Raw genomic sequence first — 55,323 nt, forward strand, 5'->3', positions numbered from 1 at the left:
GCCGACCAACCGGTTCACCGACCTGATCGAGGTGAACATCAACAACCTCGCGGCCGTGCCCTCCATCGTGTTCGGCCTGCTCGGCCTTGCGATCTTCATCAACTTCGCCGGCCTGCCGCAGTCCGCGCCCATCGTCGGCGCCCTGGTGCTTACGCTGATGACGCTGCCGACGATCATCATCGCGACGCGCGCTGCCCTCAAGGCCGTACCGCCCTCGGTGCGCGAAGGCGCGCTCGGCATCGGTGCATCGCGCATGCAGATGGTGTTCCACCACGTCCTGCCGCTGGCCATGCCCGGCATCCTGACCGGCACAATCATCGGCCTGGCGCAGGCGCTGGGTGAAACTGCGCCGCTGCTGCTGATCGGCATGGTCGCCTTCGTGCGCGACTTCCCCGATGCGCCGCCGGAAGGCTTCTTCGATCCGGCAGCCGCCCTGCCGGTGCAGGTCTACAACTGGACGCAGCGCGCCGACCCGGCCTTCGTGGAGCGGGCGTCCGGTGCCATCATCGTGCTGCTTGTGTTCCTCTTCATGATGAACCTCGCAGCCATTCTTCTTCGCCGCCGGTTTGAGCGCCGCTGGTAGTCTGTCGCAATCAAGTTCGATTTGAGTGGGAGCACGTCAATGAGCGTCGCCGAGGCAAAACCGAAATCCTACGAGAAGTGGGAAACCGTGATGACCGGGCCGAAGCCCGACAACATCAAGATGCACACGAAGGACGTGTCGGTTTTCTACGGCGCGAAGCAGGCCCTGTTCGACGTGGCGCTGGACGTCGGCGACCGCGAAGTGACGGCGCTGATCGGCCCGTCGGGCTGCGGCAAGTCCACCTACCTGCGCTGCCTCAACCGGATGAACGACACCATCGACATCTGCCGCGTCACGGGCACGATCGAGCTTGAGGGCGAGAACATCTACGACCCCGCCGTCGACGTTGTGGAACTGCGCGCCCGCGTCGGCATGGTGTTCCAGAAGCCGAACCCCTTCGCCAAGTCGATCTACGACAACGTCGCATATGGCCCGCGCATTCACGGGCTGGCCCGCAACAAGTCGGACCTCGACGATATCGTCGTCTCCAGCCTCAAGAAGGCCGGGCTCTACAACGAGGTGTCGGACCGCCTGCACGAACCTGGCACCGGCCTGTCCGGCGGCCAGCAGCAGCGCCTCTGCATTGCGCGCGCCATTGCCGTGAACCCGGAAGTCATCCTCATGGACGAGCCGTGCTCGGCACTCGACCCGATCGCCACGGCCCGCGTCGAGGAACTGATCGACGAACTGCGCGAGAACTATTCCATCGTCATCGTCACGCACTCGATGCAGCAGGCGGCCCGCGTCTCGCAGCGCACGGCCTTCTTCCACCTCGGCATTCTCGTCGAGGTCGGTGACACCGACCGCATGTTCACCAATCCGCAGGATCAGCGGACGCAGGACTACATTACCGGCCGCTTCGGCTGATAGAATGTTGAAGGGAACGGAGAGCTCCCATGACCGAACACATCGTCACGCGATACGACAACGAGCTGCGTGAGCTGGCCGTCCTCATCACGCAGATGGGCGGGCTGTGCGAAAAGGCGCTGACCGACGCGATGACCTCGCTTCAGCGGCAGGACGCGGAACTCGCGCAGACCGTGCGAGACGAAGACGACAAGATCGACGATCTCGAACGTGAGGTCGAAGAGCGCGCCATCCAGATGATCGCGCGCCGCCAGCCGATGGCCAGCGACCTGCGCGAGATCGTCGCCGCGGTGAAGATCGCCGCCGACCTGGAGCGTATCGGCGACCTCGCCAAGAACATCGCCAAGCGTGTCATCGCGCTGCAGGACCAGAGTCAGCCCAAGCAGATCGTGCGCGGCCTCGACCACATTTCCGAGATCGCCCTTCACCAGCTGAAGGACGTGCTGGACGCCTATACCGGCCGTGACGCCGTCAAGGCGCTCGCCGTGTGGGAGCGCGACAGCGATCTCGACGCTGTCTACACCTCGATCTTCCGCGAACTGCTGACCTACATGATGGAGGATCCGCGCAACATCACGCTGTGCACCCATCTGCTGTTCGCAGCCAAGAACATCGAGCGCATCGGTGACCACGCGACCAACATCGCGGAAAACATCCACTACGTCGCAACCGGTGAGACCATCGCCATGGACCGTCCCAAGAGCGATGAATCCTCCATGACGACCGTTGAAGAAGGATCCGACGATTGAGCGCCCCGCTCCGCGTCGACGAACCCGCGCAGATGACCGCCACCATTCTCATAGTCGAAGACGAGGAAGCCCTGACCCTCATGCTTCGCTATAATCTGGAGGCCGAGGGTTTCCGGGTGGAATCCGTGGCGCGCGGCGACGAGGCGGAAACGCGCCTGAAGGAATGGACGCCGGACCTGCTGCTGCTGGACTGGATGCTGCCGGGGCTCTCCGGCATCGAGCTTTGCCGCAGACTGCGCGCGCGCACCGAGACGCAGCGCCTGCCGGTCATCATGCTGACCGCGCGCGGCGAGGAGAGCGAGCGTATTCGCGGGCTTTCCACAGGGGCCGACGACTATGTCGTGAAGCCGTTCTCGATCCCCGAGCTGATGGTGCGCATCAAGGCCATGCTGCGCCGGACACGGCCCGAGCTGATGTCCGACATCCTGTCTGCCGGTGACATCGTGCTCAACCGCGAGACGCACCGCGTCGAGCGGGCCGGGCGCGAGATCCACCTCGGGCCGACCGAGTTCCGCCTGCTGGAATTCCTGATGCGCGCGCCCGGTCGCGTCTTCTCGCGCGAGCAATTGCTCGATGGCGTGTGGGGTCGCGACGTCTATGTCGACGAGCGCACCGTCGATGTGCATGTCGGCCGCCTGCGCAAGGCGATCAACCGCGCCCGCGCCAAGGACCCGATCCGCACCGTGCGCGGGACAGGCTACGCCTTTGACGAACGGTTTGCGGCCGCCTGAGGGGCGGCCGCTGAAGTCGTTTTCGGATTTTCCATCACGCCCAACCGGGCGATGAACGCGGCCTAGCTGCGACGGCGGTCGCTGCTCGGCTGGAAGGCGACCTTCGCGTGATCGTCGCAATAGGGCCCGCCGGGGCCGGAATGACGCCCGCAGAAATAGAAGTCCTCGCGGGTTGGATCGCCCACCGGCCACTTGCAGCGATGCTCGTTCAGATCGAGGATCGTGGCACGCTCGGCCTCGGGAATGACGATCTCTTCCAGGACAGGACGCGGCGTCACCACCGGCTGCGGAGCGGCCTCGGGCTCCATGCGCAGTGCGGCGTTGCCGGAAAATTGCGGGACACGCGCCGTCGGCTTCGCCGGGCGCGGCTTGGCGCGCGGGCGCTGTGTTGTGGTGCGGGTGCTCTTGGCGCGCCCGGCCAGGCCAAGGCGATGCACCTTGCCGATCACCGCGTTGCGCGTGACGCCGCCCAGTTCCGCCGCGATCTGGCTTGCGCTCAGCCCGTCGGCCCACAGTTTCTTGAGCAACTCGACCCGTTCGTCAGTCCAACTCATGGAAAAATGCTCCTCGCCGCTTTCTGGCGGTGGCAGCTGACCCCTGGATAGAATCCGTCCCCGTCCGCGATCCGTACACGATCACGCCAGAACGAAAGCTTGAGGCTGAAACTGTCCGCCGCACAATATGTAGTGTGCTTTATTCAAAACTTAACGCATCGCCGGACTCCGCTGCAAGAGTCCGAAATGCAACACATGCTCTTATCCCCAGAACTTGGCCGGAACATGGAATCGACGGTGGAGAACCTGCTTTATCCGCTTCGTGCGGTCTGATTGACTTGACGTGCTCAACAAATAAAATGTGGGGCAATGCTGCGCCGCCCGCCGGGGCGGCGTCTTTCGTTTCAGGGCCTTTTCGGCCCGGAACTGGACGGTCCGCACGCCGCGCCCATCCCGTTGAAACGGGGTCGCGTGGCGTGCGGACCGTGGAGTGGAGGATTACCCGTGGTCACAGCGATCCTGCCGACCTATGCCCGTGCCGAACTCGCTTTCGAGCGGGGCGAGGGCGCGCGCGTCTACACGGTCGATGGAGAGGAGTTTCTCGATTTCTCTGCCGGCATCGCGGTCAATTCCCTCGGCCATGCCCACCCGCACCTCGTTGCGGCGCTGAACGAGCAGGCCGGCAAGCTCTGGCACACGTCCAACGCGTACCGCATTCCCCAGCAGGAGCGTCTTGCCGAGCGACTGCGCGAGGCGACCTTCGCCGACACGATGTTCTTCACCAATTCCGGCACCGAGGCCATCGAGTGCGCGGTGAAGATGGCGCGGCGCTATCATTTCTCCAAGGGCGCGCCCGAGCGGTTCCGTCTCATCACCTTCGAGGGCGCCTTCCACGGGCGCACGCTGGCTGCGATCGCCGCCGGCGGGCAGGCCAAGTACCTGGAAGGCTTCGGCCCGGCGACGCAGGGCTTCGACCAGGTGCCGTTCGGCGACCTCGACGCCGTGCGCAAGGCCATCGGCCCGGAGACCGCCGGCATCCTCATCGAGCCGATCCAGGGCGAGGGGGGGCTGCGCGTTGCCCCGCCGCAGCTCCTGCGGGACCTGCGCGCACTGTGCGACGAGCACGGCCTGCTGCTGATCTTCGACGAGATCCAGTGCGGCGTGGCGCGCACCGGCCATCTGTTCGCCCACGAGGCGAGCGGCGTGACGCCCGACATCATGGCCATCGCCAAGGGCATCGGCGGCGGATTCCCCATCGGGGCATGCCTTGCCACAGAAGAAGCCGGATCCGGCATGGTCGCCGGCACGCACGGCTCCACCTTTGGCGGCAATCCGCTGGCTTGTGCCGTCGGCAACGCGGTGCTGGACGTGGTGCTGGAAGATGGATTCCTGGAGCGCGTGCAGAACATCGGCCTGCGGCTGCGCCAGGGCCTTGCCGAACTTCAGGACGCCCATCCCGGTGCCATCGCCGAAATTCGTGGCGACGGGCTGATGCTCGGCATTCGCTGCAATTCGGTCGAGAACCGCGCGGTTCTTGCCGCGCTGCGCGATGAAAGGATGCTGGCGGTTGCCGCCGGCGACAATGTCGTGCGCCTTCTGCCGCCTCTGGTCATCGACGAGAACGATGTGGCCGACGCGCTTGCGCGCCTCGACCGTGCCTTCACGGTTGCGGAATCGGCGCTGACGGGAGATGCGGCATGAACGCACCCCGTCACTTTCTCGATCTTCACGAACTCTCCGCCGACGAGCTTCGGGTGATCCTCGACGCCGGTCACCAGATCAAGGCCAATGGCCCCGAGGAAAAGCCGCTGGTCGGCAAGGCGCTCGCCATGATCTTCGAGCGCCCCTCCACGCGCACGCGCGTGTCCTTTGATGTGGGCATGCGCCAGCTCGGCGGCGAAACGCTCTATCTCTCCGCCGACGAGATGCAGCTTGGTCGCGGCGAAACCATCGCGGATACCGCCCGCGTTCTATCGCGCTATGTAGATGCCATCATGATCCGCATTCTCGACCACGCAGCGCTCAAGGAACTGGCGACCCACGCCACCATTCCGGTCATCAACGGCCTGACGCGCGACAGCCATCCCTGCCAGATCATGGCCGACGTGATGACCTTCGAGGAGCACAAGGGCCCCATCCGTGGCCGCACGGTCGCGTGGACCGGCGACAGCAACAACGTCACCGCGTCCTGGGTGCATGCCGCCCAGCGCTTCGACTTTGCGTTGCGGATCGCGGCGCCCGCCGAGCTTGGCCCGGAAGATGAACTCATGGACTGGGCGCGCAGCAACGGAGCGGATGTCTCCGTGACGCAGGACCCGTTCGAGGCGGTCGATGGCGTGGATTGCGTCGTCACCGACACGTGGGTTTCCATGGGCGATACCGAAGGCCAGCGCCGACACAACATGCTCAAGCCTTATCAGGTCAACGACAAGCTGATGCAGGCTGCCGATTCCGGCGCGATCTTCATGCACTGCCTGCCCGCCCACCGCGGCGAGGAGGTGACGGATTCCGTTATCGACGGGCCGCAGTCTGTCGTCTTCGACGAGGCCGAAAACCGCATGCACGCGCAGAAGGGCATTCTGGCGTGGTGTCTGGGGCAGGCCTCCGCGTGACCGGAATCGCACAGGCATACGCATCCCGGCCGGGTCTTCCGGAAGACAACTACATTCAGCCCTTTGCGGTTGAGGCGCTCGACGTGCGCGGTCGTCTGGTCCGCATCGGCCCGGAACTCGACCGCATCATCCGCCGCCACGGCTACCCGCATTCGGTGTCGCGGCTGCTGGCGGAAGCCGTCGCGCTCACCGCATTGCTCGGCACGTCGCTGAAGTTCGACGGGCGCTTCATCGTCCAGACCCAGACGGACGGCGCGGTTTCCATGCTCGTGGTGGACTTCGATACGCCGGACCAGATACGCGCCTGTGCCCGCTTCGATGCAGAGGCCGTCGCCGCACTGCCGGAGGACGCCAAACCCGCTGATCTTCTCGGCAAGGGCGTGCTGGCCATGACGATCGACCAGGGCCCGGACATGAACCGCTACCAGGGCGTTGTCGCCCTCGACGGCGGCACGCTGGAAGATGCCGCCCACCAGTATTTCAAGCAGTCGGAGCAGATACCGACCTTCGTGCGGCTGGCTGCCGCCGAGATGTTCGTCGCCGGCAAGGACCCGGAATGGCGCGCCGGCGGATTGCTGATCCAGCACCTGCCCGAAGGCGGCGCTGCGCCGCGCGACATTGACCCCGGCGATGCGCCGGAGGGCGCCGACGCTCCGCAGGTCGAGGAAGACGACCACTGGCGCGAGGCCCGTTTCCTGAGCGAGACCGTGGAAGACCACGAACTGACGGACCCCTCCGTCAGCTCCGATGCGCTGCTCTACCGCCTCTATCACGAGCGCGGCGTGCGGGTGTTCGAACCGCTGACGCTGGTCGAGCGCTGCCGCTGCAACCGCGAGCGGGTGCGTGACATGCTGCTGAGCTTCACCGCGGACGACGTTGCCGACATGACCCGCGAGGACGGGATGCTCGAGATCACCTGCGAGTTCTGCTCGCAGGCCTACGAGTTCAAGCCCAGCGAGATCGAGAACCCCGGCACGGACGAGGGCGGGACCTCGGCCTAGAGCCCGGCGCGGCAGGTCTGCGCTAGCTTTTCCATGAATTGCAGGCAGGTATCGACCTGCGCCAGCGAGATGTACTCGTTGGGGCGGTGCGCCTGCGCGATGCCGCCCGGCCCGCAAACAACCGTTGGCGATCCGGCAAGCTGGAACAGCCCGGCCTCGGTCGCGTAGGAGACCGTGTGCGTGTCGTTGTGCCCGCTCAGCCGCTTGGCGAGCGTCTCGGCAAGCGACCCCGGATCGGGTGCAAGGCCCGGCGCATCCACCTTCATCACCGTCTCGATATACGTGTCCGGCGACGCCGCCTGCAGGACGGGTAGCAGTTCGCGCGCGCAGAAATCCGCCATGGCATCGGCCACGTCCGTGGACTTGTGTTCGGGAAGCGAGCGAACTTCCCAGCCGATCTCGCAGCGACGCGGAACGATATTGGTCGCCGTGCCGGCATTGATCTGGCCCGCGTGGATCGACGTATAGGGCGGAACGAAGCGGCCGCTGGCATCGCCACGCGAAACGTACTGCTCGCGCAGCCGCATCAGCTCACCGATGAAGCGCGCGCCGGCAACCAGCGCATTGCCTGCGACGAGGTCCATGGAGGAATGCGACTCGTGACCGATGATCTCGGTGCTGAAATCGCTGATGCCCTTGTGGGCGTCGACGACCTCCATGCCTGTCGGCTCGCCGACGATCACCGCCTTCGGCAGCGGCAGGTCCGTGCCGAGCTTCTCGATCATCGGGCGCACACCGGTGCAGCCGATTTCCTCGTCATAGGAGAACACGAGATGGATGGGCGTCAGCAAGGGCGCTTCGATGAAGCGTGGCACCATGGCAAGGCAGATGGCGACGAAGCCCTTCATGTCGCAGGTTCCGCGCCCGTAGAGCAGTCCGTCCTTCTGGGTGCAGGTGAAGGGCGGCGTGTCCCAAGGCTGGCCGATCACGGGCACGCAGTCAGTGTGCCCCGACAGCGCGACACCCGGCCTGTCCAACGGTCCGATGGTTGCGAACAGGTTGACCTTCTCGCCGGTTTCGTCGGGCAGGAGCGTGCTTTCGACGCCGTGCCGGGCGAGATAATCCCGGATGAAATCCATGATCGGGACATTGGAGAGATGGCTGGTCGTATCGAACGCGACGAGGCGCGCGATCAGCTCCTTGGCGGCTGCCTGCGTGGTCACGCTTTGTCCTTCTTGAATGACGTCCGGTCCTGCGGCGGGATGCACAGGATAAACCCGCCGCATCGCGCGTCAATGCGCCGCAATTGTGCGTAAGGTCGGCGCGAGGCCTGCGTTATAATGGCTGAGACGTCTGCGCAACCGCGCTGAACCCGGAAGAGGAAGGCACGAGCGTTGCCGCCAACTGACACATATATGCCCCGCCCTTCGCTGGCAGCCCGGCTGTTTCGCGTCGTCGTGCTGGCAGCGCTGTTCGTCGGTACGCTGGCGGGGGCCTTCTACGGCTATCGCTACCTCAAGGAAACCAGGCCCGAGGTTGCCCGCAGGCCGCCGGTCGAGCGCGAGTGGACCGTGTCCACCGTCGTCGCCGACTACACCGACCACCGCCCGGAACTGACGACCTACGGCACCACGACGGCAGCCCGGAAGGTGGACCTGCGCGCGCTCGTATCCGGCGAGATCGTCTCGGTCGCGCCGGAACTGCGCGAGGGCGGCATCGTCACCAAGGGGCAGGAGCTGCTGGAAATCGACGCCTTCGACTACGAGGGCGCGGTCGTGGAAGCGCGCGCAAACCTCGCCGAGGCGCGCGCGCGGCTGGCCGAGATCGAGGCCAAGATCGAGCTAGAGGTCGACGCGTTGGAGCTGGCCCGCACGCAGCTTGAACTTGCCGAGCGCGATCTCAAGCGCGCCGAGGACCTGTCGGAGCGCGGCGCGGTCTCCACCAAGACGGTCGACGACCGCCGCATCGCCGTGAACCAGCGCAAGGAGGCCGTCTCCCAGCGCGAGAACCAGCAGGCCATCGACCGGGCTCGTGGCGACCAGCAGGAAGCGGCTATCGAGCGGCTGGAATGGAAGCAGCGGCAGGCCGAGCGCAACTTGGCCAACACCACGCTGCGCGCACCCTTCGATGCCTATGTCGCGAACGCTGCTGCCGAGACCGGTCGTCTCGTCGGCATCAACGACGCTGTAGCGACGCTGATCGACGCGAACCGGCTCGACATCCGCTTCGTGCTGTCGGATTCCGAGTTTGGACGCATCGCCGATGACGCCGGCAGCGTTGTCGGCCGCGACGTGCAGGTGACCTGGTACGCGGGCGAGGAGCCGCGCCGGTTTTCCGCGACCGTCGACCGGGTGACGCCGGAAATCGAGGCCGCGCGTGGCGGCGTCGAGGTTTTCGCCAGCATCGGCGCGGATGATCTGCGCGGCGCGGCCCTGCTGCCGCGCCCCGGCGCATTCGTGCAGGTCGAGATTGCCGACCGCACTTACCGCGATGCTGCCCGCGTTCCCGCAACCGCGCTCTATGGCACCAACACGGTCTACGTGGTCGAGGAAGGCCGCCTGCGCGCCCGCGAGGTGACGGTGCTGGGCCGTGCGGGGAGCGACCTGCTGCTGCGCGGCAACCTTGCCGAGGGCGACCGCGTCGTCACCACCCGCATCACCGAAGCCGGCGAGGGCCTGAAGGTGCGCGACGATTCCGCGCCGCCCGCCGAGGACGATGCTTCCGGCAATGAAACTTCGCAGCGTGGCGGCCAGCGCACGTCCGCTGCCGACAGCCGGGCCACGACGCGATGAAACCGGAGCCGAACCGGGGCATCCTCGGGTTCTTCATCCATCACCGCAATGCCGCCAACCTCCTGATGGCGATGCTGCTGCTGTTCGGCGCATTCGCGCTGATGCGGCTCAACACGCAATTCTTCCCGACCGTCGACACGCCGCGCATTTCCGTCTCCGTCACGTGGTCGGGCGCGAGCGCGGAAGACATTGAAGCCAACATCCTGGAATCCGTCGAGCCGAACCTGCGCTTCCTCGACGGGTTGGACGAGTTGCGCTCGTACGCGCGTGAAGGCTCCGCCTCCATCACCATGGAGTTCGAGCAGGGCACCGACATGCAGAAGGCGCAGTCGGACGTCGAGACGGCGCTGTCCCAGATCACCACGCTGCCCGAAGAGGCGGAAGAGCCGATCGTCACCCGCAATGTCTGGTACGAGACGGTCGCCACCGTCGCCGTCTCCGGGCCGTTCTCCGAGGAAGCCATTCGCGCCCATGCCCGCGACATTCGCGACGGGCTGCTCGATGCCGGTATAGACAAGGTCGAGATGACCGGCGTGCGCGACCGCGAGTTCCGCGTCGTCATTCCCGAATGGCAGTTGCGGCGGCTGGGGCTTTCTGTCGGAGATGTCGCGACCCGCATCGGGCAGGCAACGCGCGACACGCCCTCCGGCACGCTCAACGGTGCCATCGAGAAGCAGCTTCGCTCGCTCACCGACTACGACACTCCCGGCGCGGTCGGCGAGATCGAGATCGTCTCCGGCATCACCGGCGAAAAGGTGCTGCTGCGCGATATCGCGGAGGTTTCGACCACCTTCGACGAGAACCAGTCCGCTGGCTATCGCGGCATGGGCCGTGCGGTCGAACTGGACGTGCAGCGCGCGCTCAATTCCGACACGCTGGAAAGCCGAGCGCTGGTGATGGACTACATCGAGAACCTGCGCGGCACCTTGCCGCCGTCCCTCGACATCTCGCTTTACAACGTGCGCGCCGACCGGGTGCAGGAACGCATCAACCTGCTGGTCTTCAACGGGCTCGAAGGCCTCGCGCTGGTCCTCATCGCGCTGTTCCTGTTCCTGAACGCGCGCGTCGCTTTCTGGGTGGCGGTCGGCATTCCGACAGCGGTAATGGCAACGCTGGGGCTGATGCTGCTGTCCGGCCAGTCCATCAACATGATCTCGCTCTTCGCGCTCATCATGATGCTCGGCATCATCGTGGACGATGCCATCGTTGTGGGCGAGCACACTGCCACCCGCTTCACCGAGGGTGACGGTGCGGCACTGGCGGCCGAACGCGGCGCGGGGCGCATGTTCTGGCCGGTCGTCGCCGCAACGCTGACGACGCAGGCCGCCTTCCTGCCGCTGTTCTTCGTGCGCGACACGATCGGGCAGATCATGTCGGCGCTGCCGCTCGTTGTCATAGCAGCGCTGTTTGCGAGCCTCGTTGAATCGTTCTTCGTGCTGCCGGGCCACCTGCGCCATTCGCTCGCCAGGATGCGAACCGAGCCGGGTCGCGTCCGCCGCATCCTCGATGGCGCGTTCAACTGGTTCCGCGACAAGCCGTTCCGCTGGTTGGCGACCCTCGCCGTGAAGGCGCGCTACGTGACCGTGGCGCTCGCAATCGCCAGCATCATCATCGCGTTTGGCGCGATCAGCGGCGGACGCGTCGGCTTCCAATTCTTTCCCTCGCCTGAGGCCGAGAGCATCAATGCCCGCGTCGTCATGGCTGCCGGCACCCCGCAGGAAGATGTGCTGTCGGCCATGAACCGCATCGAGGAGGCGCTTGACGAAGCGGTGGAAAGCCTCGCGCCGGAAGGCGAGGAACTCGTGCGCGCCCGCTTTACCCAGCTTGGCGTTGCCGGCAACACGCGCGGCACCAATGCCGCCTCGCTCACGGTCCATCTCACGGCATCGGAGTCGCGCTCGGTGCGCACCGCCGAGATCATTCGCGGCTGGCGGCAGGCGACACCGAAAATCCCCGGCATCGAGGACCTCGTCATCACCTTCCCGCGCGGCGGGCCTCCCGGCCGCGACGTGGAGATCGAGTTGAGCGACGGCTCACCGGCGGTACTGAAGACCGCCGCGCTGGAACTGCGCGATGCGCTCGCCTCCTATCCCGGGCTGTCATCCATCAGCGACGACCTGTCCTACGGCAAGCCCGAGATCGTCATGGAGCTGACGCCGCGCGGCACTGCGCTCGGCTTCACCCTCCAGAGTGTCGGCCAGCAGGTCCGCAACTCCTTCGATGGTGCCATCGCGCGCCGCTTTGCCGATGGTGACGACGAAGTGACCATACGCGTCGTGCGCGAGCAGGCCGAGGAGGGCATCGCCGCGCTCACCAATCTTGCACTGAAATCGCCGACCGGCAGCTTCGTGCCGCTGACTGAGATCGTCACGCTCAATGAGCGGCAGGGCTTTTCGATCATCCAGCGCCTCGATGGCCGCACGGTGGTGGCCGTCTCCGCCGACCTCGACACCGATGTTGCCACCCCGACCGAACTGATCGGCGCGCTGGAGGAGTCCGGCATCGTGCGCGAGATCGCGGGCCGCCGCGGCCTCGACTATCGCTATGCGGGCCGGGAGGAGGAGCGAAAGAAATCGTTCGAGGACCTGCAATTCGGCGCAATGATGGGCCTTGGCATCATCTATCTCGTGCTGGCCTGGGTCTTCGCGAGCTACTTCACGCCGCTGGCGGTCATGCTCGTCATTCCGTTCGGCTTCGTCGGCGCAGTGCTCGGCCACTACCTGATGGGCTTTTCGCTGACGATCCTGTCGCTGATGGGCCTGCTCGGCCTGTCGGGCATTCTCGTCAACGACTCCATCATCCTCGTCAGCCGCGCCACCGAGCGAAAGGAGATGGGTGAGGCGTATGACGTGGCCGCAATCAACGCCTCCTGCGACCGCCTGCGCGCGGTTCTGCTCACCTCGCTGACGACGGTCGGCGGGCTGGCCCCGCTGCTGACGGAAAAGAGCCTTCAGGCGCAGTTCCTGCTGCCCATGGCGATCACGCTGGTCTTCGGGCTGGCGGTGGCGACGCTCTTCGTGCTGTTCCTCGTGCCGGCCTATCTCGCCATCGGGCACGATATCTCGAGCATATTCGCGTGGATGCGCGACGCGCTGTTCCCCGGCCGCCGCGATCACGCAGCGCCTGCCGAATAGATCAGCCCCGCCAGAAGCGCGGCAGGAACAGCACCAGCACCGAGAAGAGCTCAAGCCGGCCGAGGATCATCCCGCCGACGAGCATCCATTTCGCCAAGCCCGGGAGGCCGGCGAAATTGCCCGCGGGCCCGATTTCATCGCCGAGCCCCGGACCGACATTCGAGATCGCCGTCGCCGCACCGGACAGCGCGGTGAGCGGGTCGAGACCGACCATGCCGAGCAGCGTCGCCAGCACGAGGATGGACGCCACGTAGAGGAAGAAGAAGGTCTGCACGGCAGCGGAGACGTCATCGCCGAGCGGGCGCCCGTTGTATCGCTTCACGTGGATGCGGTGCGGCGAGACGATGGAGATCAGGTGCTGCTTGATGTCCTCCCACAGCACCATGAAGCGGAAGGTCTTGATGCCGCACGACGTCGACCCGGCGCAGCCGCCCATGCACATGGCCATGAAGATGGCGATCATCGCGAAGCCGCCCCACGTATTGAAGTCCGTTGTGGCGAAGCCGGTGCCGGTCATCACCGAGACGAAGTTGAACATCGTCTCGCGCAGGGTGAAGACAGGCTCTGCACCTTCTTCCACGCGCTCCAGCCAGATCAGGATCGTGAAGGTGGCGACCAGAGCGAGGAACGTGCGCACCTGCGCGTCCTTGAACAGCCGCCCCGGTCCGCGCCGGAAGGAATCCACGTAGAGCAGGAACGGCAGCGATCCGGCCAGCATGAAGATGATGCAGACGATCTCGATTTCCGCCGACTGATAGTAGCCGATGGAGGCGTCGTGCGGGGAGAAGCCCCCCGTCGCAACCGTGCACATGGCGTGCAGGATCGCGTAGAAAAGCCGCATCCCGGCCATGTGGTAGGCCAATGCGCAAAGCGCGGTGAACAGCACGTAGATGCCCACCAGCGAGGCCGCGATCTGGCTTGCGCGCGGCAGGATCTTGTCCGGCGTGTCGAAGGCTTCCGCCTTGAAGAGCTGCATCCCGCCGACCTGCAGCATGGGCAGGACCGCGATACTCATGACGATGATGCCCAGCCCGCCGATCCACTGCAGCACAGCCCGCCAGGTGAGAATGCCCGGCGGCATCGTGTCGAGCCCGGTGAAGACCGTCGCGCCGGTGGTGGTGATGCCGGACACCGCCTCGAAATAGGCATCCGTGATGGCAAATCCCGGCTCCGACCACACGAATGGCACCGCGCCGAAGGCCGGCAGCAGGATCCACGCCGTCGTCGTCATCAGGAAGCCGTGGCGGGTGGTGAGACGCATCGACTTGCCCCGCGCCGTCGCCCACATCAGCACGCCGACGAAGACGGTGATGAGCCCGGAGGCCGCGAAGACCACCCAGTCGGGATTGTAGTAGAAGAGATCCGCGAAGGCCGGGATCATCATCAGCACGCCGAGCGTCGCCAGCAGGATGCCGTTGACGAGGAATATCGGCCTCAGATCGCTCACGCTGTCGCCTTCAGTTCACGCTGCGGTCGGCGTGCGGACTGTCGAGGGAGAATGCCGGGATCTCCACGTCGAAGGAGGTTCCGTCCTCGCCGCGCATTCCGTACCGCCCACGCATGACGCCGGACGGCGTCGCCAGCGGTACGCCGCTTGTGTACCGGAATTGCTCGCCCGGTGCGAGTATCGGTTGCTCGCCAACGACGCCCGGCCCGTCGACCGCCTGCCGCGCCCCGGTCTCGTCCACGATATCCCAGTGGCGCGTCAGCAGCTGCACGCGCTGCGCCGTCGTGTTGCGCAGCGTGATCGTGTAGGTCCAGAAATAGCGGATGGCATCGGGGTCGGAGCGCTCCGGAGAAAACTCCGGTTCCGCCGTCACCTCGACCCCCTGCGTCGTCGCCCTGAATGTCATGCTGCCTTGGCTTGCGCTGTTTCCCCAGCGCTTGGGCGTAAACCAAGGGCGCTGGGGGAGCAAGACCGATGCTGCTCGGGGATCAGCCGATCGCGTGCAGCGCGGTCTCGATGTCGCGTTTCAGGTCGTCCACGCTCTCGATGCCGAGCGAGATGCGCACCATGCCGTCGCCGATCCCAAGTTCCGCACGGTCCTCCGGCGTCAGCCGCTGGTGCGTGGTCGTCGCCGGGTGGGTGGCGAGCGACTTGGAATCCCCGAGATTGTTGGAGATGCGGATGATCTTCAGCGCGTTGAGGAATTCGAACGCGGTCTTCTTGCCGCCCTTGAAGTCCACCGCCAGCATGGTGCCGGCGCCAAGCATCTGCTTCTTCACCAGCTCGGCATCCGGGTGGTCGGCGCGGCCGGGATAGAGCACGCTGTCCACCTTCGCACTGTCCGCCAGCAGGTCGGCTGCTGCAGCGGCGTTCGCGCACTGGCGCTCGACGCGCAGCGGCAGCGTCTCCAGCCCCTTCAGCAGCACCCAGGCATTGAACGGGCTGAGCGAGGGGCCGGTGTGGCGGATGAAGTCCTTCAGCGGACCGTCGAGAATCTCCTTGTTGGCGAGGATCAGCCCGCCGAGGCACCGGCCCTGTCCGTCGATATGCTTGGTCGCGGAATAGACGACGATGTCGGCGCCCAGCTTGTAGGGCTTCTGCAGCAGCGGCGTCGCGAAGACGTTGTCGACGACCAGCAGCGCGCCGGCATCGTGGGCGATCTTCGCGACCGCCTCGATGTCGATCAGTCGCAGGTTCGGATTCGACGGCGTCTCCAGGAACAGCAGCTTGGTGTTGGGCCGGATCGCGGCGCGCCACTGGTCGAGGTCGGCACCGTCGACGATGGTCGATTCCACGCCGAAGCCCGGCAGCAGGTTTTCCACGATGAAGCGGCAGGAGCCGAACAGCGCGCGTGACGAGACGACGTGATCGCCGGCCTTCACGTTGGAAATCAGCGCTGCGTTGACCGCTGCCATGCCGCTGGCGGTGGCGCGCGCACCTTCCGTGCCCTCAAGCGCCGCCATGCGGTTTTCGAACATGGAAACCGTGGGGTTGCCGTAGCGCGAGTAGACGTAGCCGTCTTCCTCGCCCTTGAAGCGGGCTTCCGCGGATTCCGCGCTCTCGTAGACGAAGCCGGATGTCAGGTAGAGGGCCTCGGCTGTTTCGCCGTGCGGGCTGCGTGTCTGCCCGCCGTGCACGAGAAGGGTCTCGTCGCCGGCGTTGGCGAGGTGTTCGGGTAGGTCGGTCATGTCCTGTCCTCTTCCGCTCAAAAAAGAGCGGGCGGATACAAAAAAACCGGCAGTCAAAGACTTGCGGGCATTTCGCGATATGCCCTAAGCGTCTTAATGACAATGCCGGGTGGATTTCGTCCGCCCGGCCTTTTAGCGAGTTGTTTAACGTGGCTGCAAGCCGGCCGGCTCAAATGACCACGGCGGCGGTTTTTTCAGACCGCTGCCATTTCGTCAAGCGCCGTGTCGCACATGGGTTGGCCGCAACGGGTGAAGGCTTAACGATGAATTCTGCCTCGACGGCACCGACCGGCATCTTTCCAGCCGACGAGATTTCCGGCCTTCTCAACGAGCGCCACGTGGCCATTGCCGCCCCGCTTGCCGAGAACCAGGTCCAGCCCGCGAGCCTCGATCTGCGGCTCGGCACGGTGGCTCACCGGCTGCGCGCGTCCTTCCTGCCCGGCCCGACGCGCAGTGTCGCGGAACCGCTGGAAGAGCTTGCCCTGCACGAGATCGACCTGTCGCAAGGTGCGGTGCTGGAAACCGGCTGCGTCTACCTCGTGCCGCTGCTGGAATCGCTGAACCTGCCCGACGACATCGCCGCCGACACCAACCCGAAGAGTTCGACCGGGCGTCTCGACGTCTTCACCCGCGTCATCACCGACCGCTCGCGCGTGTTCGACAAGGTGGCGGCGGGCTACGCCGGTCCGCTTTACCTGGAGATCAGCCCGCGCACCTTCCCGATCCTCGTGCGCACCGGTTCGCGGTTGTCGCAGATCCGGTTTCGCCGGGGCGATGCGCGCCTTTCGGACGAAGACCTGACGCGGCTGCATGCGCGCGAGACGCTGGTTGCCGCCACCGAGCCGCGCATCGAAAGCGGCATCGCCGTTTCGGTGGACCTGTCGGGACAGGACCAGCTGGTGGGCTTCCGCGCCAAGCGCCACACCGGCGTCGTCGATGTCGACCGTGTCGGCGCGCTGGATGTTCTGGATTTCTGGGAGCCGATCCACCGCGCCCGCGACGCCAAGCTGGTGCTCGACCCGGACGAGTTTTACATCCTTGCCTCGAAGGAAGCCGTCCACGTGCCGCCGGATTTTGCAGCCGAGATGGTGCCGTTCGACCCGCTCGTCGGCGAGTTCCGCGTCCACTATGCGGGTTTCTTCGATCCGGGCTTCGGCCATGCGGCGTCGGGCGGGTCAGGCTCGCGCGCGGTGCTGGAGGTGCGTAGCCACGATGTGCCGTTCATCATCGAGGACGGGCAGATTGTCGGCCGGCTGGTCTATGAACACCTCGCCGGTACCCCGCCCCAGCTTTACGGTTCGGGCCTGAAATCGAACTATCAGGGACAGGGCCTCAAGCTTTCCAAGCACTTCCGCGCCTACGAGCGCTGAATCTGGGAAGAGGCCATTTCCTCAGGCCGAGCAGCTTGCCCCGCCAAGCACGCAGAAGCGCGCGCAGTGCGGGTGGTTCAGCTTCACCTTGCCGTTCTCGAACGAGCCGCCATCGGCACCAAGCGAGGCTTCCAGCGTCGCGCCCATCTCGAAGGCTTCGTCGTAGGGCAGCAGCGTGCAGGGCAGAACCGTGGGCTGGTCCGCGCCCTTGCGCTTCACCACCATGCGGCTCGATGCACACATGACCGATGATGGCGACTTGTCGAGGATGCGCCAGCAGTCGGTGGTGATCTCCGGCACGTCGAGCGTCTCGTCCATTTCGGGAAACAGCACCGTCATCGCCGGGTCGTGGGCGTCGATGTCGAAACCGTACTCGGCAAACAGTTTCGCGTAGCCCGCGCGGCCCGCATCCATCGTCTCGCCCCAGCAGGTGCGACCGGCGACCGCGAGCCGGAAGCCGTTATCGCTCAGCCACGTCATGCCGGCGATGGAGCGCGTGAACGCGCCCTTGCCGCGCTCGTCGTCGTGGAGTTCCGCCGAGTGGTGATCGAGGCTGACGCGCAAGGTGAGCTTGCCGGCCAGCGGCTTCAGCTTCAGCAGCCCTTCGCGCAGGCGCGGGCGCATCATCGGCTGCATGGCGTTGGTCAGCACCAGCACCTCGAAGCCGCGTGATAGCGCGTCCTCCAGCATGGCGAGGATGTCGGGGTTCATGAACGGCTCGCCGCCGGTGAACCCGATCTCGCGGGTCCGCAAGTCCAGTGCCGCGATCTCGTCGAGATAGGCGGCAACCTCCCCGGCGCTCATGTAGACGAGGCGGTCGTTGGTCGGGCTCGATTCGATGTAGCAGTTGCGGCAGGTGATGTTGCAGAGCGTGCCGGTGTTGATCCACAGCGTGTCGAGATGATCGAGGCCGACGCGCGCCCGGGTGTCGCCCTTGGCGGTCACGTCCGGGTCGCGGAACTTCGCCGGGTCGAGGCGCTCCGCGTGCAGGCGGCGTTCGGATTCAAGATCGTTCATGCGTGGTGCGGCCCCGTGCTTGGAATATGCGCGAAGCTATCACAGTGCCGACTTGTGAAAGATAGTCCGTAGCGCACACGAACCCATCACGTTCGCTTTATTGTCCGCGTGTTCAGCCGCTCTTTGGCTGGTTCTTGCGCGTTGCGGAGATGAGTTGGCGCAGCGACAGGATTTCCTTGCGCAACTCGCGCACCTCCTCGTGCAGTGCCGTCGTCCCCACTTGCAGCGCCTCGCGCTCGGCATGTGCGGTGTCCTCGTGCTCGCTCTGCATGGCGTTGACGATGATGCCGATGAACAGGTTCAGCACCGCAAACGACGTGACGAGGATGAACGGCACGAAGAAGATCCACGCCAGCGGATGCTCGTCCATCACCGGGCGCACGATGCCCATCGACCAGCTTTCCAGCGTCATCACCTGGAACAGCGTGTAGAGGCTCGCGCCGATGGAGCCGAACCACTCCGGGAACGTCTCGCCGTAGAGCTTCGTCGCCATCACCGAGAACACGTAGAAGACCAGCGACAGCAGCAGGATGATCGAGGCCATGCCGGGCAGGGCATAGACCAGCGCGCCCACCACGCGGCGCAGCGACGGCACCACCGATATCATCCGCAACACACGCAACACGCGCAGTGCGCGCAGCACCGAGAAGTTTTCCGTCGCCGGAATCAGCGCGATGGAGACGATCACCAGATCGAAGATGCGCCAGGGCCCGCGAAAGAAATCGCCGCGATAGGCGAACATCTTCAAGGCCAGTTCGGCCACGAAGATGGCGAGGATCGCCCGGTCGAGGAAAACCAGCAGCGGCCCGAAATTCTCCATCGCCGTCTTGCTGGTCTCGAGACCGAGCGTGATGGCGTTGATGATGATGAGGACCATGATCGTGCGGTCGAACCGCGGGTCCTTCAGCATCCGCAGGGCGCGGCCGTGCAAACTCATGTCAGGGTCCTGGGGGGCGGGTTCTGGTTCGCTCATCGGGGGATTCTTGAAGGGCTGGGAGGTTTCGATGACATGTGGTCAATGCCTGCCCGCCGTCAAGCGGATCGGTCCGGCACAGGATACATGCAGCCGCTGTCGCGCGCGCCACTTGTGCGAGGCGGGCCAAACCGCGTAAATGGCGTTTCCGGCGCGGGCGTAGTTCAGAGGTAGAACGTCAGCTTCCCAAGCTGAATGTCGTGGGTTCGATTCCCATCGCCCGCTCCAGCCGGTCCTCACCCGAAAATGCGGCGCAGGGTCCACACCCCGAAGCGCGAGATCATCCACGCCGCGCTGACGAGCCAGATGATGGCCGAGATCATCCACATGGTCGCGGTGGTGGCGATGGATGCCAGCGACAGCGCCGCGCCGCCGAGCACCGCCAGCACGCCGCGCGTGCGCCGGCCGAATGTCTTGGAGACACGCGCCACGCGCTGGATATCGCGGGCGGAATCTGCACTTTCCAGCACCTGCAGCGTGCCCCGATAGCCGGTGTTGCGGCCAAGCGTCGAAACATCGTCGCCGAGCTGGCGAAGCGCGCGCGCAGGGCCGGGCTTGAGCATCAGCCGCGCGCTGCGCTGGGCGGCAACGAGATCGAGCTTCTTCAGCGAGCCTGTCATGGAGCGCAGCGCGCTCATGTCGACGGCGTTCCGGCCAAGCCGCGTCACCTGCTTCGTCAGGGTTGGCGACAGCCTGCGCGTGCGGTGAACGACCTTCACGGTCGACATGCCGGCCTTGGCGGGCGCGGCCGCGCCAACGGTCAGCAGCGTGGCCGCGGTGAGCGTGACGCCGACGGCGGCGAGGCCAATGGTCAGGTGGTCGACCGGCTCGCCCTTCTGGTGATGGCGCGCCTGCACCACGAGGTCGCGGATGTCGCCGTAGCCGGTGAGGTCGGCGGCAATCGCGCCCGCCAGCGCCGCCTCGCTGTCGGCCTTGCCGGAGACGAAACCGTTCCAGGCTTCCTCGGCCTTGCGGTCGTCCTTGGCGGCGGCAACGAGCGCCGCGTGCGCCTTCAGCTTGCCAGGCAGCTGAATGTCGCGGGATTCGCCAAGCTCGATGATGCTCTGCGCCAGTTCCGGATCGTCGGCTGCCAGCGCGCGCTGGATGGCAGTTTCGTACGTCTCCGGCTTGAGGCTGGCGAGCTGGTACTCGGCGACGGCCTCGGGCGCGTCGCGCTCGCGCATCAGTTCGCCCGCGCGCCAGCCTTCCGGCAGCACGAAATACGCCGTACCGACCAGCACGGGCAGAGCGACAAGGGCTACGCGAAGACGTGGCACGTCAGCCAATCCGTTTCGTCTGTTTCAAGGGGCAGGGCGCGCCGAACACGAAGGGAGGCGGCATCCTGACCAAGCCTTGTATCGGGCGATTTTGCCGCAAGTGTGACCTTCCGTCACTGAAGGAAGACATGTGTTGCGTTGGACCGCACGGCTTCCCCCGCATATATTGAAGGCTGGAAACCCGAGGCGCGTTGCGCGCCTCAGCAACCTGGACCGATCATGGCCGAGACCACCCAGCACGGCACGAACATCGAGGCGCAGGAGGCGGGCGAAAGCCGGCTCGCCGCTTACGTGTTCTATGCCGGCATCGCCCTGCTGGTGGTCGCCGGCGTCGCGGGCTGGTTTGCGATGGGTCCCACCCTGTTCCACCTCATGGCGACGGGCATCGGCTGGCTCTGCATGTAGCCGCCGGCTGCCGTCTCGGACATTCACGAAAGCGGGACGCCCCCATGCGCGCGCAAAGAACCATCACGCTGCTGGCCTCCGTGCTGATCGCGCTGACAGGCGCTTTCGCGCTCTACAGCATCTACCTCATCACCATGGGCAAGGACGGAAGCTCGGTCGCGACCGATGCCGGCATCTCCATCGGCGGGCCGTTCTCGCTCATCGATGACGAGGGCAACCGCGTCACGCAGGCCGATTACGAAGGCCGCGCGCACCTGGTCTTTTTCGGTTTCACCCATTGCCCCGACATCTGCCCGACCAAGCTGTCGGAAGCGACCACGGTGCTTGAGGAACTCGGCAAGGATGCCGAAAAGCTCGACGTGCTGTTCGTGACGGTTGATCCCGAACGCGACACGCCGGAAGTGATGAACGAGTATGTCGGCTACTTCCATCCGCAGGTGACCGGCCTTACCGGCACGACCGAAGAGGTCGCCGACATGGCGCGCGCCTATCGCGCCTACTTCAAGAAGGTGCCGCTGGACGACGGCGACTACACCATGGACCACTCCACGGTGGTCTACCTGTTCGATCATGACGGCAATTTCGTCGGCCCGGTCTCCCTCGACCGCGACCCGGCGGAGGTCGCGGAGTCCCTGCGCGGCTACCTGTAGGCGACGCGCGCCGGGCGCTTGCGCCGAAGCGCAACGGGCGCATTGGCCCGTGCGGTGCCGTGCTCCGTCTTCGCCCAGAAGTGCGGTCGCCGCACCAGGTCGAATGCCGCGAGAATGAAGGCCACCGCAGAAAGCAGCCAGTAGAACGGCGTCAGCACAAGGTGCGCCGCCAGCCCGCCCATGGGGCGGCGGTAGGTGCCGACGCCAGCGCACAGCAGCGCGGCGATGTAGCCGAAGACGAGATTGGCTGAGGCAATCGCCGCGACGGTCGCCGTCAGCGGATCGCTGCCAGCCAGGAAGATGCCGCTGCGCGCCTGCCAGATGACGAAACCGATGGCCGCCGGGTGCAACAGCGGCGCGGTCAGGTTTGCCACCACCGTGCCGATGAAGCCGAAGCCCGCGATGGGGCCAAGGTCGCCGGCAAGCTTCAGCGGATTTCGCATGTGGACGAGGAAGGTCTGCATCCAGCCCTTCATCCAGCGGGTGCGCTGCTTGGTCCAAGCAATGAGGCCTGCGGGTGCTTCCTCGAAGGTGGTTGAATCGATCACCCCGACGCTGAACCCCAGCCGTGCCAGCCGCACGCCGAGATCGGCGTCTTCCGTCACGTTGTACGGGTCCCAGCCGCCGGCCTCGCGCAGCAGGCTGGTGCGGAAGTGCGGCATTAGGTAGCAAACGCACCAACGTTACGGCCATGCCTCCCCTTCCCAGAAGGTGAACAAATCGGCATCCTGATATGGATACCCCTCACAACTGCTTGACTGCCATCACGAGTCAGTCTAGACGGGTCGGATGGATATCAACATTATCAAGCTCCGCCGACATGAAGTCAGCCGCGAACTGGAGCGGCTTGAGAAGCGCATCACTGCGCTGCAAAGCGAGTTGGAAGAGCTGACTGTTGCCGAGCGAGTCATTGCGCGCCTGAGTGGAGAGGATGGGCGAGCGGCTGGCTCGCCAGACGAACCGGAATCGTCGCCGTCAGTTGGCGATGATGCGGGTGGCACGCAGATGACGGTCCGCGCCATGATAAAGGAAGCGTTGTTCGACGCGCGACAGCGGGGGCTTCCTGGTTTGGCTCCGCGTCACATCCGAGATTACATCGCTCATCACTATCACAGAGATGTTGGGCAGCAGATCAATACGACCGCTTCGCGCATGTGGCGGGAGGTCGGAGAGATTGAGAAGGACGAGAGCAGCGGTTTGTTCTCGCTCCCCTCAAAAGAAAAGCCTACTGGCCAAGAGTCTGTCGAGGACCGGCCAGTAGGCTTGTTTTCCAATCCCGCGCAGGGCCGTGAAGCCGGTCCGGGAGGTGGTACATGACAACAGCGTAAACCCTTGTCATGGGTTCCCTGCCATCGCGTGAGGCGATGGCGGGGGATCGGCGGGGGTAGCAGGTTCGCCGGAGGGGACCCTCATCAAGTTCCGCCGGTCGGTTCGATTCCGACTACGTCCACCTATACAAATGCATAATGCGATTTGCGTATTTCGTCAAACCGGCTCCGCTCAGGCGGGGCCGGTGATTCCGTTCTCGGTAAATGAGATTCCATGCGCTTCCAGAGTACCTTGAATAGCACTCAGATTATTCGCAATCGGTGTTCTCCGCTTCTTCTCGTAGTCACGCACAGTCGATAGCGAGACGTTCGCTTTCTCCGCCAATTGGGATTGCGAAATGTCCAGCCAACCGCGCGCTGCTCTGCATTGTTCCGGTGTCATGCATGTCACATAGCGACCTGAATTATTTTCGTCAAGGCCAACGTAAACCGTTGACGTCGGTTATTTCAACCATTATGTATCAGGTCAACGATAATCGTTGGCTTGGTGATGACGCAGCATTTTCTCCTTTCCTCAGCGGCCCGGTCGCTCTCTCTGGCGAAAGTCGCCAGAATGAGCGAGGACGAGGCGCGCGAGGCCTTCCGGGAAATCCGGTGGGCGGAGACCGGAGGAAATCCGGTTTGCCCGCGCTGCGGCTGCACTGACCATTACGAGATCAAGAGCCGCAAGAAGTTCAAGTGCGCGGCTTGCTATCATCAGTTCTCGGTCACCAGCGGAACCATCTTCGCCAGCCGCAAGCTGCCGATCCGCGACTATCTCCTTGCCATTGCGATTTTCGTGAACGGCGCGAAGGGATACCCGGCGCTACAGCTTTCTCGCGACCTGGACGTCCAGTACAAGACTGCCTTCGTGATGGCGCATAAAATCCGCGAAGCGCTCGCGTCGGAGCAGGTTGGAGACGACCTCCTGACCGGCGACGTTGAAGTGGACGGCGGGTACTTTGGTGGTCACATTCGCCCGGCCAACAAGCGTGAGAACCGGATTGACCGCCGCTTGCGTCGTCACCAGACCGGCAAGCGTCGTGTCGTCGTCGTCATGCGCGAGCGCAAGGGCCGCACCCGCACTCAAGTCTTCAAGTCAGAGGGCCAGGCTGTCGCGACCATTGCGAAGTCGGTACACCCGACCGCGACCGTGTACGCCGACGAAGCCGCCCATTGGGACGTGCTGCACGCCCGCTTCCTGACCAAGCGCATCAACCATCAAGAGGCCTATTCAACTCACGAGGCCTGCACCAACCAGGCGGAGTCCTACTTTTCCCGGCTGCGTCGTGCCGAAGTCGGAACGCACCATCACATCAGCGCACGCTATCTCGCGGCCTATGCGAACGAAATGGCGTGGCGCGAAGATAACCGCCGCGTCAGCAACGGCGAGCAGTATCTCATGGCCGCGCGCGCTGCCTTAACGCACCCGATCAGCCGTCAGTGGAAGGGGTATTGGCAGCGGAAAGCTGCCTAAATAAAAACCCCCAGCCGGAGCCGGGGGCCTGCTAGCGGCGTACCGCATCGCGTTGATGAGTGATATATGAGTCGGATTGGGCAAACTGTCAAGGATGTTTAGGTGCCAATTCGTTCCGCATTTTATGTTGATGGCTTCAATCTATATCACGGCATATCAGAATTAAATGAAGACTTCCTAAAATGGTGTAACCTGTGGAAGTTGGCTGATTTGCTGATTCCAAGTAAGTCGGAAACCTTGGTGAAGGTGGTTTATTGCAGCGCTTACTACCCCGGCGACTCTCAGAAATGGTGGCGTCATAATGAATACAAGAAGGCCCTTGAACTTTCTGGGGTTACAACTGTTTGGGGCCACTACGTACACGAGCCTATGAACTGCAAGGGCTGCAATAGACGTTGGGAAAAACCGACTGAAAAACAAGGCGATATTAATGTAGCGCTCCACCTGTTTAATGACGCTGTGAATGGGGTCTTCGACAAGTGTTATTTGGTCAGTGCAGATTCTGACCAAGCTGCTACAGCTAAGATGATGAAAAACGCCTTCCCAGATAAGCCGCTAGTATCTGTAGCACCACCAAACCGGGACTTTTCAAATAACGTCCTTGAATATGCTAGTGGCAAAATAGCCCTGAATCTCGATCATATCGAAAAGTCTTTATTGCCCCCAATCGTGCTTGACGGCTCCGGTCAAAAACCTGCTGCCAGACGCCCAAATGAGTATACTCCCCCTGATTGGTGGGTGCACCCTGACGACAGACCTACTAAAAAGTAGACCACACCACGTTCCCGTGGCTATCCGTGGCCTTCATGATCGTTCCATCGGGATACTGCCGACACGCCTTGCCCACGCGCTTTGTCAGGTCAGATACGAACTTCCTGTCTCTCGCATCCATACCGGACGCCGAAACGATCTCCTGCGCAATCTGACGGCTTGTGAGCGGCTTCCCTGCGGCCCTGAGCGTCGATAGCACCTGCCGGGTCAACTCACCCCTGCCGAAGATCACATGCCGCTTCTGGCGGGGCATGGCTGCATCCAGGTCGCCGTCATAGCCGAGGACCGATAGCGAGCGGTCCAGCGCGTCTATATCGTTCCTGATCTCTGCCAGCCGGTCTCTGATTGTCTCGGCTTCATTGAACAGGTCTGCGCGCTTCGTAAGCAGGCCGGTGATGGTGTGGTCAAACGTGTCTGTTCTGGCGCGTCTCATGACAACGCATTGTAAGCAACTTGCGAAAAACGGTCCTGCGTTGTGTTGGTGCGTTTGCTACCTAATGCCGCGGAAGTGGTTGGAGGTGCCGCCCAGCGGCAGCGGCAGACCGCTCCAGCAGATGAACGGCGCCATCACGTCGAACTGGGCGGCGTACTCAATCGCGAATTGCCGCGTCAGAAGCGACTGGTTCCAGTTGCGATAGGCGAGCCGCGCCTGCAGGCAGGCAAGGTGGGGGCCTGCCAGCGCGAAGGCGCCGGCGGCCTGTCGCAGCTGGTCCGGGTCCGGCTGGTCCTCGGCGTCGAACACGCAGACCAGCGTGCCACGCGCCAGCGCCAGTCCCACCGAAAGTGCCTTGGGCTTGGTGCGCGGACCCTCGGGAGGGACGGCGAGGATCTCGTATTCCGGCGGCAGATCAGCGGCATCCACCGCGATCCGCGTTTCGAGGTCGTCTTCCTCCAGCAGCATCTTGATGTCGAGCTTCTCGCGCGGGTAGTCGAGCGCATTCAACGCCCCGACCAGTCCCGGGACCATTGCCGCTTCCCGGTAGAGCGGCACGAGCACGGTGTAGACCGGCAATTGCGCGTCGGTGAGGTCGAGCCAGGGATGGGACGCCGGGATCGGCAGCAGCATCGCCACCAGCCGCAGCGCGGTGGCCGACAGAAACACGAGACTGAGCGCAAGCACGGCCCAGCGTCCCGTCGTGTCCGGCGCGGCATAGGCACCGTAGGCAATGAGGCAGGCGAGCAGCACCATCCACAGCGCCTGCAAGCCGCTCAGCGTGCGCCGCGCGCTCATGGAGGGGAACCGGTCCGCCAAAGTGGAGACCGCGCGCGGCACGATGCCGGCATGCGGATCGCGCATGTAGAGCGCAGCGATCTCGTCAGCCGACGATGCAACAACCCGCCCGCGCCATTGCGGCATGGACAGCAGTTTTTCACGCAAGCCCGGGCGGCGTTCCAGCCGCTCGGCGGACACCGCGAGGACGGCGGACAGGCCCCGGCCCTCCCCGCTGTCGAGCACGGCGTGGGTGCCCATGCGTGCGGCGCTGAGATGGGTATCGGGCGCCATGCGAGGGTGAAGCCGCGCATCCGCCAGCCCGGCGCGGTCGAGCCGGAAGTCCGCCGCAGCCTGCGCTTCGCGCATGGGCCGTCCCGGTCTTCGCGCCTGTTTGGTCATGGACGCTGCCCTGCCAAATCTGGTTGCGAGGCCTTACGCGCTGACGCCGATGCCCCTATAAACGGCGAACATGCCGACAGTTTCACAGCGAATGATCAGGGTTGTAAACATGCCAGCCGCGACCAACCTCAAGTTTTGTTCGCTGGCTTTGCTGATGCTGGCCGCAATTCTTGCCGCTACGGCGGTTTTTGGCCCTGTCCGGGCGCAGGAGCCGGACGGCGTGAACGTGCCGGGGTTCTGGGACCCCAACCGCCGTTTCACCAAGCCCGACCGCACCAAGGTGCGTGCGATTCGCTTCCTCACCGAGCAGGAATCGCCGCCCTTCAGCTTTACCGGTCCCGATGGCCTGCCTGCCGGGTTCAATGTCGATATTGCCCGCGCGGTCTGCGAGGAACTCGACATTCCCTGCACCATCCAGGAGTTGAAGTGGGACCTGCTTACCGCGGCGATCGAGGAGGGGCGGGGCGACGCCATCATCGCGCCGGTGCCGATCACGGCGGAGAACCGCGAGAAGTACCTCTTCACCCATCCCTATCTCGGACGGCCGGCACGCTTCGTCGCGACGAAGAAGTCGCGCCTGCAAATCATCAGCAACGCCACGCTGGCCGACACCAAGGTCGGCGTGGTTGAAGGCTCGCCGCATGCGCGCTTCATCGAAACCTATTTCCCGCAGACCGAGCGCGTCCCTTTCGAGGACCACGCGGCCCTGCGCGCCGCCTTGCAGGGCGGTGCGCTGGAGGTGGTCTTCACCGATGCTCTGTCCGCCAGCGTCTGGCTCAACTCCCAGTCCGCGCAGAAGTGCTGCATCTTCGTTGGCGAGGCCTATACCGACCTCGGCTTCTTCGGGGAGGGGATTGCGGTCGCGGTCGATCCGCAGCGCAAGGAACTGCGCGATGCCATCGACTTCGCCATGAGCCGCATCTACTTCAACGGCCGCTATTTCGAGATTTTCCTGCGCTACTTCCCGCGCGGCTATTACTGATCGCGCTTGGGCGCGCGCACGGGCCGGAAGGGGAACAGCAGCGACCACGCAAACCGCGTCGGCTCGGTGCTCTGGTGCTCCGCAAGGCCGATGGTCATGCCGTCATGGCCTTCGCTCGGCTGGGCGATATAGGTCGCGAACAGCCGGTCCCAGACAGACAGGTTGAAGCCGTAGTTAGAATCCGTTTCCAGGTGGATGATCGAGTGATGCACCCGGTGCATGTCTGGCGTCACCACGAACTTGCGCAGGATGGCGTCGAGCCAGACCGGCATCCGGACATTGGCGTGGTTGAACATCGCCATGCCGTTCAGCACCACCTCGAAGATCAGCACCGCCAGCGGCGGGATTCCGAATACGACGACAATCGCCATCTTGAACACCATCGACAGCACGATCTCGATGGGGTGAAAGCGCAAAGCCGTTGTGACGTCGATATCGCGGTCGGAATGGTGGACGCGGTGGACGCGCCACAGGACCGGTATCTTGTGCGAGGCGAGGTGCTGGCCCCAGATCGCGAAGTCGAGGAGCAGGAACCCGAGAACGCCGGCGACCCAGCCGGGCACGGCGACGAGGTTGAACAGCCCGTAGCCTTCGCTGTCTGCCCACAGTGCCGCACCGACAGCGACGACGGGAAACAGTATCCGCACCAGGACGCTGTCCAGCACCACGATGCCGAGATTGGTGAACCAGCGTCGCCCGCGGCCGATCACCAGCTTGCGGCGCGGAAAGGCGAGTTCGTAGAGCGCCATCGCCACCAGCACGCTGGCGAATGCCGACAGCCGCAATGTCGCTTCGGGGATCTGCTCAAGCATCGCCTGCTCCGTGTGTCCTGCGCGCCATATCGCTCAAGCGCAATGTTGTCCTACCTATCGGGGTGAACAAGGCCGGTTGCGGACATGGGCGCTCAAATGCGCGTGTTTGCGCCGGTTTGACGCAGGCACGGCGGACGCGGGCGGATTGAGGCAATGAAAGCGGAATTCCTGGCAAGCGGGCCGGAGGATGCGGCGGCAGGTCTGCTGCTGGCCCACGGGGCGGGTGCGCCGATGGATTCGCCATTCATGGATGGCATGGCCGAACGCCTCGGCAAGCGCGGCATCCGCGTGCTGCGCTTTGAATTTCCCTACATGCTGGCGCGCCGCGCGGGCCAGAGAAAACCGCCGCCGCGCGCCGACAAGCTGGTCGATGTCTATGGCGCGGTGCTGGACTATGCGCGCGAGGACACTGGCACCATGCCGCTCTTCATCGGCGGCAAGTCCATGGGCGGGCGCGTTGCCGCGATGCTGTCGGGCACCCGCGACGATATCCCCGGCGTCGTCTGTCTCGGCTACCCGTTCCACCCGCCTGGCAACCCGGACGCCCTGCGCCTCGACCCGCTGAATGCGGCGCGCGCATCCGTCCTCGTCTGCCAGGGCGACCGTGACCCCTTCGGCAAGCGTGAGGAAGTGGAAGGTTACGACATTGCCGATCACGTCCGGTTCGTCTGGTCGGATGACGGTGACCACGACCTGAAACCACGTGGCCGCGCCGCGGCCACTTGGACGAGCAACCTCGATGCCGCAGCTGATGCGGCGTCGGCGTTCATGCTGGGCGAAGGCCCGCAGCCCTGACGGACCTGTCCTAGATCACGATGACCCGCGTGCCGATGCGGACGCGGTTATAGAGATCGGTGACGTGCGAGTTGTGCATGCGGATGCAGCCGGCCGAAACCGAGCGCCCGATCGTGTTGGGCTGGTTGGTGCCGTGGATGCGAAAATAGGTGTCGCGCCCGCCACGGTAGAGATACATCGCGCGCGCGCCCAGCGGGTTGGAGCGTCCGCCCGGCACACCGCCGGCAAAGCGCTTGTATTTCTTCGGTTCGCGCCGGATCATCGCCGGTGTCGGCGTCCAGCTCGGCCATTCCGCCTTGCGCCGGATGGTGGCCGTGCCTCGGAAACCACGCCCCTCACGGCCAACGCCGATGGGGTAGGACCGCGCCCGCCCGCGCGACAGCACGAGGTAGAGCGAGTACTTGCGCGGGTCCACGACGATGGTGCCCGGTGCATATTTCTCGGAGATCCGCACGGAGCGAATGCCCGCACCGGGAAAGATCCCTCGCAGGAAGGCCGGCAGGTCCTGCGCCTCGGTCGGCGCGATTGTTGCGGGAAGCAGTGCAGACGCGATGCCCCCCAAAAGAATGTTGCGACGTGTGAGCATCCTGTCCCCTTCCGGCAGCTTGTTCCCGCGCGGCAATCCGAACCGGTTCCGGCAGCGAAGCGCTGCCCTCAATCAAACCGCGATAGACGGATGATGCCGCATCCCGAATGGGCAAAGCCTACCAGACGAGACGCGCACGAAAACCCCCGCTCAGCGCGAAGTGAGGCAGGGCTGCCATGCTGGTGCGGAATTGTTACAGGGTGCGAAGCCGGGCGCGCGCGCCGCGCTCGATTGCCGCAACGACGAGCTTGTCGAGCGCCATCTTGTCGCGCAGAAGCTGGAGGAAGCGAAGCTCCTCCTGCGCGACTTCAAGATCGGCAGCGGCCACTTCCACCGCCAGCGCATAGGCTGTGTCGTAGAGCTTGGGCGGCAGCGCGTCGGCGACCCGGTCGAGAACGCTTTCCAGGCCGTCGGCTTCGGCTGCAAGGATTTCGCCGCAGGCTTCCGCCGTGTCCACCAGCTTCTTGGTGTCGAAACCCGCGAAGACCGGCAGCGTGCGCACCAGCATCCCGATCTCGGCGATCTCGTCGTCGCTGATCGTGCCTTCAGCGGCGGACATGGTCACCATCACGTAGATCAGGGCTTCTTCGGGCGAAAGCGTCGCGGTCATCGTCGATCCTCGTTCACGTCGGGGCAAATCGGTCTGGCGGGACGCTAGAACATGGTGCCGCAAAGGGAAAGGCGGTTATGCGCCCGATTGCCGCCATTTCCGCGATTGACGCCCCGCGCGGCGCTTCATACGTTCCGCGCCGTCTGCAAAGCCTTGCTGTGCAGGATCATTCTCCAGCTGTCAGGACCGAAATGTCGACGAACCCGCAAACACCCGATTGGCTCGCGCTGGCCACCGAAGCGCGCGCCTGGCCCTTCGAGGAAGCCCGCAAGATCGTCAAGCGGCTGGAGAAAACGGGCAAGGAAACGGCGCTGTTCGAGACCGGCTACGGCCCCTCGGGACTGCCGCATATCGGCACCTTCGGCGAGGTCGCACGCACGACGATGGTTCGCCACGCCTTCCACGTACTGACCGGCGACAAGGTGCCGACGCGCCTGATCTGCTTTTCCGATGACATGGACGGCATGCGCAAGGTGCCGGAAAACGTGCCGGACCCGGCAGCCCTGCGCGAATACCTGCACCTGCCGCTGACGAAGGTGCCGAACCCCTTCGGCGGCGACTACGCAAGCTTCGGCCATCACAACAACGCGATGCTGCGCCGGTTCCTCGACACCTTCGGCTTCGACTACGAGTTTGCCTCCGCGACCGACTATTACGCGTCCGGCAAGTTCGACGAGGTGCTGCTGCGCGCCGCCGGGAAGTACGACGAGATCATGAAGGTGATGCTGCCGACACTCGGCGCCGAACGGCAGGCGACCTATTCGCCGTTCCTGCCCATCTCCCCGAAGACGGGCCGCGTCCTCTACGTACCGATGAAGAACGTCGACGCGAAGGAAGGCACGATCACCTTCGAGGACGAAGACGGAAGCGAGCAGACGGTTCCGGTCACCGGCGGCAACGTGAAGCTCCAGTGGAAGCCCGATTTTGGCATGCGCTGGGCAGCCCTCGACGTCGATTTCGAGATGTTCGGAAAGGACCACCAGACCAACGCCCCGGTCTATGACCGGATCTGCAATATCCTCGGCGGGCGCGCGCCGGAGCATTTCGTCTACGAACTGTTCCTCGACGACAACGGCGAGAAGATTTCAAAGTCCAAGGGCAACGGCCTGACCATCGACGAATGGCTCACCTATGCCTCGCCCGAAAGCCTGTCGCTGTTCATGTTCTCGCAGCCGCGTCGGGCCAAGCGGCTCTATTTCGACGTGATCCCGCGCAACGTGGACGACTACTACACGCACCTTGCGAACTACCGCACGCAGGAGCCGGACAAGCAGCTTGAGAACCCGGTCTGGCACATCCATTCCGGCAACCCGCCAACGGTGGACATGCCGGTGTCTTTCTCGATGCTGCTGAACCTCGTCTCGGCATCCAACTCCGAGGACAAGTCGGTGCTGTGGGGCTTCATCCGCAACTACGATGCGACAATGACGCCCGAGAACCACCCCGAACTCGACCGGCTGGTGGACTATGCGGTGCGCTACTTCCACGACTTCGTCGCGCCCCACAAGACCTTCCGCGCGCCCGACGAGCGTGAGGCCGGTGCGCTGCAGGCGCTGCATGACGCGCTGGGCGACCTGCCGCCAGATGCCGACGGTTCAACGATCCAGGACGAGGTCTACCGGATCGGCAACGAGGCGGGCTTCGAGCCGCTGCGCGACTGGTTCAAGGCGCTCTACCAGGTGCTTCTTGGCCAGGACCAGGGACCGCGCTTCGGCAATTTCGTCGAGCTTTATGGCATCGATCAGAGCCGCAAGCTGATCCTGGAAGGCCTCGCGCGCGGCTGAGGCAACACATGACTGCCCTTCGCCCGCGGGCCGCGATTGCGGTTCCCCCGCGGGCGATCCTTCGCTAGCTTGAAACGCTGAAACACTAGAAAAGCCCGGTGCCATACGCCGGGCCGGGAGGAAAGACATGAAACAGAACATTTCGCGCGGCGCATTCATGCGTGGCGCGCTCGCAGCCGCCATTTTCGCCACCGGCGCATTCGCCGTCTCCGGTGCGCAGGCCGAAACCCGCGTCACCTACAAGTCCGCCAAATCGGCCTCGTCCTACTACCAAATGGGCGTCGAGATCGCCGAGGCGATGAAGGCCGGCACCAACGGCGACATCATCGTGACGCTCGAAGAGAGCCAGGGCTCCGTCCAGAACGTGATGGAAGCCGCCGTCCGTCAGGGCAACTACGTCTTCACGACCCCGCCGGTGCTGGTCTCTCTTGCGCAGGGCGGCAAGGCCATGTTCGAGGGCAAGGGCAACCCCAAGTTCGACGAGATCCGCGCCCTGTTCCCGATCCCCTCGCTGACCATGCACTTCGTCATGCGTGACGATTCCGGCGTAACGTCGCTTTCCGGGCTGGAAGGCAAGACGATCCTGCTCGGCAAGGGCTCCTTCGGCGCGACCGAGGGCGAGAAGTACCTCAAGCTCTTCGGCCTTGAAGGCAAGGTCACCATCGCCGACGCCGAGCTGGGCAACTCCGCAGCCGCCCTGAAGAATGGCCAGATCGACGGCTTTGTCACCGCCGGCTCCTACCCAGCGCCCAACGTCATCGAGGCGGCCGCCGGCACCGGCATCACGCTGATCCCGCTGTCCGACGACGAAATCGCCGAGACCAAGCGCACGAAGATCACCATTCCCGCCGGCACCTATGCGGGCGTCGACACCGACACCGTCACCACCTCGCTCCCCGTGGTTGCCTACACGACGACCGCGATGGACGACGACACCGCCTACCAGCTGACCAAGACCTTCTGGGACCAGCGCGAAGCCATGGGCGGCTCGGCTGCATGGTGGAACGCGGTTTCCCCGGACATGCTGGAAAACCTCACCGGCAAGCTGCACCCCGGTGCGCTGCGCTACTACGAGGAAGCCGGCGTCACCGTGCCGGATGTCGCGAAGTAATCGTCGCTGCCTTCAACAGTGACTGGCAACGATATGCCTGAGCGCGATCCGAAAAGTGGGAACCGGTTTTCGGACAAATCGCGCGATGGAACAGAGTCGCGGGCGCAGGCTGACGAGCTTGCGCCCGCGCTTGCGACAGGTGAGCCAGCCGTCGCCGCCAACGCAGCCGACGAGCTGACGGGGGCGTCGCGCTACGTCTGGATCGCGCTCGGCGCGGCAGCCATCATCTTCCACATCGGCCTTATCTTTTCCGGCCTCGTGCCGCATCTCATTGCGCGCCCGCTCCACATGGCGCTGGCAGCACCCTGGGTGCTGATCCTTTTGGCCAAGGGGCCGGTCTCGCGTGCCATCGGCATCGCGCTCACGTTCGTTGCCGTGTCGATCTGCATCTGGATCGCGTGGAACCAGGACGCGCTCGGTGACCAGTACGGCTTTCTGAATGGCACCGGCCAGTTGGTCATGGCCTGCGTGCTGCTGTTGACCGTGCTGGAAATGGCGCGCCGGGCCATCGGCTGGCCGCTGCCGACGGTTGCCGCAATCGCGCTGCTCTACGGCCTCTACGGCCAGTACTTGCCCGGCGAGTTCGGCCATCCCGGCCTGCCGGTCGGCAGCTTCCTCGGTACGCTGACGATCGCCGGCGGTGGCTTGTGGGGTTCGCTCACCGGCGTCTCGGTGGAGATCGTCGCGATCTTCGTCATCTTCGGCGCGGTGCTGAATGCCGGAGAGGCGGGGCAGGGCTTCATGAATGTCGCGACTGCCGTCGCGGGCCGCCTCAAGGCGGGGGCAGCGAAGGTGTCGGTCGTCGCTTCCGCGCTGTTCGGGTCCATCTCCGGCTCGGCCTCGGCCAACGTCGCCTCCACCGGCGCGGTCACCCTGCCGGCCATGCGCCGCTTGGGCTATCCGCGCTCGCTAGCAGGTGCGGTGGAAGCCGTCGCGTCCTCGGGCGGGCAGATCATGCCGCCGCTCATGGGGGCGGGTGCCTTCGTCATGGTGGAACTCACCGGCACCCCTTACACGCAGATCATGGCGGCGGCCTTCCTGCCCGCGATCCTCTACTTCCTCGCGGTCTGGGTCGGCATCAACGCCTTCGCCCGCCGCCACGACCTGAAGCCCGTCTCCAGGGAAGACCAGCCCCCGGCGCGTGACGTGCTCATCACAGCGGCGTTCTTCGCGGTGCCCTTCGCGGTGTTGCTGGAGCGCATGTTCATCGGCGGCTATACGCCGCAATATGCCGCCTGCTCGGCCATCATCGCAGGCTTCGTGCTGCTGCTGTGGGACGCGCGGCTGACGCTCTCGTGGTCGCGCACGCTGGAACGGCTGGAAACCCTGACGCTCACGGCCGGACGGCAGATCGCGATGATCGCCTCCATCATCCTGTGCGCCTCCATCGTCATCGGCGTGCTGGGGCTCACGGGGCTTGGCGTGAAGGTGACATCGCTGATCCTGTCGGCTTCGGGCGATGCGCTGTGGCCAGCGCTGGTGCTGACGGCGATCGCCTGCCTCGTGCTCGGCATGGAGGTGCCGACCACGGCGGCCTATGTCATCTGCGTCTCGGTGGCAGGCCCCGCACTCCAGCGCCTTGGGCTGGAGCCGCTGACCGTGCACATGTTCGTCTTCTGGTATGCGCTGCTCTCCACCATTACGCCGCCGGTCTGCGGCGCGGTGTTCATCGCGGCTGGCATGGTCCAGGAGAACTGGCTCAAGGTCGCGGGCACCGCGATGGCGCTCGGCGTGGGGCTGTACATCATCCCGCTTGCCATGATCGCCAACCCCTCGCTGATCGGCTTTGCCGCAACGCCGGTGCTGGCCATTGCCGCCTTCGTAAAGACCGGCGTCGGCCTCACCGCGATTTCCTACGCCATCATCACCCGCGCCAACCTCGCCATGCGGGCAGGGCTGGCGGTGGTCGGCGCGGCGGTGATCTTCATCGGCGGCTTCTGAAGCCTCAGCCTTCGGCCTGCGGTGTCGGAATGACCAGCACCTCCGCCACGTCCACATGCGGCGGCTGTGAGGCAGCGTACATCACCGCGTTGGCGACATCGATGGCCTTGAGCGCGTGCGGCTTGCGCTCATCGAAGAACGGCGTGTCGACCATGCCCGGCTCGATCAGTGTCACGCGGATGCCGGTGCCCGCGACTTCCTCGCGCAGGTTCTGCCCGTAGCCGGTGACGGCCCATTTCGTCGCGCCATAGACCGAGCCTTTCAGCGCGATGCGCCCGGCGCGCGAGCCGGTCAGCAGGATGTGGCCCTTGCTCTTTTTCAGGTGGGGCAGGGTGACCTTCGCGGTGAGAACGAGGCCGTAGACATTGGTGAGGATCATGTCGCGCCAGTTGCCCGGGTCGCCCTGCTCGGTGCCCATGGCGGTGGCGCCGATGCCGGCATTGGCGAAGACGACGTCGATGCGGCCGAACTGGGCGAGCGTTTCCGATACCATGCGCTTCTGGTCATCGACGCTTGTCACGTCGCAGGAGATCGCCAGCGCGGTCTCCTTGCCGCCGAGTTCATCCACGAGAGCAGCCAGCTTGCCGACGGAACGTGCCGCGAGCGCCACCTTGTAGCCAGCCTTCACGGCCTCGCGCGCCGTCTCCGCGCCAATGCCGGTGGATGCGCCGGTGATGAGGAAAACCTTGTCGTCGCTCATGTCTGTTGCCTGCCTGTGGTCGGGAATGTGTCAGGTCTGAACGGTAGGGCCGAAGCGCGCACAAGCAAGGGCAGGGGGACGGTCAGTCGCGGCCCCACGCTCGCCCGTAGGCCCCGCGCTTTTCGTTCACGGCGAGGTCGTGCGCCTTGCGGTAAGCCTCCGGCGCGCCGGGCGCCGGCTCGGCCCAGCCGCGCTCCACCATCCATTCGCCGATATCGAAACTGCCCATGTCGCAGCGCCGGGGTGTCGTCTCGGCAGCATCATCGGGAAGCGGGTCGCAGACCACCGCGCGCCCGCGAATGAGCATCCGCAATTCGGTGATAGCGGCCTGCCCGCAGGGCCAGCTGTAGCCGTCCGGATCGGTGCATTTGGCATCCGGCGATCGGGTCTCAATATTGGCGAGGGTGATGGTCTGGCGCGGCGTCTTGAGGGTGCGGGCATCCTCCACCACCACCCGGCGCAACGTGTCGGGCTTCGGCGGTTCGGGCGGCGGCAACGGCAGCGGATCGGCGGGAATGCGCTCGACCGGGCCTTCCGGCATCGGCCAGGGTGTCGTGTCCGGCGGGGAGATGTTGCGCACCGGCGCGATGTCCTCGAAGACGGGATCGGGCGGCGGGATCTGCTCGGGCTCGGGCGCGGCGGCAACATCGGGTGGTGGAGACGCGGGTGCGCCGACGTTTCGCTTTTCGTTGCCGCTCGGCAGCGACAGCAGCGCGCCAGCCAGCACACACAGTGCGAGGAGCGCGGCGACCAGCATGAGTTGTCTAAATGACATGGGCCCGCCCTCAGCCTTACTGGCTCGCCCAGATGATGCGCGCGATCCAGTCGATCTCGCCGACGGGGATCACGCGCGGCGGATGATCGGGATTGAGCGAGTTGAGCGAGTTGAGCGTGATGTCCTTCGGCGTCTTCTTCGCCAGCAGCTTGGTCATCACCTCGCCTTCCAGCGTCTTCACCACGACGCGGTCGCCCTTGTGCACGTTCTCGGCGGGCGAGACGATCAGTACGTCACCGTCGCGGTAGAGCGGCATCATGGAATCCCCGGAGACACGCAGTGCATAGGCGTTGTCGTCCTTCACCGCCGGCAGGCTGACTTCCTCCCAGCCCGCGCCGACGGGAAAGCCGCCATCGTCGAAGAAGCCGCGTGCACCGGCCTCCGCCATGCCGATCAGCGGGATCGGCTTCTGGTCCGGCAGGCGGCCGGCCGTGGCGACGAGGGACATGAACTCACCCATGTTGGCGCCTGTGACGGCGAGGATGCGCGCGATGCTTTCGGTGTTGGGCCAGCGTGGCCGCCCGTCGGCCTTGAATCGCTTCGACTTGTTGAACGTCGTGGGGTCCAGTCCGGCGGCCTTGGCAAGCCCGGATGCGCTGTAGCCGCTGCGTGCGGCGAGGCCGTCGATCGCGGCCCAGACCTGTTCGTGTGACAGCATGGCGTCCTTAGGCGGCTGGCGTGCAGGTGCGGCGCGCTTCAGCCAAAATAGGAATTATCACCTATTTACCGCCAAGTCTATCGCACCGCGGCTGCCGTGCTTGCCTGATGCGTGCTGGCGCGGATAGGGTCCGCGCGCACAGCACAGCCGAGGGACCATGCAGCGTTTCGTTTTCAAGATTTCCGACCGGCAGGACTGGGAGCAGGCGCAGGCCGCAGGCCGCTATGCCGGCTCCGCCGACGATGCGCGCGACGGCTTCATCCATTTCTCCTCGGCAGCCCAGGTCGAGGGCACGCTGGAGAAGCATTTCGCTGGGCAGAGCGACCTCGTGCTGGCATGCATCGACACGTCCGCACTGGACGAGGACATGCGCTGGGAGGTCTCTTCAAGCGGCAAGGCCTACCCGCATCTCTACGCGGACCTGCCGTTTTCCGCCGTGGTGAAGACCTTGCCCATCCACCCGGAGGTGGACGGCGAGACGTTGATGGAACTTGCGTCCCTGATGGCCGCCAATGCCGAGGTGAAGTGATGTTCGAGAGGATCGCGCGCGCAGCACAGCCATTCCTGCAGCAGGTCGATGCGGAGCGGGCGCACGAACTTGCCATAGAGGGCCTGCGCCTCGGCCTGCACCCGCGCCAGCGCGGCGGGGATGATCCAGCCCTTGCCGTGCGGCTGTGGGACCTCGAGTTTCCCAATCCGCTCGGCATGGCGGCGGGCTTCGACAAGAACGGCGTAGTGCCCGATGCGCTGGTCGCCATGGGGCTGGGCTTTGCCGAATGCGGCACCGTCACGCCGCGCCAGCAGGCCGGCAACCCGAAGCCGCGCGTCTTCCGCATCAAGCAGGCTGGCGGCGTCATCAACCGGCTCGGCTTCAACAACAATGGTCACGACGCCATGCGCGAGCGGTTGCTTGCCCGGCGGCGGCGCGGCGGGGTCGTCGGCGTGAATATCGGCGCCAACAAGGACACCGAGGACAAGGCGGCGGACTACGTCGCGGGCATCGAGGCCTTCGCCGATCTCGCCTCCTATTTCACCGTCAACGTTTCCTCGCCCAACACACCGGGGCTGCGCGACCTGCAGCGCGCTGATACACTGGGCGACCTGCTGGCCCGCGTGTTGGACGCGCGTGACAAGCGCACCGAACAGGTAGGACGCACCGTGCCGGTCGCGCTCAAGATCGCACCGGATATCGACGAGGCCGCGATGGACGAGATCGCCGACGTAGTCGCGGCGCGCAAGCCCGACGCGCTGATCGTCTCCAACACCACCATCACCCGGCCCGGTGTCGCAGGCGATCCCACGGCAGCCGAGGCCGGTGGCCTGTCCGGCAAGCCGCTCTTTCCGCTGTCCACGGCGGTGCTCGCGCGGATGCGTCAGCGCATTCCGGCCGACATGCCGATGATCGGTGTCGGCGGGGTGACCGATGCACTCTCGGCCTACGAGAAGGTTCGTGCCGGCGCGACGCTGGTGCAGATCTACACCGGGCTCGTCTATGGCGGGTTCCAGCTGATCGGCGAGATCAAGCACGGGATGGCCGACCTTGCCCGCGCGGACGGGCACGCCAGCGTGACCGATGCGGTCGGGTCAGGCGTTGCCGACTGGGCGAGCAGGCCGCTCGACTGAAGACACGTCCGGGAAGGCGGCATTGAGCTTCTTCGGGTACCGCCAGATCAGCAGCAGCCCGCGCGCCAGCAGGAAGCAGTTGAGCGACAGCCACAGCCCGTGGTTTCCCATCGCAGGCTCCGCGATCTTCCAAAGCGCCACGTAGATCGCCAGCGATACCAGCATCATGTTGCGCATCTCGACTGACCATGTCGCGCCGATGAAGACCCCGTCGAACTGGAACGCGAGCACGCCGGCAAGCGGCGTCAGCGCCGCCCAGGGCAGGAAGATGCGGGCAGCTTCGCGCACGGCCTCGTTGGTCGTCATAATGTCGACAAAGACCCCGCCGAACACGAAGAGAATTGCCGACAGGCTGCCGGCGAGAATGAAGCCCCAGAATACGGTGAGCCGCACCGCACGCTCGAAGGCCGGGCGATGGCGTGCGCCGAGCGCGCGGCCTGCGAATTGTTCAGCCGCCGTGGCGAACCCGTCGAGGAAGTAACCACCCAGCAGGAAGAAGTTCATCAGCACCGCATTCGCGCCGAGCGCGATGTCGCCGTTGCGCGCGCCCGCTGCCGTGAATAGCCAGAACACGAAGAGCAGCGAGAACGAGCGGATCATGATGTCACGGTTGACGATGAGCGTCGCCAGCAGCCGCTCCGGGTCAAGCAGGGCGGCCTTCTCGACCCGCCAGCGCCCGCCTAGCTCGCGCCAGACAAGCACCGCGCCAACCAGCGCGATCGTCGCCTCGCCGATGACGGTGCCGAGCGCGACGCCCGCGATGCCCCAGCCAAGCCCCATCACGAAGATGATGTTCAACACCATGTTGAGGAGGTTCAGCACGCCTTGCAGCGCAAGGCCGGTGCCCGCGCGTCCAAGCCCCAGGAACCACCCGAGGATGGCGTAGTTCACCAGCCCAAACGGCGTTCCCAGAACCCGGATGTTGAAATAGTCCGATGTCGCCTGCGAGACGTCGGCGCTCGCCCCCATGAACCACAGCGACCCTGCCAGCAGCGGTGCCTGCAGGATGACGACGACGATGCCGCAGATGATGGCAATCAGCACAGCACGGTAGAGCGCGGCGCGCAGCTCCCGTTCGTTGTCCGCGCCAAGCGCCTGCGCGGTCAGCCCGGTGGTGGAGGATCGCAGGCAATTGAAGGTGGTGAAGATCAGGTCGAAGATGATCGCGCCGACCGCGATGCCGCCGAGCAAGGCCGCATCCCCCAGCCGGCCGATGACGGTCGTGTCGACGATGCCGAGGATGGGCGTCGACAGGAACGCCAGCGTCATCGGCACCGCGATGGCAAAGACCGAGCGATGGGTGACGTCGAACGCGCGCGGGTTCACCCGCGCTTCCACGTCCGGGCGGGCGAATTCCTGTGCGGTCGGCTGGTCTTTCACGAAGGCGCCCTCGGCATGACCCGGCCGCGAAAAAGGCGACCGGCTGGCTTCAGTAGTCAGCGCGGACCGCCGAAGCAACAAGGGCGGCCGAATGGCCGCCCTGCAATCGCGTTCTGTCTCGCAAGCCGCGCTTGCCTAAAGCGCGTCGGTTCCGCTCTCGCCGGTGCGCACCCGAACCGCTTCCAGCAGGTCGAGAACGAAGATCTTGCCGTCTCCGATCTTGCCGGTTCCGGCGGCATTGCGGATCGCTTCGACCGCCTTGTCCGACGTGTCCGCGGACACGGCGATTTCGAGCTTCAGTTTCGGCACAAAGCTGATCTTGTACTCCGCGCCGCGATAGATTTCGGTATGCCCGCCTTGGCGGCCATAACCCTTCACTTCGCTTACGGTCAGCCCGGAAATCCCGAACTGGGTGAGCGCCTCGCGCACGGCATCGAGACGGTGCGGCTGGATGATTGCGATGATGTATTTCATGTCTGTCGCCTCGTCGGTTCGGCGTGAATGTGTCGGTTGATCCGGCTCAGAGCCGGTAGCCGGTTTCGCCGTGCTCGGTCAGGTCGAGACCCTGGAGCTCGGCTTCCTCGTCGGTGCGCAGGCCCGTGATCATCTGCGTCAGCTTGACGAGCCCGAAGGTTGCGGCCGCCGACCATGCGACGACGGCAGCCACGCCGATGAACTGCACGACGAACTGGCTCATGGCGTCGCCTTCAAGGCCCACGCCGCCGAACAGGTCGAGCGCGAGGAAGCCGGTTAGCAGCGTGCCGGTGATGCCGCCGACGCCGTGAACGGCCATCACGTCGAGGGAATCGTCGATGCGCAGGCGGAACTTCACGATGTCCACGGCGACGTAGCAGATGATGCCGCCGGCCAGACCGAGGAGCACGCCGCCAAGCGGGCCGACGAAGCCGGAAGCCGGGGTCACGGTCGCAAGACCGGCGATGGTGCCGGTTACGAGGCCCACCATGCTCGGCTTGCCGAAGCGCTTCCACTCGATGAACATCCACACCAGTGATGCGGTTGCCGCCGACAGGTGCGTGGCGAGGATCGCCATGGCCGCGTCGCCATTGGCGGCCAGCGCGCTGCCGCCGTTGAAGCCGAACCAGCCGACCCACAGCATGGCCGCGCCCACCATCACCATCCACGGTGCGTGGGGCGGCTGGACGCTTTCGGGAAAGCCCTTGCGGATGCCGAGCGCCAGCGCGATCACGATGGCCGAGATGCCCGCCGTCGCGTGCACGACGATGCCGCCGGCGAAATCCATCACGCCCATGTCGGCAAGCCAGCCGCCGCCCCACACCCAGTGGGTGACGGGCACGTAGACGACCAGCAGCCAGAGCGAAGAGAACAGCATGACGGCGGCAAACTTGATGCGCTCCACGAAGGCACCGACGATCAGCGCCGGGGTGATGACGGCGAACGTCATCTGGAACATCGCGAAGGCGCTTTCCGGGATCGTGCCGCTGGCTGCATCGCGCGGGACGCCGAACAGGAACATCTTGCTCAGGTCACCCAGCAGCGGCGAGCCTTCCGTGAAGGCCAGCGAGTAACCACAGACGAACCACAAGAGCGACGCCGCACACGCAATTCCGCTGCACTGCATCAAGACGGAGAGGATGTTCCGGGACTGCACCAGTCCTGCATAGAAAAGCGCCAGTCCCGGCATCGTCATGAACAGGACCAGCGCCGTGGATGTTAGAATCCACGCGGTATCGCCGCTATCGATCATTGAGCGTTCCCCCGATTGCTCCCTGCCGGCCCGTCTTCAGCAGGCCGTGCATCATCGCGCTTGAGTGCCCGATTATTCAGCAGGATGCAAAGATTTTCAGCGGACGCACAACGAGGGTGCGGTCAAAGCACCTTGGCCCCGGATCAGTCCCGGTGGGTGCTGCGGCTGCCCGATTTCACCAGCCGCATCACCAGCCAGACCGGGAACACGATAATCGCGCCGATCAGGAAATAATCCAGCCCGAGCCGGATCGCGCCGAAGCCCATGTCATAGATCTGGGCCGCGAGCCGCTGGAAGCCGCGCACAATGAGGTAGGGGCTGATGCCAAGCACCGACAGCACGAGGCCGACGATCACCGACAGCAGGATCAGGCGCAGCAGGACCCAGATGGGCGGGCCGCCGAAGAAGCTGGTGATGGGATTGTTCATGCAGATCAGATAAAGCGCGATCGGGGCCGCCGCAAGGCAGTTGGCCGTTCAGGCGATCAATCCGTAAATCTCGAAGCAGATCAGCCCTGCGCTGATGAGCGCACCAAGGGTTGCGACCGGACGCGTCCGCCGGAGGGCGGCGGCCGCATCGGCTCGCCCGGCGACGATCACCAGCGACACGTTGACGAGCATGAAGACCGCCAGCGTCACCAGGCTCGTGGCTTGCGCTAGCCGCACCAGTTCAAAGCCGAGCGTCAGCGCGGCGATGGCCGCTGCGACCGCAAGCGTCGCGCGGACCGGGGTTCGCAGCTTGTGGTGCACGGTGCCGAACAACGGGTGGATCAGGCCCTCGCGCGACATGCCGTAGAGCACGCGCGCAGCCATGATGATCTGCACCAGGATGCCGTTGGTCATGGCGATGCCGGCGACCGCCGAGATCGGTGCCGGGCTCCAGCCGGTGACGGCGGAATAGACGAAGGCCAGCGGCGCCTCGCTGCTGGTCAGCCCGGCGCGATCGGGAATGGCCATGGCGACGAGCGAAACGGCAACGTAGACGACCACGGTGATGCCGAGCGTCCACAGGATCGCGCGCGGCAGCACGCGGCGCGCATCGACCGTTTCCTCGGCCATGTTCTCGATGTCCTCAAACCCGATGAAGGCGAAGAACGCGATGACACCACCCGAAAGGATCGCCGCCCACCCGCCCGCATCCATCGGCGGTGTCAGGCCGGTCACGTAGGTTGAAGGCTCGGCCAGCAACGGCGCGCCCGCGATGATGATGACGACAAGCGCAGACAGTTCGATGACCGTCACCACGGCGGCGAAGACGACGCTCTCGCGCACCCCGTAGCAGGCGATGGCCCCGAGCAGAACGACGATGCCGAAGGCGAGCACCGGTTGCGGCAGCGCAACCAGCGTTCCGACATAACCGGCGAACGCGAGCGCAATGACAGCGCTGGACAAAAGCGCGGTAACGACCATTGCAAGGCCGACAACGCGTCCGGTCATTGCGCCAAGACCGAGCGTCACGAACACCGCTTCGCCCGCCGCGCGCGGATAGACACTGGCAAAAGCCGCGTAGGACAGCCCTGTCAGAAGTGCGATCAGTCCGGCCAGCAGGAAGGAGATCGGCGCGGCATCGCCCGCGATCCGCGTGATCTCGCCAATCAGCGCAAAGATGCCCGCTCCGACGGTCACCCCGACGCCGTAGAAGATCAGCAGCGGCAGCCCGAGGCTGCGCTTCAGGCCGGCATCCGGGGTGGGGGGATTGGTCATGGCGGTATCCAGCGGTGGCAGGCGCGCAAGGTTCGCGCCGTTCACACGCTAGCCCGGAATGCTCGGCTCATGCCTTGCGCTGGGGCAAAAGCGCCTGCAGCGTTTCGATCCGGTCGGCTTCGTGAGAGGGCTTGTCCCAGCGGATGCGCGAGATGCGCGGAAACCGCATCGCGATGCCGGACTTGTGCCGCGTGGATTCGTTCAGCCCTTCGAAGGCAACTTCCAGCACCAGCCCGGTCTCGGCATTGGCGCGCACAGAGCGCACCGGCCCGAACCGCTCGATGGTGTTGTCACGCACATACTTGTCGAGCTTGCGCAGTTCCTGGTCGGTAAAGCCGGAATAGGCCTTGCCGACGGGCACCAGTTCCTCGCCGTCCTCGCCCGCGCGCCAAACCCCGAACGTGTAGTCGGAATAAAGCGAGGAGCGCCGCCCGTGGCCGCGCTGTGCGTAGAGCATCACCGCGTCGATGGTGAAGGGATCGCGCTTCCACTTGAACCACGGTCCCTTGGGGCGGCCGGCCTCGTAGCGGCTGTCGACATGCTTCAGCATGACGCCTTCGACCGCGTCCGCGTCATGGCCCGCACCGGCATCCTGCGGCTGGGCGCGGGCGGCGGCCAGTTGTGACCATTCATCAAACGCGATCACGGCGGACAGGTCGATGCGGTCCGAGCCGGTAGCCTCGACGAAACGCTCCAGTCGCGCGCGCCGCTCGGCGAAGGGCAGTTCGCGCAGGTCTTCGCCGGCCTCCATCAGCAGGTCGTAGGCACGGATATGGGCGGGCGAATCCTTCAGCATCTTCTTCGTCACCTGCTTGCGGTTGAGCCGCTTCTGCAGGTCGTTGAAGGGCTGCACCGCGCCGCCGCGCAGCACCAGCAGTTCGCCGTCGATGGTGCCGTCAAAATCCATCGCTTCCAGCAGGTCCGGAAAGGTGCCGGAAATGTCGTCGCCTGTGCGCGAATAAAGCCGGCGTACCGGCCGCCCATCCGCGTCGGTCCCGGCTGTCGCCTGCACGCGGATGCCGTCCCATTTCCACTCGCCGGAATAGGCGGTCGCATCGAGCGTTTCGAGGTCCGCCTCGTCAAGCTGCTGGGCGAGCATGACAGGGCGGAACGGCGCCGGATCGTCGTTCTCGGGCCGCGGCCCCTTGCCCTCGACCCACGCAAAGAGCGGCTCGAAGGGCGGCAGCTGGCCGTGCCAGACTTCCTCGATGTCTTCGAGCGGCACCTCGCCCATGCGCGCCAAAGCGGTCTTGGCAAGACGCGCCGAGACGCCGACGCGCAAGCCACCGGTGATGAGCTTCAGAAAGGCCCAGCGCCCGGTCTCGTCCAGCCGGTCGAGCATGGTCGCGACGATGCCGGGCAAGGTGGCGCGGGTCGCCTCGTCCAGCATGGCGACAACGTCGGCCAGCGGCGGGTCGGTGTCGTTGGGCCGCGTCTCGGGTTTCGGCCAGATCAGCGATACGGCTTCCGACAGGTCGCCGACATAGTCATAGGAAAGCCTGAAAAGGATCGGGTCGACGCGCTCCTCCACGAGCGCGCGCACCAGCCCCGGCTTGGCATGGCGGAAGTCCAGCGTGCCGGTCAGCGCCGCCAGCCCGAAGCCTCGGTCCGGGTCCGGCGTCTGGTGGAAATAGTCCTCCAGCAGACGAAGCTTGCCGTTGCGCTGCGGCGTCAGGATCAGCCGCTCGATGAGGTTCGCGAAGGCGCGCATCAGGCAGTCCGCCCGCTTGTGCGCAGGCGCGCGTGCTGCCAAGGATTGGAGCCATGAGCGAATATTCGAACAAGCCCCAGCCCTTCATCATCCGCGAGCAGTCGGGCGGCGCGCGGCTGAACGCACCATCGGCGCAGCGCAACGAGGCACCGATCCTCGGCGAACTGGCGCGGCTGTTCGGCGATGCCGGGATCACGTCCGGCCCGGCGCGCGCGCTGGAGCTTGCCAGCGGCACCGGCCAGCATTCGGTCGCGTTCGCGCGCGAATTTCCCGGCATCCACTGGCAGCCCTCCGACGTGGACGACGGCGCGCTTGCCTCCATCGCCGCCTGGCGCGCGGAGGCCGCTCTGCCAAATCTGGCCCAGCCGATCCGCCTCGACCTGACCTCGCCCGTATGGGGGGTGGAGATTGACGGCAGGCTCGATGCGATCGTCGCGGTGAACCTGCTGCACATTTCGCCTGGGGAGGTGACGCGGAACGTGCTGGCCGGGGCCCAACGGCTGCTCGCACCCGGCGGGCTGATGTTCGTCTATGGCTGCTTCCGGCGCGACGGCGATTGGGTGTCGGACTCCAACCGCGCCTTCGACGACAGTCTGAAGAGCCGAGACGAGCGCTGGGGCCTGCGCGACACGGCAGACGTGACCGACGAGGCCGCCCGTCACGGTCTCAAGGTGGACGAGGCGATCGCGATGCCGGCGAACAACACGGCGATGGTGTTCACGCATCAATCGCCCTCGTCCTCGTAGCCGACGAGCGCCAGCGGCTTGGCCGCGTAGCCGTTCAACTCGCACCACCGTTGCAATGCATCGTCGCGTCCGTGGGTGATCCAGACCTCCTGCGGGTCCACTTCGCAGATCGTCTCGCAAAGCTCGTCCCAGTCGGCATGGTCGGAAATCACCAGAGGCAGTTCGACGCCGCGCTGCTTGGCGCGCTGGCGGATGCGCATCCATCCCGACGCGAAGCCTTCCAGCGGGTCGGCAAAGCGCCGCGCCCAGGTCTGCGCGAACGCGGATGGCGGCGCGACGACGATCTTGCCGGCGAAGTCGTTCTTCGCCGCGCGCGACTTGTCCTCGATGGTCGCGGGTCGCAAGTCGCCGAGGTCCACACCGTGCGCGACGTAGAGGTCGCATAGTGATTTCAGCGCGCCGTGGATGAAGATCGGCTCGTCATAGCCGGCGTTGCGCAGCAGCTTGATGACCCGTTGCGCCTTGCCGAGCGAGTACGCCCCGACGAGATGCGTGCGCTCGGGAAATCGCCGCAGCGAGGTCAGCAGCTTCTCCATTTCTCCCATCGGCGGCGGGTGCCGGAAGACGGGCAGGGCAAAGGTCGCCTCGGTGACGAAAATGTCGGCTTTCACCAGTTCGTAGCCGGTGCAGGTCGGGTCCGCGGCGCGCTTGTAGTCGCCGGACACAACGATGCGCAGACCCTTCCAGTCGATCACCACCTGAGCCGATCCGAGCACGTGCCCCGCAGGCACCAGCGACACGTCCACGCCGTTGATGGAGACGCACTCGCCGTACTGGATCGCCTGCGTTTCCTGTGCGTGGGTCTCTCCCATGCGCGCGGCCATGATGGCGAGCGTTTCCGGCGTCGCGAGGCACTTCGCGTGTCCGGGCCGGGCGTGGTCGGAATGGCCGTGCGTCACCACCGCCCGCTCCACGCCGCGCAGCGGGTCGACATAAAAATCGCCCGGCGGGCAATAGAGCCCGGCGGGCGTCGGGTGCAGCAGGTCGGCGGGGCGGATGGGCATGTGTAACGCGGGACTCAGGCGGTTGGATTTGCTGGCTTAGATAGGAATGCCGTAGCCCCTTGGCGAGTTTCGCACTTTACGTGCGGCTCTCGCTCGCCTAGCTCTCTCCACCGTGAACACATCGGAAACATCTCCCGCGCCCGCATTGCCGCCCGTCTTTGCCGAGTGGTTTGCCTCGCGCGGCTGGTCGCCGCGCCGCCACCAGACGGACCTGCTGGCCGCGCGCGAGCGTGGGGCCTCCGTCCTGCTGATCGCGCCGACGGGCGCGGGCAAGACGTTGGCCGGGTTCCTGCCGAGCCTGATCGATATCGAGGCACGCCGAGTGAAGTTGAACGATGCCCCGGCCATCTCCTCCATGCGCGAACTGATGGCGGAGGGCGATACCGCCGCCGCGCTTGCCGCGCTGAAGGAAGCGCGCGCCGGCAAGTCGCGCCTGCACACGCTCTACATCTCGCCGCTGAAGGCACTGGCCGTCGACATTGCCCGCAACCTCGAAATGCCCATCGCCGAGATGGGCCTCGACATTCGCGTCGAGACGCGCACCGGCGACACAGGCGGGGCCAAGCGCCAGCGTCAGAAGTCGGACCCGCCGGACATTCTGCTCACCACGCCGGAGCAGCTCGCGCTGCTGATCGCCAGCAAGGAGGCGGAGGAACTTTTCGGCGCGCTGAAGACCGTCGTGCTGGACGAACTGCATGCGCTCGTCACGTCAAAGCGCGGCGACCTGCTGGCGCTGGGCCTGGCGCGGTTGCGCACCTACAGCCCCGGCTTGCGGCTCGTCGGCCTGTCGGCGACTGTGGCGCACCCCGATGCCCTGCGCCGCTATCTCGTGCCCCAGGCACCCGATACCGAAGCGCTGGCCGATCTCGTCGTTGCGGATCCCGGTGCGCATCCGGACGTCAGCATTCTGGCCTCCGATGAGCGCGTGCCGTGGTCAGGCCACACCTCCCGCTATGCCATGGGCGATATCTACCGGCTGATTGGCGAGAACCAGTTGACGCTGGTCTTCGTCAACACACGCAGCCAGGCCGAGATGGTCTTCCAGGAATTGTGGGCGGTGAACGACGACGTGCTGCCCATCGCGCTGCATCACGGATCGCTGGATGCGGGCCAGCGGCGCAAGGTGGAAGCCGCCATGGCGGCGGGCACGCTGCGCGCGGTGGTGTGCACCTCCACCCTCGACCTCGGCATCGACTGGGGCGACGTCGACCAGGTCATTCACGTCGGCGCGCCGAAGGGGGCGAGCCGTCTCGCCCAGCGGATCGGCCGCGCCAACCACCGGCTGGATGAGCCCTCCCGCGCCGTCCTCGTCCCCTCCAACCGGTTCGAGGTGATGGAGTGCCGTGCAGCGGTCGCGGCCCTTGCTGAAGGCGCGCAGGACACCCCGCCGCTCGGCCCCGGCGCGCTCGACGTGTTGTGCCAGCACGTGCTCGGCTGCGCGGTCGGCGCCGCATTCGATGCCGACCAGTTGTTTGAGGAAGTGCGCACCGCCTCGCCCTATGCCGCGCTGGACCGCACCACCTTTGACAAGGCTGTGGAGTTCGTCGCGACCGGGGGCTACTCGCTGCGCGCCTACGACCGCCACGCCCGCATCCGCCAGCGCAATGATGGCAAGTGGCGTGCTGCCAACCCCAAGGTCGCGCAGACCTACAGGCTCAATGTCGGCACCATCGTCGAGGAGCCCATGCTGAAAGTGCGCATGGTGAAATCCGGGCGCGGCACCCCGCGCGGGGGCATGTGGCTCGGCGAGATCGAGGAATGGTTCGTCTCCCAGCTCCAGCCCGGCGACACCTTCATTTTCGGCGGGCATGTCTTGAGCTTCGTCGGCATCCGCGAGACCGAAGTCTACGTGTCGAAGTCCTTTGCGACCGACCCCAAGATTCCCTCCTACATGGGCGGGCGTTTCCCGCTCTCGACATACCTCGCCGAGCGCGTGCGCGACATGGTGGCCGACCCGCGCCAGTGGCACCTGATGGGGCCGCAGGTCGCCGAATGGCTTCGTCTGCAAGCGCTGCGCTCCATCAACCCGGCGCAGGACCAGTTGCTGGTGGAGACATTCCCGCGTGCCGGGCGCAACTACCTCGTCACCTATCCCTTCGACGGCAGGCTCTGCCACCAGACGCTGGGCATGCTGCTGACCCGGCGGCTGGAGCGCATGGGCGCAAGGCCCATGGGCTTCGTTGCCAGCGAGTATGCACTCGCAGTGTGGGGGCTGGGCGACCTTTCGCTGATGATCGAGGCAAGCCGCATCCCGCTCGCGGAACTCTTCGACGAGGACATGCTGGGTGACGACCTGGAAGCTTGGCTGGATGAATCGCTGCTCTTCAAGCGCACCTTCCGCAACTGCGCGACCATCGCCGGGCTGATCGAGCGCCGCCATCCGGGCAAGGAAAAGACGGGCCGGCAGATGACCGTCTCCTCCGACCTCATCTACGACGTTTTGCGCACGCACGAGCCCGACCACATCCTGCTTCAGGCGACCCGCAACGACGCCAAGACCGGGCAGCTCGACATCGGCCGCCTCGGCGCGATGCTGTCGCGCACCAAGGGTCGAATCGTGCACAAGTCGCTCGACAGGGTGTCGCCGCTGGCCGTGCCCGTCCTGCTGGACATCGGGCGCGAATTCATCGCGGGCGAAGCCAACGAGGACCTGCTTGCCGAAGCGACCGACGACCTGATCCGCGAAGCCATGGGAGACAGTGCACCGTGACGATAGCCGCGCTTGACCGACGTGCCGCTGCAGGCGAGCAGGCACCCGCCGTGCTGGAGCTGTGCGGCGAGGCGTTGCACGTCGACACGTCCGGCGCGGTGTGGTGGCCCGCACAGCGCATGCTGATCGTCGCCGACCTGCATTTCGAGAAGGGCGCTTCGCTCGCCTCGCGCGGGGTGCTGGTGCCGCCCTACGACACGCTGACGACACTCACCGCGCTGGCCGGCGTCATGGCGCGCTACCGGCCCACAAGCGTCATTGCGCTTGGCGACAGTTTCCACGACGACCGCGTCAGCGCGAACCTGCCGAAGGTGCTGCGCGACAAGCTGTGCGAACTGGTGGATGGCACGCGCTGGATCTGGGTTGCGGGCAATCACGATCCGTCCCCGCCCGAAGGCGTCGGCGGCGAGTTCATCGAGGACGTGACGCTCGGGCCGCTGACCTTCCGCCACGAGCCGAAGGCGGGTGCGTCCTGGGGCGAGGTCGCAGGTCACCTGCATCCGGCGGCAAGCGTCTCCGTGCGCGGCCGCAGGCTGCGCCGCCGCTGCGCGGCAAGCGATGGGGAGCGGGTGATCCTGCCGGCGTTCGGGGCCTATACGGGCGGGCTGAACCTGCGCGAGCGCGCGTTCGACAACCTGTTCAACCGCGAGACCCTCGCCGCATGGATGCTGGGTAATCGGGCGGTCTACCGCGTGTCGGGGAAACGCCTCGGATATGGGCGCTAGGGCCGTCGGTCAGCTCTGGCGGAACATCATGCCCGCGAGCCATCCAAGCGCGATGGCCAGCAGCACGCAGGCGATGCCGTAGAGATACGGGTTGTTTTCCGACAGGTTGAAGACGAGCGCTTCGAAGCCGGTCTTTCGCACGCCGAAATGCAGGGATTCTCGGGCCAGCAGCGCGGCATCGCGGAACAGGTAGAGCTCGATCCGGTATGGCCCCGTGCTGATGTTGGAGGGCAGGTGGATGCGCGTTGAAAAGACCTGCTCGTTGAGGAAGCTGACGCCGGAAGGGGCTTCCGAGAACAATCCGTTGCCGAGCCGCAGCCGCACCAGTGCCGACGCAAAGTTCAGCCGGTCTTCTTCGCTGACCTGCATGGCGGGGCGGAAGTTGAGATTGGTGAAGCCGATCTCGTAGCGTCGCAGCACAGCTTCATCAGCGATTTCCGCAGACGGCCGATTGGACTGGATCGCATAGTAGGTCGGCACACCCTGGAAGCGCACGGCGTCGCGGTTGAGCCAGACACCTGCGATCTGTCCCTTTCGGCGCACCACCGGCCATGCGTCCGGGCCGCGCACCACCACGACGAGATCGTAGGTCCCCGAGCGCCCGACGGTCGCCGCGTCCCGCTCGATGGAGCCGAACAGCGTCAGCGATGCGCCGGTGAAGTTGGACTGGATGAAGACGGTTTCCTGCGACAGTGCCGCAACGAGACCCTCGGCGCGCGCGCCGTTCATGCCGGACGCGAACAGCGTCGCGACAAGCGCCAGCGCGGCGAGCGCACATTTGACGAACGCGCTCATGCGAAAAGGCTCGCGGCGATGGAGGTGACCGAGAACGGGTCTTCCGGTGTCGCGACCAGCCGCAGCACGAGACGCGCACAGACCGCCAGCACCAGCAATGCCAGAAGGGCGCGCAATTCATCGGCCTTGAGTTTCTGTCCGGCCTGCACGCCGATTTGTGCGCCGAGAACCGACGCGGTCATCAGCAGCATGGCCAGCACCACATCGACGGTGCCATTGGCGATGGCGTGCATCAGCGTGGTGGCACCGGCCACGAACACGATCTGGAACAGCGAGGTGCCGATGACGACGTTTGTCGGCACACGCAGCAGGTAGATCATCGCCGGGACCATGATGAACCCGCCGCCGACACCCATGATGGCCGAGAGCAGCCCGACGGCCCCGCCGAGCCCCATCACCGGGAAGATACTGATGTAGAGCTTGGAGCGCTTGAAGCGCATCTTGAGCGGCAGCTTCTCCGCCCAGCCGTGCTGGCCCGAGCGGCGGAAGGACAGCGGACGGCCCTTCCTGCGGTTGGCGATGGCGCGGATGCTTTCAAACATCATCAGCGAGCCGATGATGCCGAGAAAGATCACGTAGAAGAGCGCAATGACCGTATCGAGATAGCCAAGCTGGCGCAGGATGCGGAACGCGTAGACGCCGATGGCGGCACCGATCAGGCCGCCAATGAGCAGGATCAGTCCCAAGTCACGATCGACCGCATTCCGCCGCCAATGCGCCAGCATGCCCGAGACAGACGATGCGATGACCTGGTTTGCGCCGGTCGCCACCGCGACCGCAGGCGAGATACCCGCGAAGATCAGCAGCGGCGTGATGAGGAAGCCGCCGCCGATGCCGAACATGCCCGCAAGCACGCCGACGGCCGCACCCATGCCGAAGATCGTCAGCGCGTTGACGGTCACTTCGGCGATTGGGAGGTAGATTTCCATCGGTCGCTTGGAATCCGGCTGATGCAGTCAAGCCCCGCAGCCCCTTTTTGAGGGGGTGCGAGGTGTGGAGGGTCCTGCCCAACCGATAAACGCCTGTTTGGCTACAGGTTCAAGTCGTGCAGTGGAAACAGGACTGTTGACCCCTTAACGGGTGCGCCGGTGTTGCCCGGTTGCCACCCGCAGTCCAGGGGTTGCTCAGCCGGTCGATTTCTTGAGCGTGGTCAACAGGTCCGGTGTCGCGATGCCGGTCGGGATCATCCCGTTCGCCGTCTGGAAGGACTTGATGGCGTCGCGCGTGCGCGGCCCCATCACGCCGTCCGAAGGTCCGGCCTCGTATCCAAGCTGGTTCAGCATCGTCTGCGCGGCGCGCACCACGATCTTCGGGTCGAGCGCGTCGTCGATTGCAGCGCTTTCCCAGGAGCCGGATGCCTTCACAAAGTTGGCACTCTCAACTAGCGGGGTCGCTTCCCAGGTCCGGGCCATGCGCTTGGCGATCGCGAGATCTTCCGGCGGCAGCGCATTTGCGGTTTCGTCACGCTTGGTGCCGGCTTCGCCGTCGCCCTGCGAGGCGGCGATGGCAAACCACTTGTAGGCTTCCTTCTGGTCGGCCTCGATGCCAAGCCCGCGCGAATAGAGGATGCCGAGGTTGAACTGGCTGTCGCGCAGGCCGTGCTCCGCAGCCTGGCGGAACCACCGGGCGGCGGCGTCGAAATCGGCTTCGCCCTTGGCACCCTGCGCGTTCAGCACGGCCAGGTTGTGCATGGCCTTGCGGTTGCCCTGATCGGCGGCGCGCATGTACCACATCTCGGCCATGGCGACGTCGCGGGTCACGCCGTGGCCCTTCTCATAGAGGCTGCCGAGACGATACTGAGCCGGCGCAAGACCCTGCGCGGCCGCGCGCTGGTACCAGTCCGCAGCGGCCTTCAGGTCCTGTCCGACGCCACGGCCCTGCGTGTAGCGCGAGGCGACCTCGAACTGCGCGGCGGAATCGCCTTCGATGGCGGCGCGGCGCAGGCCGTCCGGGCCGATGGCCGCGGGCAGCTCGGTAAGTGCCGCTTCAAGCGACTTCACGGTGTCCTCGGTCGACTGTTTGTCGAGACGCGGACCCTTGTTGATGGAGCCGGTGGTCATGTCGATGACGCGCGGCTGCTGGGACGGCGCCTGGCTCATGGACGGCGTGGCGGCATCCTCGGAAGCCGGTTCCGGTGCCTCCTCGGCAGCGGCCGGCTCGTCCATGACAGGCTCGCCACCTTCGACGGTGTCGACGGGCGCAGCCGTCATGCCTGTCTCGGCGGGCGTCGTGGCAGACCGTTCGTCGCTGGCCGCCGGTTCGTCCGGTGCGACCTGCTGCGTCGGCTCGGCTTCCGCCGGGGCGAGGGCTTCCGGGGCAGCATCGTCGAGCGCGGAGGGTTCGGCGTCGAGCATCGGCGTCGCGTTGCTCTCGACCATGGCGTCGGAGGCGGTCTCGTCGCCGGACGAGATCATGTTGTAGAGCTTCAGCGACCCGACCACGAGGATCAGGGCTGCCGAGATCATGACGATGGACTTGCGCGCCTTCGGCTTCGACTTCGATCCGGCGGTTATGGAGCGGCCATCACCTTCAGCAGAGGCCTTCTGGGCAGCGCGGCGCGCGGCGGCGATGAAATCCTGCCGGTCCGCGTCGCTGGCCCGCTCGGAGGCCGGCATTGGGTCGGGGCGCGGCTTGCGGGTCGGCTCGTGCGGGGCGAGGGCGGACGGCGGCGCGATCGGGAAATCGTCGTCGTCGTCGTCGCTGTCGGCGAGTTCCGGGTCCATCGGCATCTGCGCGTCGACGGGCAGCGGTGCATCTGCGGCCTCGTCGCGCATGGAACTGTCGGAAATCCGCTCGGCCGGCGCGGCCAGCACGTCGGCGATCTCCGCGCGCTCGGCGTCGAGGTCGAGGCGCGGCGCGGCAAGCGCTGCCATATCCTGCGTATGCGCGGCCTGCTCGGGTTCGAACAGGTCGGAATCGTCAACGTCCGGCTCTTCGTCCAGCGCGGCGGCTGCCGTCGGCGAAATGGCGTACATCGTGTCCGGGGCGGCGCGCCGAACAACGCCCTGCACCTCTTCGGACTCGGCATCGCCGAGCCGGTCCACGATTGTCGTCAGCACGTCGCGCATCACCTCGAGCGTCTGCTCGGTGCGGCTGTTGGACTGCTCGCTCGCGGAGCGAAGCGCATTCAACTCGTGCTTCAGGTTGTTGATGCTCATCGTGTCGGCGCTGTTGGCGCCGTTCCGGCTCATGCCGGCCACGACTTCCTGCGCTGCATGCTGGGCGGCATCGATGGCGCTGGTGCGCACCTGCTCCACGCGGCGAACGAGTTCGCCCATCGCCTGGTCGATATTCGTGCCCGACGGACGCAGCCTGTCGGAGGCTTCCAGCATTTCCGCAAGACGCGCCACCTGCGTGGCGAGTTCGTTCAGGGCCTGCGGCGAGTCGCCGACATTGCCGTTGGCGGAGATGGTTTCGATGCGCTCGGCGAGTTCGGCGAACCGCTCCAGCATGGCATCGAGGATCTCGGCATCCATGCCGCAGCTTCCGCCGCCGCCGCCGGGCTTGGCCGCGATTTCATCAAGGCGCGACTGGATCGCGTCGAAGACG

53 protein-coding genes, 1 tRNA gene and 1 riboswitch (2 of these 55 running past the window's edge) are annotated in these 55,323 nt (G+C 65.5%); of the genes, 26 read left to right on the forward strand and 28 right to left on the reverse strand.

Annotated elements, in window-relative coordinates:
* The 4 genes from pstA to phoB all read left to right on the forward strand — a co-directional run.
* A protein-coding gene (gene pstA / locus ACKTEK_RS00765) for a phosphate ABC transporter permease PstA (RefSeq protein ID WP_409163334.1) crosses the window boundary here: on the forward strand, positions 1-583 show its 3' end. The gene continues 770 nt to the left of window position 1, outside the view; 583 of the gene's 1,353 nt are visible here — the last part of the coding sequence; its start codon lies beyond the left edge, outside the window; it ends in the stop codon at positions 581-583.
* Positions 584-673: 90 nt separating this feature from the next.
* Complete coding sequence (gene pstB, locus ACKTEK_RS00770) at positions 674-1,450, forward strand: phosphate ABC transporter ATP-binding protein PstB (RefSeq protein ID WP_409164860.1); 777 nt, start codon at positions 674-676, stop codon at positions 1,448-1,450.
* Positions 1,451-1,479: 29 nt separating this feature from the next.
* A complete protein-coding gene (gene phoU / locus ACKTEK_RS00775; protein WP_409163335.1) occupies positions 1,480-2,199 on the forward strand; it encodes a phosphate signaling complex protein PhoU in 720 nt (239 codons plus the stop codon).
* Between the two features lie 32 nt (positions 2,200-2,231).
* On the forward strand, positions 2,232-2,930 hold the full coding sequence (phoB, locus tag ACKTEK_RS00780; RefSeq protein ID WP_409164861.1) for a phosphate regulon transcriptional regulator PhoB: 699 nt from the start codon (positions 2,232-2,234) through the stop codon (positions 2,928-2,930).
* A 62-nt stretch (positions 2,931-2,992) separates the two neighbouring features.
* Here phoB and ACKTEK_RS00785 read toward each other — a convergent pair whose 3' ends face one another.
* A complete protein-coding gene (locus tag ACKTEK_RS00785; protein ID WP_409163336.1) occupies positions 2,993-3,484 on the reverse strand; it encodes a GcrA family cell cycle regulator in 492 nt (163 codons plus the stop codon).
* A 444-nt stretch (positions 3,485-3,928) separates the two neighbouring features.
* Between ACKTEK_RS00785 and ACKTEK_RS00790 the strand changes: the two genes are divergently transcribed.
* From ACKTEK_RS00790 to ACKTEK_RS00800, 3 genes are read left to right on the forward strand one after another with little or no spacing between them, the layout of a single operon-like run.
* Positions 3,929-5,125, forward strand: a complete 1,197-nt coding sequence (locus ACKTEK_RS00790; protein WP_409163337.1) for an aspartate aminotransferase family protein — start codon at positions 3,929-3,931, stop codon at positions 5,123-5,125.
* Positions 5,122-6,036: an ornithine carbamoyltransferase gene (gene argF, locus ACKTEK_RS00795; RefSeq protein WP_409163338.1), complete on the forward strand. Its 915-nt coding sequence runs from the start codon at positions 5,122-5,124 to the stop codon at positions 6,034-6,036. Before ACKTEK_RS00790 ends, argF begins: the two co-directional genes overlap by 4 nt.
* Complete coding sequence (locus ACKTEK_RS00800) at positions 6,033-7,037, forward strand: Hsp33 family molecular chaperone (RefSeq protein ID WP_409163339.1); 1,005 nt, start codon at positions 6,033-6,035, stop codon at positions 7,035-7,037. Before argF ends, ACKTEK_RS00800 begins: the two co-directional genes overlap by 4 nt.
* Here ACKTEK_RS00800 and argE read toward each other — a convergent pair.
* The gene (argE, locus tag ACKTEK_RS00805; protein ID WP_409163340.1) at positions 7,034-8,200 is read right to left on the reverse strand and encodes an acetylornithine deacetylase; all 1,167 of its coding nucleotides are present in this window, start codon (positions 8,198-8,200) and stop codon (positions 7,034-7,036) included. The two genes, ACKTEK_RS00800 and argE, sit on opposite strands and share 4 nt — an antisense overlap.
* Positions 8,201-8,392: 192 nt before the next feature.
* On the opposite strand from argE, the gene ACKTEK_RS00810 reads away from it, so the two are divergent.
* Positions 8,393-9,769: an efflux RND transporter periplasmic adaptor subunit gene (locus ACKTEK_RS00810; protein ID WP_409163341.1), complete on the forward strand. Its 1,377-nt coding sequence runs from the start codon at positions 8,393-8,395 to the stop codon at positions 9,767-9,769.
* Positions 9,766-12,903 (forward strand): efflux RND transporter permease subunit, encoded by a 3,138-nt coding sequence (locus tag ACKTEK_RS00815; RefSeq protein ID WP_409163342.1) that lies wholly within the window; start codon positions 9,766-9,768, stop codon positions 12,901-12,903. Before ACKTEK_RS00810 ends, ACKTEK_RS00815 begins: the two co-directional genes overlap by 4 nt.
* Before the next feature lies 1 nt (position 12,904).
* Here the strand turns inward: ACKTEK_RS00815 and ACKTEK_RS00820 are convergent, their stop codons facing one another.
* The 3 genes from ACKTEK_RS00820 to metZ form a co-directional block, all read right to left on the reverse strand.
* Positions 12,905-14,350 carry a TrkH family potassium uptake protein gene (locus tag ACKTEK_RS00820; protein WP_409163343.1) on the reverse strand — a complete coding sequence of 482 codons (1,446 nt, stop codon included), beginning with the start codon at positions 14,348-14,350 and terminating at the stop codon, positions 12,905-12,907.
* Positions 14,351-14,360: 10 nt separating this feature from the next.
* Positions 14,361-14,756, reverse strand: coding sequence for a Co2+/Mg2+ efflux protein ApaG (apaG, locus tag ACKTEK_RS00825; protein WP_409163344.1), 396 nt, complete (start codon positions 14,754-14,756; stop codon positions 14,361-14,363).
* 82 nt (positions 14,757-14,838) lie between these two features.
* Complete coding sequence (metZ, locus tag ACKTEK_RS00830) at positions 14,839-16,038, reverse strand: O-succinylhomoserine sulfhydrylase (RefSeq protein ID WP_409163345.1); 1,200 nt, start codon at positions 16,036-16,038, stop codon at positions 14,839-14,841.
* Between the two features lie 112 nt (positions 16,039-16,150).
* Positions 16,151-16,229, reverse strand: a riboswitch (SAM riboswitch).
* Between the two features lie 72 nt (positions 16,230-16,301).
* Here metZ and ACKTEK_RS00835 point away from each other — a divergent pair.
* Positions 16,302-17,408: a 2'-deoxycytidine 5'-triphosphate deaminase gene (locus tag ACKTEK_RS00835; protein ID WP_409163346.1), complete on the forward strand. Its 1,107-nt coding sequence runs from the start codon at positions 16,302-16,304 to the stop codon at positions 17,406-17,408.
* A gap of 21 nt (positions 17,409-17,429) precedes the next feature.
* On the opposite strand, the gene ACKTEK_RS00840 is transcribed toward ACKTEK_RS00835, so the two are convergent.
* Positions 17,430-18,425, reverse strand: coding sequence for a radical SAM protein (locus ACKTEK_RS00840; protein ID WP_409163347.1), 996 nt, complete (start codon positions 18,423-18,425; stop codon positions 17,430-17,432).
* A 112-nt stretch (positions 18,426-18,537) separates the two neighbouring features.
* Positions 18,538-19,362 (reverse strand): ion transporter, encoded by an 825-nt coding sequence (locus ACKTEK_RS00845; RefSeq protein ID WP_409163348.1) that lies wholly within the window; start codon positions 19,360-19,362, stop codon positions 18,538-18,540.
* A 189-nt stretch (positions 19,363-19,551) separates the two neighbouring features.
* On the opposite strand from ACKTEK_RS00845, the gene ACKTEK_RS00850 reads away from it, so the two are divergent.
* Positions 19,552-19,626, forward strand: a tRNA-Gly gene (locus ACKTEK_RS00850).
* A gap of 8 nt (positions 19,627-19,634) precedes the next feature.
* Here ACKTEK_RS00850 and ACKTEK_RS00855 read toward each other — a convergent pair.
* Entirely contained in the window at positions 19,635-20,675 is a 1,041-nt protein-coding gene (locus tag ACKTEK_RS00855) for a hypothetical protein (protein ID WP_409163349.1), read from the reverse strand.
* Positions 20,676-20,894: 219 nt separating this feature from the next.
* On the opposite strand from ACKTEK_RS00855, the gene ACKTEK_RS00860 reads away from it, so the two are divergent.
* The gene (locus ACKTEK_RS00860; RefSeq protein ID WP_409163350.1) at positions 20,895-21,080 is read left to right on the forward strand and encodes a hypothetical protein; all 186 of its coding nucleotides are present in this window, start codon (positions 20,895-20,897) and stop codon (positions 21,078-21,080) included.
* Positions 21,081-21,124: 44 nt separating this feature from the next.
* Positions 21,125-21,730, forward strand: a complete 606-nt coding sequence (locus tag ACKTEK_RS00865; protein WP_409163351.1) for an SCO family protein — start codon at positions 21,125-21,127, stop codon at positions 21,728-21,730.
* Here ACKTEK_RS00865 and ACKTEK_RS00870 read toward each other — a convergent pair.
* Positions 21,721-22,392, reverse strand: a complete 672-nt coding sequence (locus ACKTEK_RS00870) for a glycosyltransferase family 2 protein (RefSeq protein ID WP_409163352.1) — start codon at positions 22,390-22,392, stop codon at positions 21,721-21,723. The two genes, ACKTEK_RS00865 and ACKTEK_RS00870, sit on opposite strands and share 10 nt — an antisense overlap.
* Before the next feature lie 127 nt (positions 22,393-22,519).
* On the opposite strand from ACKTEK_RS00870, the gene ACKTEK_RS00875 reads away from it, so the two are divergent.
* A complete protein-coding gene (locus ACKTEK_RS00875; RefSeq protein ID WP_409163353.1) occupies positions 22,520-23,047 on the forward strand; it encodes a hypothetical protein in 528 nt (175 codons plus the stop codon).
* A 183-nt stretch (positions 23,048-23,230) separates the two neighbouring features.
* On the opposite strand, the gene ACKTEK_RS00880 is transcribed toward ACKTEK_RS00875, so the two are convergent.
* Entirely contained in the window at positions 23,231-23,440 is a 210-nt protein-coding gene (locus ACKTEK_RS00880) for a helix-turn-helix domain-containing protein (RefSeq protein WP_409163354.1), read from the reverse strand.
* Positions 23,441-23,548: 108 nt separating this feature from the next.
* Between ACKTEK_RS00880 and ACKTEK_RS00885 the strand changes: the two genes are divergently transcribed.
* A complete protein-coding gene (locus ACKTEK_RS00885) occupies positions 23,549-24,514 on the forward strand; it encodes an IS1595 family transposase (protein WP_409164862.1) in 966 nt (321 codons plus the stop codon).
* Positions 24,515-24,616: 102 nt separating this feature from the next.
* Positions 24,617-25,285, forward strand: coding sequence for an NYN domain-containing protein (locus ACKTEK_RS00890; RefSeq protein ID WP_409163355.1), 669 nt, complete (start codon positions 24,617-24,619; stop codon positions 25,283-25,285).
* Here the strand turns inward: ACKTEK_RS00890 and ACKTEK_RS00895 are convergent.
* Together ACKTEK_RS00895 and ACKTEK_RS00900 are read right to left on the reverse strand one after the other, a co-directional pair.
* Positions 25,275-25,718, reverse strand: a complete 444-nt coding sequence (locus ACKTEK_RS00895) for a hypothetical protein (RefSeq protein ID WP_409163356.1) — start codon at positions 25,716-25,718, stop codon at positions 25,275-25,277. The two genes, ACKTEK_RS00890 and ACKTEK_RS00895, sit on opposite strands and share 11 nt — an antisense overlap.
* Positions 25,719-25,775: 57 nt before the next feature.
* Positions 25,776-26,864 (reverse strand): glycosyltransferase, encoded by a 1,089-nt coding sequence (locus tag ACKTEK_RS00900; RefSeq protein WP_409163357.1) that lies wholly within the window; start codon positions 26,862-26,864, stop codon positions 25,776-25,778.
* A gap of 142 nt (positions 26,865-27,006) precedes the next feature.
* On the opposite strand from ACKTEK_RS00900, the gene ACKTEK_RS00905 reads away from it, so the two are divergent.
* A complete protein-coding gene (locus tag ACKTEK_RS00905; protein WP_409163358.1) occupies positions 27,007-27,879 on the forward strand; it encodes a transporter substrate-binding domain-containing protein in 873 nt (290 codons plus the stop codon).
* Here ACKTEK_RS00905 and ACKTEK_RS00910 read toward each other — a convergent pair.
* Complete coding sequence (locus ACKTEK_RS00910; RefSeq protein ID WP_409163359.1) at positions 27,873-28,691, reverse strand: sterol desaturase family protein; 819 nt, start codon at positions 28,689-28,691, stop codon at positions 27,873-27,875. The genes ACKTEK_RS00905 and ACKTEK_RS00910 overlap by 7 nt on opposite strands.
* A gap of 153 nt (positions 28,692-28,844) precedes the next feature.
* Here ACKTEK_RS00910 and ACKTEK_RS00915 point away from each other — a divergent pair, with 153 nt between their 5' ends.
* Entirely contained in the window at positions 28,845-29,486 is a 642-nt protein-coding gene (locus ACKTEK_RS00915) for an alpha/beta family hydrolase (protein ID WP_409163360.1), read from the forward strand.
* A gap of 10 nt (positions 29,487-29,496) precedes the next feature.
* Here ACKTEK_RS00915 and ACKTEK_RS00920 read toward each other — a convergent pair whose 3' ends face one another.
* Both ACKTEK_RS00920 and ACKTEK_RS00925 read right to left on the reverse strand, forming a co-directional pair.
* Positions 29,497-30,072: a L,D-transpeptidase gene (locus tag ACKTEK_RS00920; RefSeq protein ID WP_409163361.1), complete on the reverse strand. Its 576-nt coding sequence runs from the start codon at positions 30,070-30,072 to the stop codon at positions 29,497-29,499.
* Between the two features lie 193 nt (positions 30,073-30,265).
* Positions 30,266-30,682 (reverse strand): tellurite resistance TerB family protein, encoded by a 417-nt coding sequence (locus tag ACKTEK_RS00925; protein WP_409163362.1) that lies wholly within the window; start codon positions 30,680-30,682, stop codon positions 30,266-30,268.
* Between the two features lie 191 nt (positions 30,683-30,873).
* On the opposite strand from ACKTEK_RS00925, the gene ACKTEK_RS00930 reads away from it, so the two are divergent.
* The 3 genes from ACKTEK_RS00930 to ACKTEK_RS00940 all read left to right on the forward strand — a co-directional run bounded on the left by ACKTEK_RS00930 (position 30,874) and on the right by ACKTEK_RS00940 (position 35,518).
* Complete coding sequence (locus tag ACKTEK_RS00930) at positions 30,874-32,466, forward strand: lysine--tRNA ligase (RefSeq protein ID WP_409163363.1); 1,593 nt, start codon at positions 30,874-30,876, stop codon at positions 32,464-32,466.
* 157 nt (positions 32,467-32,623) lie between these two features.
* A complete protein-coding gene (locus ACKTEK_RS00935) occupies positions 32,624-33,577 on the forward strand; it encodes a TAXI family TRAP transporter solute-binding subunit (RefSeq protein WP_409164863.1) in 954 nt (317 codons plus the stop codon).
* A gap of 33 nt (positions 33,578-33,610) precedes the next feature.
* Positions 33,611-35,518 (forward strand): TRAP transporter permease, encoded by a 1,908-nt coding sequence (locus ACKTEK_RS00940; protein ID WP_409163364.1) that lies wholly within the window; start codon positions 33,611-33,613, stop codon positions 35,516-35,518.
* A gap of 4 nt (positions 35,519-35,522) precedes the next feature.
* Here ACKTEK_RS00940 and ACKTEK_RS00945 read toward each other — a convergent pair whose 3' ends face one another.
* The 3 genes from ACKTEK_RS00945 to ACKTEK_RS00955 form a co-directional block, all read right to left on the reverse strand.
* On the reverse strand, positions 35,523-36,218 hold the full coding sequence (locus ACKTEK_RS00945; protein ID WP_409163365.1) for an SDR family oxidoreductase: 696 nt from the start codon (positions 36,216-36,218) through the stop codon (positions 35,523-35,525).
* 82 nt (positions 36,219-36,300) lie between these two features.
* On the reverse strand, positions 36,301-36,993 hold the full coding sequence (locus ACKTEK_RS00950; RefSeq protein WP_409163366.1) for a thermonuclease family protein: 693 nt from the start codon (positions 36,991-36,993) through the stop codon (positions 36,301-36,303).
* A 16-nt stretch (positions 36,994-37,009) separates the two neighbouring features.
* Positions 37,010-37,651 (reverse strand): helix-turn-helix transcriptional regulator, encoded by a 642-nt coding sequence (locus tag ACKTEK_RS00955; RefSeq protein WP_409163367.1) that lies wholly within the window; start codon positions 37,649-37,651, stop codon positions 37,010-37,012.
* 157 nt (positions 37,652-37,808) lie between these two features.
* Between ACKTEK_RS00955 and ACKTEK_RS00960 the strand changes: the two genes are divergently transcribed.
* Positions 37,809-38,180: a DUF952 domain-containing protein gene (locus ACKTEK_RS00960; RefSeq protein ID WP_409163368.1), complete on the forward strand. Its 372-nt coding sequence runs from the start codon at positions 37,809-37,811 to the stop codon at positions 38,178-38,180.
* The gene (locus ACKTEK_RS00965; protein ID WP_409163369.1) at positions 38,180-39,274 is read left to right on the forward strand and encodes a quinone-dependent dihydroorotate dehydrogenase; all 1,095 of its coding nucleotides are present in this window, start codon (positions 38,180-38,182) and stop codon (positions 39,272-39,274) included. The genes ACKTEK_RS00960 and ACKTEK_RS00965 overlap by 1 nt, the downstream gene beginning before the upstream one ends.
* On the opposite strand, the gene ACKTEK_RS00970 is transcribed toward ACKTEK_RS00965, so the two are convergent.
* The 6 genes from ACKTEK_RS00970 to ACKTEK_RS00995 form a co-directional block, all read right to left on the reverse strand.
* On the reverse strand, positions 39,236-40,654 hold the full coding sequence (locus ACKTEK_RS00970; RefSeq protein WP_409163370.1) for an MATE family efflux transporter: 1,419 nt from the start codon (positions 40,652-40,654) through the stop codon (positions 39,236-39,238). The genes ACKTEK_RS00965 and ACKTEK_RS00970 overlap by 39 nt on opposite strands.
* Positions 40,655-40,789: 135 nt before the next feature.
* Positions 40,790-41,128: a P-II family nitrogen regulator gene (locus ACKTEK_RS00975; protein WP_409163371.1), complete on the reverse strand. Its 339-nt coding sequence runs from the start codon at positions 41,126-41,128 to the stop codon at positions 40,790-40,792.
* A 46-nt stretch (positions 41,129-41,174) separates the two neighbouring features.
* On the reverse strand, positions 41,175-42,380 hold the full coding sequence (locus ACKTEK_RS00980) for an ammonium transporter (protein ID WP_409163372.1): 1,206 nt from the start codon (positions 42,378-42,380) through the stop codon (positions 41,175-41,177).
* A 143-nt stretch (positions 42,381-42,523) separates the two neighbouring features.
* Entirely contained in the window at positions 42,524-42,808 is a 285-nt protein-coding gene (locus tag ACKTEK_RS00985) for a DUF6460 domain-containing protein (protein WP_409163373.1), read from the reverse strand.
* 48 nt (positions 42,809-42,856) lie between these two features.
* Complete coding sequence (locus tag ACKTEK_RS00990; protein WP_409163374.1) at positions 42,857-44,083, reverse strand: APC family permease; 1,227 nt, start codon at positions 44,081-44,083, stop codon at positions 42,857-42,859.
* Between the two features lie 67 nt (positions 44,084-44,150).
* Positions 44,151-45,794 carry a cisplatin damage response ATP-dependent DNA ligase gene (locus ACKTEK_RS00995; RefSeq protein ID WP_409163375.1) on the reverse strand — a complete coding sequence of 548 codons (1,644 nt, stop codon included), beginning with the start codon at positions 45,792-45,794 and terminating at the stop codon, positions 44,151-44,153.
* Between the two features lie 53 nt (positions 45,795-45,847).
* Between ACKTEK_RS00995 and ACKTEK_RS01000 the strand changes: the two genes are divergently transcribed.
* Positions 45,848-46,540: a DUF938 domain-containing protein gene (locus ACKTEK_RS01000; RefSeq protein WP_409163376.1), complete on the forward strand. Its 693-nt coding sequence runs from the start codon at positions 45,848-45,850 to the stop codon at positions 46,538-46,540.
* Here ACKTEK_RS01000 and ACKTEK_RS01005 read toward each other — a convergent pair.
* On the reverse strand, positions 46,519-47,544 hold the full coding sequence (locus tag ACKTEK_RS01005; protein ID WP_409163377.1) for a ligase-associated DNA damage response exonuclease: 1,026 nt from the start codon (positions 47,542-47,544) through the stop codon (positions 46,519-46,521). The genes ACKTEK_RS01000 and ACKTEK_RS01005 overlap by 22 nt on opposite strands.
* A gap of 112 nt (positions 47,545-47,656) precedes the next feature.
* Here ACKTEK_RS01005 and ACKTEK_RS01010 point away from each other — a divergent pair, with 112 nt between their 5' ends.
* Complete coding sequence (locus ACKTEK_RS01010) at positions 47,657-50,254, forward strand: ligase-associated DNA damage response DEXH box helicase (RefSeq protein ID WP_409163378.1); 2,598 nt, start codon at positions 47,657-47,659, stop codon at positions 50,252-50,254.
* A complete protein-coding gene (gene pdeM / locus ACKTEK_RS01015; RefSeq protein ID WP_409163379.1) occupies positions 50,251-50,979 on the forward strand; it encodes a ligase-associated DNA damage response endonuclease PdeM in 729 nt (242 codons plus the stop codon). The genes ACKTEK_RS01010 and pdeM overlap by 4 nt, the downstream gene beginning before the upstream one ends.
* 9 nt (positions 50,980-50,988) lie before the next feature.
* Here the strand turns inward: pdeM and ACKTEK_RS01020 are convergent, their stop codons facing one another.
* The 3 genes from ACKTEK_RS01020 to ACKTEK_RS01030 form a co-directional block, all read right to left on the reverse strand.
* Positions 50,989-51,774 carry a TIGR02186 family protein gene (locus ACKTEK_RS01020; RefSeq protein WP_409163380.1) on the reverse strand — a complete coding sequence of 262 codons (786 nt, stop codon included), beginning with the start codon at positions 51,772-51,774 and terminating at the stop codon, positions 50,989-50,991.
* Positions 51,771-52,703, reverse strand: a complete 933-nt coding sequence (locus ACKTEK_RS01025; protein WP_409163381.1) for a sulfite exporter TauE/SafE family protein — start codon at positions 52,701-52,703, stop codon at positions 51,771-51,773. Before ACKTEK_RS01025 ends, ACKTEK_RS01020 begins: the two co-directional genes overlap by 4 nt.
* A 195-nt stretch (positions 52,704-52,898) precedes the next feature.
* Positions 52,899-55,323: the 3' portion of a peptidoglycan-binding protein gene (locus ACKTEK_RS01030; RefSeq protein WP_409163382.1), read on the reverse strand. The gene runs 1,469 nt beyond the window's last position; only the last 2,425 of its 3,894 coding nucleotides appear in the window; the start codon falls outside the window, past its right edge — the gene reads right to left on this strand; its stop codon occupies positions 52,899-52,901.

The organism is Tepidamorphus sp. 3E244 (assembly GCF_046159835.1).
In the GTDB taxonomy this organism is placed as follows: Bacteria; Pseudomonadota; Alphaproteobacteria; order Rhizobiales; family Tepidamorphaceae; genus JACKJK01.

What these genes read in the sequence shown, in the direction of transcription:
- ACKTEK_RS00965 (WP_409163369.1), top strand. Translation starts at nt 38,180, where the DNA reads ATGTTCGAGAGGATCGCGCGCGCAGCACAGCCATTCCTGCAGCAGGTC.
- ACKTEK_RS00860 (WP_409163350.1), top strand. Translation starts at nt 20,895, where the DNA reads ATGGCCGAGACCACCCAGCACGGCACGAACATCGAGGCGCAGGAGGCG.
- ACKTEK_RS00870 (WP_409163352.1), bottom strand. Translation starts at nt 22,392, where the DNA reads ATGCCGCACTTCCGCACCAGCCTGCTGCGCGAGGCCGGCGGCTGGGAC.
- ACKTEK_RS00915 (WP_409163360.1), top strand. Translation starts at nt 28,845, where the DNA reads ATGAAAGCGGAATTCCTGGCAAGCGGGCCGGAGGATGCGGCGGCAGGT.
- ACKTEK_RS00995 (WP_409163375.1), bottom strand. Translation starts at nt 45,794, where the DNA reads ATGCGCGCCTTCGCGAACCTCATCGAGCGGCTGATCCTGACGCCGCAG.
- ACKTEK_RS01000 (WP_409163376.1), top strand. Translation starts at nt 45,848, where the DNA reads ATGAGCGAATATTCGAACAAGCCCCAGCCCTTCATCATCCGCGAGCAG.
- ACKTEK_RS01005 (WP_409163377.1), bottom strand. Translation starts at nt 47,544, where the DNA reads ATGCCCATCCGCCCCGCCGACCTGCTGCACCCGACGCCCGCCGGGCTC.
- ACKTEK_RS00905 (WP_409163358.1), top strand. Translation starts at nt 27,007, where the DNA reads ATGCCAGCCGCGACCAACCTCAAGTTTTGTTCGCTGGCTTTGCTGATG.
- ACKTEK_RS00840 (WP_409163347.1), bottom strand. Translation starts at nt 18,425, where the DNA reads ATGAACGATCTTGAATCCGAACGCCGCCTGCACGCGGAGCGCCTCGAC.
- ACKTEK_RS00920 (WP_409163361.1), bottom strand. Translation starts at nt 30,072, where the DNA reads ATGCTCACACGTCGCAACATTCTTTTGGGGGGCATCGCGTCTGCACTG.
- ACKTEK_RS00875 (WP_409163353.1), top strand. Translation starts at nt 22,520, where the DNA reads ATGGATATCAACATTATCAAGCTCCGCCGACATGAAGTCAGCCGCGAA.
- ACKTEK_RS00910 (WP_409163359.1), bottom strand. Translation starts at nt 28,691, where the DNA reads ATGCTTGAGCAGATCCCCGAAGCGACATTGCGGCTGTCGGCATTCGCC.
- metZ (WP_409163345.1), bottom strand. Translation starts at nt 16,038, where the DNA reads ATGACCGACCTACCCGAACACCTCGCCAACGCCGGCGACGAGACCCTT.
- ACKTEK_RS00975 (WP_409163371.1), bottom strand. Translation starts at nt 41,128, where the DNA reads ATGAAATACATCATCGCAATCATCCAGCCGCACCGTCTCGATGCCGTG.
- ACKTEK_RS00900 (WP_409163357.1), bottom strand. Translation starts at nt 26,864, where the DNA reads ATGCGCGAAGCGCAGGCTGCGGCGGACTTCCGGCTCGACCGCGCCGGG.
- ACKTEK_RS00980 (WP_409163372.1), bottom strand. Translation starts at nt 42,380, where the DNA reads ATGATCGATAGCGGCGATACCGCGTGGATTCTAACATCCACGGCGCTG.
- ACKTEK_RS00945 (WP_409163365.1), bottom strand. Translation starts at nt 36,218, where the DNA reads ATGAGCGACGACAAGGTTTTCCTCATCACCGGCGCATCCACCGGCATT.
- ACKTEK_RS00935 (WP_409164863.1), top strand. Translation starts at nt 32,624, where the DNA reads ATGCGTGGCGCGCTCGCAGCCGCCATTTTCGCCACCGGCGCATTCGCC.
- pstB (WP_409164860.1), top strand. Translation starts at nt 674, where the DNA reads ATGACCGGGCCGAAGCCCGACAACATCAAGATGCACACGAAGGACGTG.
- ACKTEK_RS00990 (WP_409163374.1), bottom strand. Translation starts at nt 44,083, where the DNA reads ATGACCAATCCCCCCACCCCGGATGCCGGCCTGAAGCGCAGCCTCGGG.
- ACKTEK_RS00835 (WP_409163346.1), top strand. Translation starts at nt 16,302, where the DNA reads ATGAATTCTGCCTCGACGGCACCGACCGGCATCTTTCCAGCCGACGAG.
- ACKTEK_RS00940 (WP_409163364.1), top strand. Translation starts at nt 33,611, where the DNA reads ATGCCTGAGCGCGATCCGAAAAGTGGGAACCGGTTTTCGGACAAATCG.
- ACKTEK_RS00880 (WP_409163354.1), bottom strand. Translation starts at nt 23,440, where the DNA reads ATGACACCGGAACAATGCAGAGCAGCGCGCGGTTGGCTGGACATTTCG.
- ACKTEK_RS01025 (WP_409163381.1), bottom strand. Translation starts at nt 52,703, where the DNA reads ATGGAAATCTACCTCCCAATCGCCGAAGTGACCGTCAACGCGCTGACG.
- ACKTEK_RS00960 (WP_409163368.1), top strand. Translation starts at nt 37,809, where the DNA reads ATGCAGCGTTTCGTTTTCAAGATTTCCGACCGGCAGGACTGGGAGCAG.
- ACKTEK_RS00895 (WP_409163356.1), bottom strand. Translation starts at nt 25,718, where the DNA reads ATGAGACGCGCCAGAACAGACACGTTTGACCACACCATCACCGGCCTG.
- ACKTEK_RS01020 (WP_409163380.1), bottom strand. Translation starts at nt 51,774, where the DNA reads ATGAGCGCGTTCGTCAAATGTGCGCTCGCCGCGCTGGCGCTTGTCGCG.
- phoB (WP_409164861.1), top strand. Translation starts at nt 2,232, where the DNA reads ATGACCGCCACCATTCTCATAGTCGAAGACGAGGAAGCCCTGACCCTC.
- ACKTEK_RS00955 (WP_409163367.1), bottom strand. Translation starts at nt 37,651, where the DNA reads ATGCTGTCACACGAACAGGTCTGGGCCGCGATCGACGGCCTCGCCGCA.
- ACKTEK_RS00950 (WP_409163366.1), bottom strand. Translation starts at nt 36,993, where the DNA reads ATGTCATTTAGACAACTCATGCTGGTCGCCGCGCTCCTCGCACTGTGT.
- ACKTEK_RS00885 (WP_409164862.1), top strand. Translation starts at nt 23,549, where the DNA reads ATGACGCAGCATTTTCTCCTTTCCTCAGCGGCCCGGTCGCTCTCTCTG.
- ACKTEK_RS00810 (WP_409163341.1), top strand. Translation starts at nt 8,393, where the DNA reads ATGCCCCGCCCTTCGCTGGCAGCCCGGCTGTTTCGCGTCGTCGTGCTG.
- ACKTEK_RS00925 (WP_409163362.1), bottom strand. Translation starts at nt 30,682, where the DNA reads ATGACCGCGACGCTTTCGCCCGAAGAAGCCCTGATCTACGTGATGGTG.
- ACKTEK_RS00985 (WP_409163373.1), bottom strand. Translation starts at nt 42,808, where the DNA reads ATGAACAATCCCATCACCAGCTTCTTCGGCGGCCCGCCCATCTGGGTC.
- ACKTEK_RS00845 (WP_409163348.1), bottom strand. Translation starts at nt 19,362, where the DNA reads ATGAGTTTGCACGGCCGCGCCCTGCGGATGCTGAAGGACCCGCGGTTC.
- phoU (WP_409163335.1), top strand. Translation starts at nt 1,480, where the DNA reads ATGACCGAACACATCGTCACGCGATACGACAACGAGCTGCGTGAGCTG.
- ACKTEK_RS00865 (WP_409163351.1), top strand. Translation starts at nt 21,125, where the DNA reads ATGCGCGCGCAAAGAACCATCACGCTGCTGGCCTCCGTGCTGATCGCG.
- ACKTEK_RS00815 (WP_409163342.1), top strand. Translation starts at nt 9,766, where the DNA reads ATGAAACCGGAGCCGAACCGGGGCATCCTCGGGTTCTTCATCCATCAC.
- ACKTEK_RS00785 (WP_409163336.1), bottom strand. Translation starts at nt 3,484, where the DNA reads ATGAGTTGGACTGACGAACGGGTCGAGTTGCTCAAGAAACTGTGGGCC.
- ACKTEK_RS00930 (WP_409163363.1), top strand. Translation starts at nt 30,874, where the DNA reads ATGTCGACGAACCCGCAAACACCCGATTGGCTCGCGCTGGCCACCGAA.
- argF (WP_409163338.1), top strand. Translation starts at nt 5,122, where the DNA reads ATGAACGCACCCCGTCACTTTCTCGATCTTCACGAACTCTCCGCCGAC.
- apaG (WP_409163344.1), bottom strand. Translation starts at nt 14,756, where the DNA reads ATGACATTCAGGGCGACGACGCAGGGGGTCGAGGTGACGGCGGAACCG.